Source organism: Deinococcus hopiensis KR-140, from assembly GCF_900176165.1.
GTDB lineage: Bacteria > Deinococcota > Deinococci > Deinococcales > Deinococcaceae > Deinococcus > Deinococcus hopiensis.
Map to the genome: position 1 here is coordinate 2,308,970 of NZ_FWWU01000009.1, position 54,940 is coordinate 2,363,909.

At 67.8% G+C, this 54,940-nt stretch carries 57 protein-coding genes, 3 tRNA genes and 1 pseudogene (1 of these 61 only partly in view); 34 read left to right on the top strand and 27 right to left on the bottom strand.

Translation table 11 applies throughout. From position 1 onward, the window contains the following. Window positions 1-61 precede the first annotated feature (61 nt). Window positions 62-136 (bottom strand) — tRNA-Glu (locus B9A95_RS24565). Between the two features lie 187 nt (window positions 137-323). On the opposite strand from B9A95_RS24565, the gene B9A95_RS24570 reads away from it, so the two are divergent. Continuing rightward, window positions 324-1,241, top strand: coding sequence for an aldo/keto reductase (locus tag B9A95_RS24570; protein ID WP_084049669.1), 918 nt, complete (start codon window positions 324-326; stop codon window positions 1,239-1,241). Window positions 1,242-1,251: 10 nt separating this feature from the next. Here B9A95_RS24570 and B9A95_RS24575 read toward each other — a convergent pair whose 3' ends face one another. The 3 genes from B9A95_RS24575 to B9A95_RS24585 all read right to left on the bottom strand — a co-directional run bounded on the left by B9A95_RS24575 (window position 1,252) and on the right by B9A95_RS24585 (window position 2,999). Further along, a complete protein-coding gene (locus tag B9A95_RS24575) occupies window positions 1,252-1,764 on the bottom strand; it encodes an HD domain-containing protein (RefSeq protein ID WP_084049670.1) in 513 nt (170 codons plus the stop codon). A 51-nt stretch (window positions 1,765-1,815) separates the two neighbouring features. Continuing rightward, window positions 1,816-2,787, bottom strand: coding sequence for a thioredoxin-disulfide reductase (trxB, locus tag B9A95_RS24580; protein WP_084049671.1), 972 nt, complete (start codon window positions 2,785-2,787; stop codon window positions 1,816-1,818). 138 nt (window positions 2,788-2,925) lie between these two features. After that, window positions 2,926-2,999 (bottom strand) — tRNA-Gln (locus B9A95_RS24585). A gap of 293 nt (window positions 3,000-3,292) precedes the next feature. Between B9A95_RS24585 and B9A95_RS24590 the strand changes: the two genes are divergently transcribed. Together B9A95_RS24590 and B9A95_RS24595 are read left to right on the top strand one after the other, a co-directional pair. After that, on the top strand, window positions 3,293-5,083 hold the full coding sequence (locus B9A95_RS24590; protein ID WP_084049672.1) for a 30S ribosomal protein S1: 1,791 nt from the start codon (window positions 3,293-3,295) through the stop codon (window positions 5,081-5,083). Between the two features lie 162 nt (window positions 5,084-5,245). Further along, window positions 5,246-6,253: a Gfo/Idh/MocA family protein gene (locus B9A95_RS24595; RefSeq protein WP_084049673.1), complete on the top strand. Its 1,008-nt coding sequence runs from the start codon at window positions 5,246-5,248 to the stop codon at window positions 6,251-6,253. Between the two features lie 321 nt (window positions 6,254-6,574). Here B9A95_RS24595 and B9A95_RS34135 read toward each other — a convergent pair whose 3' ends face one another. Further along, on the bottom strand, window positions 6,575-6,739 hold the full coding sequence (locus tag B9A95_RS34135; protein ID WP_170928767.1) for a hypothetical protein: 165 nt from the start codon (window positions 6,737-6,739) through the stop codon (window positions 6,575-6,577). A gap of 82 nt (window positions 6,740-6,821) precedes the next feature. Between B9A95_RS34135 and yedA the strand changes: the two genes are divergently transcribed. Beyond that, on the top strand, window positions 6,822-7,718 hold the full coding sequence (yedA, locus tag B9A95_RS24600) for a drug/metabolite exporter YedA (protein WP_084049674.1): 897 nt from the start codon (window positions 6,822-6,824) through the stop codon (window positions 7,716-7,718). Beyond that, entirely contained in the window at window positions 7,715-8,272 is a 558-nt protein-coding gene (locus B9A95_RS24605) for an antibiotic biosynthesis monooxygenase (protein ID WP_084049675.1), read from the top strand. Before yedA ends, B9A95_RS24605 begins: the two co-directional genes overlap by 4 nt. A 226-nt stretch (window positions 8,273-8,498) precedes the next feature. Here B9A95_RS24605 and B9A95_RS24610 read toward each other — a convergent pair whose 3' ends face one another. Beyond that, entirely contained in the window at window positions 8,499-9,110 is a 612-nt protein-coding gene (locus tag B9A95_RS24610; protein WP_084049676.1) for a helix-turn-helix transcriptional regulator, read from the bottom strand. Window positions 9,111-9,248: 138 nt separating this feature from the next. Here B9A95_RS24610 and B9A95_RS24615 point away from each other — a divergent pair, with 138 nt between their 5' ends. From B9A95_RS24615 to B9A95_RS24625, 3 genes are all read left to right on the top strand, one after another. Next, window positions 9,249-10,043 (top strand): plastocyanin/azurin family copper-binding protein, encoded by a 795-nt coding sequence (locus B9A95_RS24615; RefSeq protein WP_084049677.1) that lies wholly within the window; start codon window positions 9,249-9,251, stop codon window positions 10,041-10,043. A gap of 191 nt (window positions 10,044-10,234) precedes the next feature. Continuing rightward, window positions 10,235-11,008, top strand: a complete 774-nt coding sequence (locus B9A95_RS24620) for a DUF7282 domain-containing protein (protein WP_084049678.1) — start codon at window positions 10,235-10,237, stop codon at window positions 11,006-11,008. Window positions 11,009-11,271: 263 nt separating this feature from the next. Next, on the top strand, window positions 11,272-11,694 hold the full coding sequence (locus tag B9A95_RS24625; RefSeq protein ID WP_084049679.1) for a DUF4383 domain-containing protein: 423 nt from the start codon (window positions 11,272-11,274) through the stop codon (window positions 11,692-11,694). Between the two features lie 660 nt (window positions 11,695-12,354). On the opposite strand, the gene B9A95_RS24630 is transcribed toward B9A95_RS24625, so the two are convergent. Further along, complete coding sequence (locus B9A95_RS24630; protein WP_084049680.1) at window positions 12,355-13,425, bottom strand: methyltransferase domain-containing protein; 1,071 nt, start codon at window positions 13,423-13,425, stop codon at window positions 12,355-12,357. Window positions 13,426-13,554: 129 nt separating this feature from the next. On the opposite strand from B9A95_RS24630, the gene B9A95_RS24635 reads away from it, so the two are divergent. Beyond that, a complete protein-coding gene (locus B9A95_RS24635) occupies window positions 13,555-14,916 on the top strand; it encodes a TrkH family potassium uptake protein (protein ID WP_084049681.1) in 1,362 nt (453 codons plus the stop codon). A gap of 30 nt (window positions 14,917-14,946) precedes the next feature. After that, on the top strand, window positions 14,947-15,606 hold the full coding sequence (locus B9A95_RS24640) for a potassium channel family protein (RefSeq protein WP_084049682.1): 660 nt from the start codon (window positions 14,947-14,949) through the stop codon (window positions 15,604-15,606). 23 nt (window positions 15,607-15,629) lie between these two features. Here the strand turns inward: B9A95_RS24640 and B9A95_RS24645 are convergent, their stop codons facing one another. The 3 genes from B9A95_RS24645 to trpC are packed head-to-tail and all read right to left on the bottom strand — an operon-like array spanning window position 15,630 to window position 17,696. Then, window positions 15,630-16,088: a hypothetical protein gene (locus tag B9A95_RS24645; protein WP_084049683.1), complete on the bottom strand. Its 459-nt coding sequence runs from the start codon at window positions 16,086-16,088 to the stop codon at window positions 15,630-15,632. Window positions 16,089-16,098: 10 nt separating this feature from the next. Next, window positions 16,099-16,899: an MBL fold metallo-hydrolase gene (locus tag B9A95_RS24650; protein ID WP_084049684.1), complete on the bottom strand. Its 801-nt coding sequence runs from the start codon at window positions 16,897-16,899 to the stop codon at window positions 16,099-16,101. Next, window positions 16,896-17,696: an indole-3-glycerol phosphate synthase TrpC gene (trpC, locus tag B9A95_RS24655; RefSeq protein ID WP_084049685.1), complete on the bottom strand. Its 801-nt coding sequence runs from the start codon at window positions 17,694-17,696 to the stop codon at window positions 16,896-16,898. Before trpC ends, B9A95_RS24650 begins: the two co-directional genes overlap by 4 nt. Window positions 17,697-17,758: 62 nt before the next feature. Here trpC and hpt point away from each other — a divergent pair, with 62 nt between their 5' ends. The 7 genes from hpt (at window position 17,759) to B9A95_RS24690 (ending at window position 25,116) form a co-directional block, all read left to right on the top strand. Beyond that, window positions 17,759-18,289, top strand: coding sequence for a hypoxanthine phosphoribosyltransferase (gene hpt, locus B9A95_RS24660; protein WP_084049686.1), 531 nt, complete (start codon window positions 17,759-17,761; stop codon window positions 18,287-18,289). 67 nt (window positions 18,290-18,356) lie between these two features. Further along, window positions 18,357-19,640, top strand: coding sequence for an arsenical efflux pump membrane protein ArsB (gene arsB, locus B9A95_RS24665; RefSeq protein ID WP_084049687.1), 1,284 nt, complete (start codon window positions 18,357-18,359; stop codon window positions 19,638-19,640). 115 nt (window positions 19,641-19,755) lie between these two features. Next, window positions 19,756-20,181 (top strand): hypothetical protein, encoded by a 426-nt coding sequence (locus B9A95_RS24670; protein WP_084049688.1) that lies wholly within the window; start codon window positions 19,756-19,758, stop codon window positions 20,179-20,181. A gap of 96 nt (window positions 20,182-20,277) precedes the next feature. Further along, entirely contained in the window at window positions 20,278-21,831 is a 1,554-nt protein-coding gene (locus B9A95_RS24675) for an ABC transporter ATP-binding protein (RefSeq protein WP_084049689.1), read from the top strand. After that, window positions 21,828-22,883, top strand: a complete 1,056-nt coding sequence (locus B9A95_RS24680; RefSeq protein ID WP_084049690.1) for an ABC transporter permease — start codon at window positions 21,828-21,830, stop codon at window positions 22,881-22,883. Before B9A95_RS24675 ends, B9A95_RS24680 begins: the two co-directional genes overlap by 4 nt. 13 nt (window positions 22,884-22,896) lie before the next feature. Further along, the gene (locus B9A95_RS24685; RefSeq protein ID WP_084049691.1) at window positions 22,897-23,784 is read left to right on the top strand and encodes an ABC transporter permease; all 888 of its coding nucleotides are present in this window, start codon (window positions 22,897-22,899) and stop codon (window positions 23,782-23,784) included. Window positions 23,785-23,919: 135 nt separating this feature from the next. After that, window positions 23,920-25,116, top strand: coding sequence for a BMP family ABC transporter substrate-binding protein (locus B9A95_RS24690; RefSeq protein WP_245808470.1), 1,197 nt, complete (start codon window positions 23,920-23,922; stop codon window positions 25,114-25,116). Between the two features lie 215 nt (window positions 25,117-25,331). Here B9A95_RS24690 and B9A95_RS24695 read toward each other — a convergent pair whose 3' ends face one another. Both B9A95_RS24695 and B9A95_RS24700 read right to left on the bottom strand, forming a co-directional pair. After that, complete coding sequence (locus tag B9A95_RS24695) at window positions 25,332-25,517, bottom strand: hypothetical protein (RefSeq protein ID WP_139806972.1); 186 nt, start codon at window positions 25,515-25,517, stop codon at window positions 25,332-25,334. 344 nt (window positions 25,518-25,861) lie between these two features. Continuing rightward, complete coding sequence (locus B9A95_RS24700) at window positions 25,862-26,092, bottom strand: VF530 family protein (RefSeq protein WP_212648378.1); 231 nt, start codon at window positions 26,090-26,092, stop codon at window positions 25,862-25,864. A gap of 75 nt (window positions 26,093-26,167) precedes the next feature. Here B9A95_RS24700 and B9A95_RS24705 point away from each other — a divergent pair, with 75 nt between their 5' ends. After that, window positions 26,168-26,539: a hypothetical protein gene (locus B9A95_RS24705; protein ID WP_084049695.1), complete on the top strand. Its 372-nt coding sequence runs from the start codon at window positions 26,168-26,170 to the stop codon at window positions 26,537-26,539. Window positions 26,540-26,543: 4 nt separating this feature from the next. Continuing rightward, window positions 26,544-27,278, top strand: a complete 735-nt coding sequence (locus tag B9A95_RS24710; RefSeq protein WP_084049696.1) for a metallophosphoesterase family protein — start codon at window positions 26,544-26,546, stop codon at window positions 27,276-27,278. A gap of 346 nt (window positions 27,279-27,624) precedes the next feature. Here B9A95_RS24710 and B9A95_RS24720 read toward each other — a convergent pair whose 3' ends face one another. The 5 genes from B9A95_RS24720 to B9A95_RS24740 form a co-directional block, all read right to left on the bottom strand. Next, window positions 27,625-28,395: an META domain-containing protein gene (locus tag B9A95_RS24720; RefSeq protein ID WP_084049697.1), complete on the bottom strand. Its 771-nt coding sequence runs from the start codon at window positions 28,393-28,395 to the stop codon at window positions 27,625-27,627. 46 nt (window positions 28,396-28,441) lie between these two features. Further along, window positions 28,442-30,136 (bottom strand): VanW family protein, encoded by a 1,695-nt coding sequence (locus tag B9A95_RS24725; protein ID WP_084049698.1) that lies wholly within the window; start codon window positions 30,134-30,136, stop codon window positions 28,442-28,444. 126 nt (window positions 30,137-30,262) lie between these two features. Continuing rightward, complete coding sequence (locus tag B9A95_RS24730; RefSeq protein WP_084049699.1) at window positions 30,263-31,333, bottom strand: phosphohydrolase; 1,071 nt, start codon at window positions 31,331-31,333, stop codon at window positions 30,263-30,265. Beyond that, on the bottom strand, window positions 31,326-32,123 hold the full coding sequence (locus B9A95_RS24735) for an enoyl-CoA hydratase/isomerase family protein (RefSeq protein WP_084049700.1): 798 nt from the start codon (window positions 32,121-32,123) through the stop codon (window positions 31,326-31,328). The genes B9A95_RS24730 and B9A95_RS24735 overlap by 8 nt, the downstream gene beginning before the upstream one ends. Window positions 32,124-32,171: 48 nt before the next feature. Beyond that, window positions 32,172-32,897, bottom strand: coding sequence for a phosphorylase family protein (locus B9A95_RS24740; protein WP_084049701.1), 726 nt, complete (start codon window positions 32,895-32,897; stop codon window positions 32,172-32,174). Window positions 32,898-33,260: 363 nt separating this feature from the next. Here B9A95_RS24740 and B9A95_RS24745 point away from each other — a divergent pair, with 363 nt between their 5' ends. The 3 genes from B9A95_RS24745 to B9A95_RS24755 all read left to right on the top strand — a co-directional run bounded on the left by B9A95_RS24745 (window position 33,261) and on the right by B9A95_RS24755 (window position 37,126). Further along, the gene (locus B9A95_RS24745) at window positions 33,261-34,520 is read left to right on the top strand and encodes an S-layer homology domain-containing protein (protein ID WP_084049702.1); all 1,260 of its coding nucleotides are present in this window, start codon (window positions 33,261-33,263) and stop codon (window positions 34,518-34,520) included. Between the two features lie 138 nt (window positions 34,521-34,658). Beyond that, window positions 34,659-34,994, top strand: a complete 336-nt coding sequence (locus B9A95_RS32685) for a hypothetical protein (RefSeq protein WP_139806973.1) — start codon at window positions 34,659-34,661, stop codon at window positions 34,992-34,994. Next, window positions 34,991-37,126 carry a single-stranded-DNA-specific exonuclease RecJ gene (locus B9A95_RS24755; protein WP_139806974.1) on the top strand — a complete coding sequence of 712 codons (2,136 nt, stop codon included), beginning with the start codon at window positions 34,991-34,993 and terminating at the stop codon, window positions 37,124-37,126. The genes B9A95_RS32685 and B9A95_RS24755 overlap by 4 nt, the downstream gene beginning before the upstream one ends. Before the next feature lie 171 nt (window positions 37,127-37,297). Here B9A95_RS24755 and B9A95_RS24760 read toward each other — a convergent pair whose 3' ends face one another. Beyond that, window positions 37,298-38,320 (bottom strand): SIS domain-containing protein, encoded by a 1,023-nt coding sequence (locus B9A95_RS24760; RefSeq protein ID WP_084049704.1) that lies wholly within the window; start codon window positions 38,318-38,320, stop codon window positions 37,298-37,300. Between the two features lie 52 nt (window positions 38,321-38,372). On the opposite strand from B9A95_RS24760, the gene B9A95_RS24765 reads away from it, so the two are divergent. From B9A95_RS24765 to B9A95_RS35715, 5 genes and pseudogenes are all read left to right on the top strand, one after another. Further along, complete coding sequence (locus tag B9A95_RS24765; protein ID WP_245808471.1) at window positions 38,373-39,395, top strand: AraC family transcriptional regulator; 1,023 nt, start codon at window positions 38,373-38,375, stop codon at window positions 39,393-39,395. A gap of 237 nt (window positions 39,396-39,632) precedes the next feature. After that, window positions 39,633-39,800: a hypothetical protein gene (locus B9A95_RS35705; RefSeq protein ID WP_245808472.1), complete on the top strand. Its 168-nt coding sequence runs from the start codon at window positions 39,633-39,635 to the stop codon at window positions 39,798-39,800. After that, window positions 39,797-39,940 (top strand): annotated as a pseudogene (locus B9A95_RS36615) (MFS transporter); the annotation flags it as partial. The gene B9A95_RS35705 and the pseudogene B9A95_RS36615, both read left to right, overlap by 4 nt. A gap of 52 nt (window positions 39,941-39,992) precedes the next feature. Continuing rightward, the gene (locus tag B9A95_RS35710; protein ID WP_245808473.1) at window positions 39,993-40,607 is read left to right on the top strand and encodes an MFS transporter; all 615 of its coding nucleotides are present in this window, start codon (window positions 39,993-39,995) and stop codon (window positions 40,605-40,607) included. Continuing rightward, complete coding sequence (locus tag B9A95_RS35715; RefSeq protein WP_245808474.1) at window positions 40,556-40,861, top strand: MFS transporter; 306 nt, start codon at window positions 40,556-40,558, stop codon at window positions 40,859-40,861. Before B9A95_RS35710 ends, B9A95_RS35715 begins: the two co-directional genes overlap by 52 nt. 181 nt (window positions 40,862-41,042) lie before the next feature. Here the strand turns inward: B9A95_RS35715 and B9A95_RS24775 are convergent. Continuing rightward, window positions 41,043-41,119 (bottom strand) — tRNA-Arg (locus B9A95_RS24775). Window positions 41,120-41,160: 41 nt separating this feature from the next. Between B9A95_RS24775 and B9A95_RS24780 the strand changes: the two genes are divergently transcribed. From B9A95_RS24780 to B9A95_RS24790, 3 genes are all read left to right on the top strand, one after another. Beyond that, window positions 41,161-43,047 carry a peptidylprolyl isomerase gene (locus tag B9A95_RS24780; RefSeq protein ID WP_084049706.1) on the top strand — a complete coding sequence of 629 codons (1,887 nt, stop codon included), beginning with the start codon at window positions 41,161-41,163 and terminating at the stop codon, window positions 43,045-43,047. Between the two features lie 139 nt (window positions 43,048-43,186). Continuing rightward, window positions 43,187-44,185 (top strand): tryptophan--tRNA ligase, encoded by a 999-nt coding sequence (gene trpS / locus B9A95_RS24785; RefSeq protein WP_084049707.1) that lies wholly within the window; start codon window positions 43,187-43,189, stop codon window positions 44,183-44,185. 31 nt (window positions 44,186-44,216) lie between these two features. Continuing rightward, on the top strand, window positions 44,217-44,963 hold the full coding sequence (locus B9A95_RS24790) for a segregation and condensation protein A (RefSeq protein WP_084049708.1): 747 nt from the start codon (window positions 44,217-44,219) through the stop codon (window positions 44,961-44,963). Between the two features lie 13 nt (window positions 44,964-44,976). On the opposite strand, the gene B9A95_RS24795 is transcribed toward B9A95_RS24790, so the two are convergent. From B9A95_RS24795 to argF, 6 genes are read right to left on the bottom strand one after another with little or no spacing between them, the layout of a single operon-like run. Further along, window positions 44,977-45,309 carry an HNH endonuclease gene (locus tag B9A95_RS24795; RefSeq protein ID WP_084049709.1) on the bottom strand — a complete coding sequence of 111 codons (333 nt, stop codon included), beginning with the start codon at window positions 45,307-45,309 and terminating at the stop codon, window positions 44,977-44,979. A gap of 60 nt (window positions 45,310-45,369) precedes the next feature. Next, window positions 45,370-46,341 carry an N-acetyl-gamma-glutamyl-phosphate reductase gene (gene argC, locus B9A95_RS24800; protein WP_084049710.1) on the bottom strand — a complete coding sequence of 324 codons (972 nt, stop codon included), beginning with the start codon at window positions 46,339-46,341 and terminating at the stop codon, window positions 45,370-45,372. Beyond that, complete coding sequence (locus B9A95_RS24805) at window positions 46,338-46,883, bottom strand: GNAT family N-acetyltransferase (protein WP_084049711.1); 546 nt, start codon at window positions 46,881-46,883, stop codon at window positions 46,338-46,340. The genes argC and B9A95_RS24805 overlap by 4 nt, the downstream gene beginning before the upstream one ends. Continuing rightward, window positions 46,880-47,323 carry a DUF6882 domain-containing protein gene (locus tag B9A95_RS24810; RefSeq protein WP_084049712.1) on the bottom strand — a complete coding sequence of 148 codons (444 nt, stop codon included), beginning with the start codon at window positions 47,321-47,323 and terminating at the stop codon, window positions 46,880-46,882. The genes B9A95_RS24805 and B9A95_RS24810 overlap by 4 nt, the downstream gene beginning before the upstream one ends. After that, window positions 47,320-47,757, bottom strand: a complete 438-nt coding sequence (locus B9A95_RS24815) for an NUDIX hydrolase (RefSeq protein WP_084049713.1) — start codon at window positions 47,755-47,757, stop codon at window positions 47,320-47,322. The genes B9A95_RS24810 and B9A95_RS24815 overlap by 4 nt, the downstream gene beginning before the upstream one ends. 10 nt (window positions 47,758-47,767) lie before the next feature. Further along, window positions 47,768-48,691, bottom strand: coding sequence for an ornithine carbamoyltransferase (gene argF, locus B9A95_RS24820; protein ID WP_084049714.1), 924 nt, complete (start codon window positions 48,689-48,691; stop codon window positions 47,768-47,770). A gap of 241 nt (window positions 48,692-48,932) precedes the next feature. Between argF and B9A95_RS24825 the strand changes: the two genes are divergently transcribed. The 4 genes from B9A95_RS24825 to B9A95_RS24840 all read left to right on the top strand — a co-directional run bounded on the left by B9A95_RS24825 (window position 48,933) and on the right by B9A95_RS24840 (window position 53,465). Next, a complete protein-coding gene (locus B9A95_RS24825; RefSeq protein ID WP_084049715.1) occupies window positions 48,933-49,835 on the top strand; it encodes an EamA family transporter in 903 nt (300 codons plus the stop codon). Window positions 49,836-49,912: 77 nt separating this feature from the next. Next, window positions 49,913-50,920 carry an MBL fold metallo-hydrolase gene (locus tag B9A95_RS24830; RefSeq protein ID WP_084049716.1) on the top strand — a complete coding sequence of 336 codons (1,008 nt, stop codon included), beginning with the start codon at window positions 49,913-49,915 and terminating at the stop codon, window positions 50,918-50,920. Between the two features lie 18 nt (window positions 50,921-50,938). Next, on the top strand, window positions 50,939-51,730 hold the full coding sequence (locus tag B9A95_RS24835; protein ID WP_084049717.1) for a histidinol-phosphatase HisJ: 792 nt from the start codon (window positions 50,939-50,941) through the stop codon (window positions 51,728-51,730). Beyond that, on the top strand, window positions 51,723-53,465 hold the full coding sequence (locus B9A95_RS24840) for a DNA polymerase/3'-5' exonuclease PolX (protein WP_084049718.1): 1,743 nt from the start codon (window positions 51,723-51,725) through the stop codon (window positions 53,463-53,465). Before B9A95_RS24835 ends, B9A95_RS24840 begins: the two co-directional genes overlap by 8 nt. Here the strand turns inward: B9A95_RS24840 and B9A95_RS24845 are convergent. Together B9A95_RS24845 and B9A95_RS24850 are read right to left on the bottom strand one after the other, a co-directional pair. Continuing rightward, window positions 53,431-53,805, bottom strand: coding sequence for a hypothetical protein (locus B9A95_RS24845; RefSeq protein ID WP_084049719.1), 375 nt, complete (start codon window positions 53,803-53,805; stop codon window positions 53,431-53,433). The genes B9A95_RS24840 and B9A95_RS24845 overlap by 35 nt on opposite strands. 716 nt (window positions 53,806-54,521) lie before the next feature. Then, window positions 54,522-54,940: the 3' portion of an MFS transporter gene (locus tag B9A95_RS24850; protein WP_084049720.1), read on the bottom strand. Its footprint extends 748 nt past the window's final position; the window shows 419 of its 1,167 coding nt (coding positions 749-1,167); its start codon lies beyond the right edge, outside the window; it ends in the stop codon at window positions 54,522-54,524.

Genomic DNA, 54,940 nt, shown 5'->3' on the forward strand with positions numbered 1-54,940 from the left:
GGGACGAGCCTACCGGAACTCCACGGAAAACGCCGCCTCCGGGTGGGAAGCGGCGCGTGGTTGGTGACCCCAACGGGACTTGAACCCGTGTCTGCGCCTTGAGAGGGCGCTGTCCTGACCGCTAGACGATGGGGCCGCCTCGGGTACATCTTCCCGCAGGTGCGGGAGCGTCAGGCACGAAGGAGAAGTGTACGCCGCTCGAGGGACGAGGTCAAGGCCGGAGATGAAGGCACGCGCCCGTCCACCGCCCGGCAGAGATCAACCGCGCTACAGTCAGGCGGCCGGGCGGGGGCAGTTCCGCCGCCAGCGAAAGGAGAGTCAACGTGAGGACCATCAAGCTCGGGACCAGTGATCTGGAGGTGCCCGTCGTCGCCGTGGGGTGTATGCGGATCAACGCTCTGGACAGGGCGGAGGCGGAGCGTTTCGTAGGGACGGCGGTGAACGAGGGAGCCAACTTCTTCGACCACGCCGATATCTACGGCGGTGGAGCGTGCGAGGAAATCTTCGCGGAAGCCATTGGGATGAACAGCACGGTCCGCGAGCGCGTCATCCTGCAGTCCAAGTGCGGCATCCGGCCCGGCATGTTCGACTTCTCCAGGGCGCACATCCTCGCCTCGGTGGACGGCATCCTCAAGCGCCTGAAGACCGATTACCTGGACGTGCTGTTGTTGCACCGCCCGGACGCGCTGGTGGAGCCGGAAGAGGTGGCGGCGGCCTTCGACGAACTCGAACGCTCGGGGAAAGTGCGGCACTTCGGCGTGTCCAACCAGCACCCCCGGCAAATCGAGTTGCTGAAGAAGTTCGTTCGTCAGCCCCTCGTCGCCAACCAACTGCAGCTCAGCATCACGAACGCCAGCCTCATCACGAGCGGGCTCAACGTGAACATGGAAAACGAGTCGGCGGTCAACCGCGACGGGTACGTCCTCGACTACTGCCGCCTCCACGACATCACCGTTCAGCCCTGGTCTCCCTTTCAGTACGGCTTTTTCGAGGGTGTGTTCCTCGACAACCCCAAGTTTCCCAAGCTGAACGCGTCCATCAATGAGGTGGCGGCGAACCACGGGGTCAGCAACACGACGGTTGCCATCGCCTGGTTGCTGCGCCACCCGGCCCACATGCAACCTGTAACGGGCACGACGAACACCGAACGTCTGAAAGACTGTATTCGCGCGGGCGACGTTCACCTCAGCCGCGAGGAGTGGTACGGCATCCTGCGGGCAGCCGGGAACGTGCTGCCCTAAAAACGGCCCCTCACTCCAGATCGTCGTAGTGGTGCAGCAGCGCCGCGTCCGGGTCGCCGCCGGGATGGTGGTGCCGCGCCACGAGGCGGGCCACCCGGGGACGGGCGCCGGCGCGGGCGAGCAGTTCTGCGCCCAGCTCTGGGTGATAGGCCCGCACGGCGAGCGGCCCCAGCGGCAGCGCTCGGCTCAGGCGGTTGGGCACCAGGCCGATAAGGACGCGTTCCAGCACACGGTAGGGGCGGATGCTCTTGCCACAATCGTGCAGGAGAGCGGCGGCAACCAGTTCGGGATCGGCGTCAGGACGGTCCCGCAGCAGGTGCCGCGCCACCCGGCAGGCGTGTTCGCGGTCCCGCGGGTCCATGCCCCGGTACACCCGCGCCTCCGCTGCCGTCAGGCGGGAGTCTGCCCACCCGTCCTCGGGCCAGGCCTGGGCCGCGTGGAGACTGCGGATCAGCCGCCCCACCTTGCCCCCGTACCCCCGCACTTTACGCAGGAGGCGGGCGGGCAGGGGCAGCGGGCGCATGGGCACAGCATACGGGGGCGAGGTCTTCCCCGCCCCCGACCCACTGGGCGCTCAGTCCGCCGCCGTCTCGGTTTCCAGCTCCAACGCCGCGAGGGCACGCTCGGCGCTCATGGCCGCGCGGGTTCCGGCCCCAACGCTGGTGGCGAGCTGCCGGTACACGTGGTCCGACACGTCGCCCGCCGCAAAGAGCAGCGGCACCGACGTGTAGATCTCGTCCGTGACCTCGACGTATCCGTCGTCGCGCAGCTTCAACGTGCCCTCGACAAAGCTGGTGTTGGGCACGTGGCCGATAAAGATAAACACGCCGTCGGTGGCAAAGTCACTGACCTCCCCGGTCTTGAGGTTCTTGAGGCGCACGCCGGTCACGTGGCTCTCGCCCATCACTTCCTCTACCACCGTGTCCCAGATAAACTTCATCTTGGAATTGGCAAACGCCCGAGCCTGGGCCACTTTGTTGGCGCGCAGGCTGTCGCGGCGGTGAATCAGGGTCACTTCATCGGCAAACTTGGTCAGGAACAGGCCCTCTTCCACCGCCGCGTCTCCGCCGCCCACCACGACGACCTTCTTGCCCCGGTAGAAAAAACCGTCGCAGGTGGCGCAGGTGCTTACGCCTTTGCCCCAGAACAGCTCCTCGCCGGGCACATCGAGCCTCTTGGGGTTCGCGCCGGTTGCCAGGATCACGCTCTTGGCGCGGTAGGTGCCGCTGTAGCCGCGCACGGTGAAGACGTAGGGGTGGAGGCCAGATGTGGCCTCAATGGCCTCCACCTCCTCCATCTCGATCTTCGCGCCAAACTTCTCAGCCTGCTGCACCATGCGCTGGGCGAGTTCCATGCCGGGAATCGGTTCAGGAAAGCCCGGATAGTTCTCGACTTCCTCGGTCTGGGCAATCTGACCGCCGGGCAGGCCTTTTTCCAGCACCAGGGTGCTGAGGCTCGCGCGGCCCGTGTAGATGGCGGCCGTCAGGCCAGCCGGGCCACCGCCGATGATCACCACGTCGTAATTTTGAACAGGGGCGTCACTCATGAGAAGAGCGTACCACCGCCCACATTCGGGGATGGTACGACAGGCACTTTGTTTTTTAAAGCATTCAGCCCTGAGAAGGCAGACGGACGGATCTGGGAAATACGAAAAAAGAACTCCGTTCTGGACGGAGTTCTTCATTGGCTGGGGCACAAGGACTCGAACCTTGATTAACGGTGCCAGAAACCGACGTCCTGCCATTAGACGATGCCCCAACGGTTGCTGCTCTGGCGGCTCCTCCTGCAAACGGCGTGACAGGGAAGCGTGAGGGAGTATAGCGGCGGCCCGGCAGGGCGTCAACTGCAGGTGGAGAGGGGCGGCACGGGGGCGGGCCACGCGAAAGTCGGCCAACGTGGAGTGAATCGCGTCCAAGTCGGGCTTCCCGGCGTGCGCGGCTGTGCTTGTCCCCCTTCGGGGGTGGTGCTACACTAAGGTGTTGCCGTGCAGAGCACAGGTTACGTGGTGTGTTCCAGCGACAAGCGGGCCACACCCAGGAGGACAGGAGTTCATGGAAGACCAGACCCAGACCCCCGCTGTAGAAAGCGGGACCACTCAGCCCACGCCGGGCACCGAGCAGACGGACGTGCAGACCACGGCCACCGCCAGCCCTGAAGTGCCCAGCACCCCCGCGGCGCCCGCCCAGGCCACCAGCGCTCCCGCCGAGCGCAGCGACGACGAGTACCCCGCCATGACCATGGAGGACGTGCTCGCCAGCGAGTCCACCGATCACCAGTCGGTGAGCCGGGGCGACATCGTGGACGGCACCGTGGTGTTTATCGGCAATGAGGGCATCGCCGTGGACGTCGGCGCAAAGGTTGAGGGCGTCATTCCCCTCAACCAGATCACCGAGGAGCCCGTCACGCTCGAGCAGGCCCAGCAGATGTACAAGCCCGGCGACAAGATCGAGGCGTACGTGGTGCGGGTGGACCTCGCCAACAGCCAGATCGTCCTGTCCAAGAAGCGGGCCGATCAGGACAAGGGCTGGCGCGTCCTGGAGCGCATGCAGGAAGGCGACCAGACCTTCGAGGTCGAGGTGCTGGAGAAGGTCCGTGGCGGCCTGGTGGCGCAGATTGAGGGCGTGCGCGCCTTCCTGCCTGCCTCCCAGGTGGATACCCGCCGGGTCAACGACCTGGACCCCTACGTGGGCAAACCGCTGCAGGTCAAGCTGATCGAGCTCAACCGCAAGCGCAACCGCGTGATTATCAGCCACCGCGCGATCATGGAAGCCCAGAAGGCCCAGGCGCGCGAGGCCACCATCGGGCAGCTGCTGCCCGGCGCGCAGTTCGAGGGCGAAGTCGTCGAGATCACCGATTTCGGCGTGTTTGTGAATCTGGGCGGCATCGACGGCCTGGTTCACCGCAGCGAGCTGACCTACGGCCGCTTCAACCACCCCCGTGACGTGGTCAAGGTGGGCGAGAAGGTCCAGGTCCAGGTCATCGACGTGGACGAGGGCCGCGAGCGAATCAACCTCTCCATGCGCTCGCTGACCCAGGACCCCTGGGAAGATGCCGTGGCGAAATACCACATCGGCCAGCGCGTGAAGGGCAAGGTCACCAACCTGACCAACTTTGGCGCGTTCGTCGAGCTGGAGCCCGGCCTCGAAGGCCTGGTGCACGTCAGCGAGATGAGCTGGACCAAGCGCGTGCGTCACCCCAACGAAGTCATGAAGGAAGGCGACGAGGTGGAAGCCGTCATCCTGCGCATCGACCCCAAGGAGCGCCGCATCAGCCTCGGGATTCGTCAGACCACGGACGATCCCTGGAGCGCGCTGCCTGACCGTTACCCGCCCGGCACGCCCGTCAAGGGCAAGATCACCGGCATGACCGACTTCGGCGTCTTTATGGAGATCGAAGAAGGCATCGAGGGCCTGATCCACATCAGCGAACTCGACACGCAGCGCGTGAACAACCCGGCCGATCTCTTCAAGAAGGGCGACGAGATTGAGGCCGTGATCCTGAACATCGACCCCGTGGAGCAGCGCGCGAGCCTCTCGCGTCGCCGCGCCCTCGGCGGCGGTGGCCCGGTGCGCGACTACGTGACGCAGGGCGGCGGCGCGCGCAGCGACCGCTACAGTGCTGGCCCCGGCGGCGGTGCGGGCGGCAACCGTGGCGGTGGCCGTGGTGGCCGCGGCGGCGGAGCCGACTACAACTACAACGCCAAGGACGCGCAGCAGGGCGGCAAGATCAGCACCAAGCTGGGCGACGTGTACGCGGACCTGTTCGCGCAGTTCGGCCTCGGCGGCGACAAGAAGGACGACGCTGGCCAGGGCACGGAAGGCAGCGACAAGCAGGGCGAATAAGCCTCCAGGCTTGAGGGAGGAGGGGCCAACCGGGAGCAGTCCGGGTTGGCCCCTCCTCCTTTGCAATCCGGGCGTCTACAGCCTGCCGGCCTGACCGGCGAATCTGCTCCCGCCGTTAGACGGTTAGGCCGTGGACGGTTTGACCCCTGCTAGGCTGCCCGCATGACGCAAAGCAGCGCGGCACAACCTTTTTCCTGGGGCATTCTGGGCGCAGCACGGATCGCGCGGGCGCTCATCCCCGCCATTCATGCGGCGGGTGGAGAAGTGCGGATGGTGGGCGCGCGCGATCCGGAATCCGAACGGGTGCGGGCCTTCGCGCAGGAGTGGGGCATCGAGCAGATCGGGACGTACGAGGACGTGATCGCCTCGGGTGTGGAGGCGGTCTACAATCCGCTGCCCAACGACGCGCACCGGCCCTGGACGGAGGCGGCCCTGCGGGCAGGCAAACACGCCCTCACCGAGAAGCCCCTCACGCTGAATGCGGAGGAGGCGCAGGCCCTTGCGGGCGTGGCAGCAGCCTCCGGCCGCCTGCTGCTGGAGGCCTTCGCGTACCGTTTTCAGCCCCACATCACCCGGGTGCGGGAGATCGTGGCGAGCGGGGAACTGGGGGAGGTCCGGGCAGTGCGCTCGGCCTTCGGCTTTGCCCTAACTCGTCCGGACGACTTTCGTTGGAGCGCCGACAAGGGTGGCGGCGCGCTGTACGACGTGGGCTGCTACGCGGTAAACCTCACCCGCCTGCTGCTGGGCGAGCCGCAAGGCGTGACCGCCCAGGCCCGCTGGACCTCCGGCGGGGTGGACGTGGGCCTGAGCGGCACCCTGCACTATGGGGCCGCGCTGGCAAGCATCGACTGCGCCTTCGACTGGGGCGGGAAGACCCAGCGCATCATGGTGGTAGGAACCGGGGGAACCCTCGATCTGGACGGCGGCTTCAGCAGCAAGAACGATGAGGAGGTGCGCTTCCACGTGCAGACGAACGCCGGCGAGCGCACTGAGACCTTCCCGCCCCACGACGGCTACGCCGCGATGGTGGCCCACTTTCAGCGGGCGGCACGCGGCGAGCAAGCGCCCCTCTATTCTCCGGAGGACGCAGTACGGCAGGCGCAGGTGCTGGACGCGCTCTTCGCGGCAGCGAGGGAGGGGCGGGAAGTGGCGGTGGGTCAAACCATCTGACGGGTTTCACCGCTGCAGGCCCAAGACTTCACGGTTGTACGGACTCCGCTCAGTTGCGCAACACGTGGGACATCACCGCTTGTTGCTTCATACCGCGGAGTTTGTCTTTTCTCCTGCTCGCTTCGCTCGTACTTTCAGGTCTACCCCTCAACCTCTCGAACCCGCCGGGGATACGCCGGGCTTCCGGCCGCCCCCTGACGGTCACTTCTCCCGGCCAAGCGGCAGGCTGGGGAACCGCGGCCACCCGCAGGTGGGGATGGGCCAGGGGCAGGAATTGCCCGCCCCAGTGCCTGGCGGAATGGAGGTTGAGCCGTCCAGAGATCAGGGGCTTTGGCCGTCGTCGGATTCGGGCGCAGCGTCCTGGGCCGTGGTGGGCGGAGGCAGGGCCGCGTGGGTCACGGCGGGGATGGGGACGCGAGGAGCGGCGCGGGACCGAGGCCCAGGCCCGCCGTGGGCCGCCGGGGTCCAGGGCCGTTCGGAGGGCAACGCGCAGGCAGTGTACGGGCGGTCCGGACAGAGCGCGGCCTCACTTGAGGCAGCGTTTTCTTAAGCCGGGTATGCTCTCCCGGTGACGCCCGCCGCCCTGTCCACCCGCGCTCGCCTGACGCCCGCCGTGCTGGTGTCGCTCGCCCTCGTGTACGTGGTGTGGGGCAGCACGTATTTCGGGATCAAGGTGGCCATCGAGAGCCTGCCGCCACTGGGGATGCTGGGGCTGCGCTTTCTGGTGGCGGGCGCGGTGCTGTTCGCCTTTCTGCGGCTGCGCGGTGCGGCCATGCCCACCCTCCGGCAGTGGAGCGCGAGCGCAGCCGTCGGCCTCCTCCTGCTGGGCGGGGGCACCGGCCTGGTCACCCTGGCCGAGCGGGACGCGAGCAGCAGCGTGGCGGCCCTGGTGATCGCGGTGTCTCCCCTGTTCGCAGCCCTCTTCGGACGGCTGTGGGGCGAGCGCACAAGTGGGCGTGAATGGCTGGGCATTGGCGTGGGGCTTCTGGGGATTGCCCTACTGAACGTAGGTGAGCTGCACGCCACGCCCCTGGCCGCACTGCTGCTGATCCTCGCGCCGCTGTGCTGGACTTTCGGCAGCCAGTGGTCCCGGCGGCTGCCCCTTCCCGCCGGGCTGATGGGCAGCGCCGCCGAGATGCTGGCGGGCGGCGTGATCTTGATGGGGCTGAGCCTGACCACAGGTGAGCATTGGAAGGCGCCCACCTCCGCCAGCCTTTGGGCACTGGCCTACCTGACGGTCTTCGGCAGCCTCGTTGCCTACAGCGCCTATATGTACCTGGTGGCGCACACCCGGCCGGCCCTCGCCACGAGTTACGCTTACGTCAACCCTGTGGTGGCCGTGCTGCTGGGCGTCGGCTTCGGGGGCGAACACCTCAGCGCGCTGGGCTGGGGGGCCCTCGGCGTGATCCTGACGGGCGTGGTGCTGGTGGCCTGGCCCAGAAAGGAGAGGGGGGCTGGGGCATGACCCTGCCCGGCGCCTCTCCTTCCGATCCGGTCAACCTGATCGTGCGACGCCGCATCAAGGCGGGCCGCGACGCCGAGTACGAAGCGCTGCTGGCCGAAGCGACGGCCCTCCTCGGACGGTTGCCCGGCCACCGGGGCACGGGCATCATCCGGCCTGCACCCGGCGAGCAGGAATACACGCTGCTCGCGCGCTTCGACTCCTTGGGCAGCGCCGCCGAGTGGGAGGGGTCCCCCGAGCGGACGAACTGGCTGGCGCGGGTGGAGCCGCTGGTGGACGGGCAGGTCAGCTTTGAGAAGCAGCCTGGGCTGGAGTTCTGGTTCACGCCGCCCGCCAGCCCCACATTGCGCCAGCCGCCCCGCTGGAAGATGATGCTGCTGACGCTGGCAGCCCTGTATCCGGTCAGCCTGGGGATCACGCTGCTGCTGGGGCCGGCACTGGGGCACTGGGTGCTGCCGGTGCGGTCGCTGGCGCAGATGATGCTGGTGGTCCCCACCATGACCTACCTGGTGATGCCGTGGGCCACTCGGCTGGCGGGGGGGTGGCTCAAGCGGTAGGGTGAAGTCCATCGGCAAGAGCAGTTGTCCGAGTGGTGCCGGGGGTGGAAAGGTACCCCTCACGGCGCCATTCTCCCCAGGCGCATTCAAGTTCGCTCGCTGGGCCCGGTCAAAAAGAAGTCCACTTCTTGACACATGCTCCAAATACAACTTCTCTGAACCGGAACTCTTTTTCTCGCGCCACGGCAGCCAGAAACGCCGTCTGTTATAGAAGGCAATACAACCGTCAAGTCAGTCCGATGGAAATAAGAACATGGCAGGCCGCTTTTCCATCGCGCTGACAAACCACCCGCTCTGCAGCCAGACCCGTGGCGATGGAGAGCACCCTGGGCGCAATATTGCAAACCGCCTCGAAGCGGCACCCCACAGCCAGGTAAGGACAGTTGTAAGCGCGCAGTTCCCAGCCACCCGGGGTGCGTTCCAGCTGACTGAGATTCCCGCCCAGGTTGAGATGCTCCGCAGCCAGCAAAATCCGTTCTTCGTGGGTCAGGTTCTCCAGTTTCGGGCGAATCTGGTCAGCGAGGCGTTTTACCAGACTGCCAACCAGGGGGTCGAGCATGGTTTGGTGCTCCGCCTCAGCCAAGATCAGTTCCAGGAGCTCGGCGTAGTACTTCGGAAACAGAGTTTCTGCCGTCTCAGTAAGCCCATACAGCCGGGCTGGACGGCCAGCCCCTTCCCGGGGCTGGTCGTCGACGGCGCGGAGGTAACCGCCGCGCTCCAGAGCAGCGAGGTGGTGCCGAACTGCGTTTTCGCTGATTTGTAGCGCCTGCATCAGGTCCCGGATGCTGGTCGGGCCGTGCATTTTGAGGTGTTCACAAAGGCGCTGCTTCGGATCCATTTCCACAATTTACACCATTGTAACCATACAAATACAAAAATACACTGAATTCACAGCAGGGAAGGGCGGACTCTTCGCCACTTCTTTGCCGCGCAGGGAACAGTCCTGAAGCCGCCCCCCCCACCAAGAGGAGAAGACATGCGCGAATCGACACAGAAATTCAAGCCAACCCTGAAAGCAGCGTTCTTGCTGGCCTTACTCGTTACCCCAGCCATGGCGCACGATCTGGGCGGAGCGGGCTTCTCCGAGAAGGTGGCGGTCCTCAACCTGGCGCCCGGCGCGGCGGGGACACTGCGTGACCGGGACATCAGCGTCCAGATTCCCAGAAACGCCTTTTCCAGAGCTGTCAAAATCGAGTTGTTCCGAGGCGAGCGCGTGGGTGGATCCGCCTTCCCTGCCTGGAAGGAAGCCGCTCCTCAGAACAGTGACGTTCTGGACGCCTTCGTGTTGGTGATCACCGATCCGGCGACCAACAAGCACATCGTTGCGGTTCCCAAGCTGACGTACACCCTGCGTGATCCGCGCGTAAAAGACGGTCTCCAGGTCTGGGCGACTGGCCAGGCGGCACCTCTCAAACGGGTGGGACAGCCCATTCCCATCACCGTCAAACCGGGCGAGGTGTCATTCACCTTGACCGATCTCACGCATGGCTGGCTGGTCACCGCTCCTAGAGCCGCAGTTGCCAGTGCCTTCAGCGTCGACATGCAGGGGATGAAATTCCAACCCGGCACCATTTCCGTGAACGTCGGCGAGTCTGTGCGGTTCGTGCAGAAAGACGACGTGCCGCACAACGTGGTAATCAACGACGTGATGGAGTCCCCTCCCAGCATGAAAAAGGGCCAAGTCTACACCCACACGTTCAGCGGGCCGGGAACGTACCGGGTGTACTGCGAAATCCATCCCACCATGACCATGACGGTCACGGTGAAGTAAGTACGGGTTGCGTCTGTTTCGCGAACACACCGGAAGACCGCCGCCTTGCTTCCCTCCACACCCGGAACCCGTTTCTCTCCTTCGCGCTCTGCTTGGCTTGCGACCCGCCGCAAACGATTCCATCGGAGTCCGTATCCGTCCCGCCCACTGCTTGTCCTTTCCGCCCTCTCGCCGAAAGAAAAGGTCTTTCCGTGAAAAACACCCTGATCCTTGCTCTGGCCCTCGGCGTCTTCGCCTCCTCCTTCGCCCAGCAGGCCACCCCAGTCACGCCCCGACTGGCCGTGGCCAGCCAGATCACTTCCACAGACGCGCTGGTCATTCCCGCAGTTGTGCTGGACAAACCCGGCTATGTGGCCGTTCACGGCGAGAAAGACGGCAAGATGGTCGTTGATCCTCCCCTGGGCGTTTCGGCCTTGCTCCCGGCGGGACTCAGCCGGAACGTATCTGTTCCCCTGACGCCACTGGCCACAGGCGTGCAAACGGTTTACCCCATGCTGCACGTGGAAGGCAATGGCAACGAGACGTACAACTTCCCTGGTCCGGATGGTCCTGTGACCTTCGAGGGAAACGTCCTGATGGCGCCCATGAAACTGACCAAGGTGGCCCCGGGCTCTTCCAGCGTCACGGTGGCCGGTGGGGAAATCCTTCTCGACAGCCAGGGGGCTTACGTTACTGTTGCGTCGGTGACGCTCACCCAACCGGGGTTTATCGCGCTGCATACGGCGGGAGCAGACGGAAAGATGAAGGTGCTGCCAGCAGCCGGAGTTTCAACCCTGCTTCCGGTGGGCAAAAGCACGCAGGTCAAGATCAGGCTTGATGCGAACGTCGCCGTCAACCCTGGAGACAGGCTCTGGGCCATGGCCCACGCGGACAACAACGGCAACCGGGTCTATGAATTCCCGTCGACGGATGGGCCCATCACCAGTGGCGGCGCAGTCGTGATGGCTCCGTTCACCGTACGCTAGAGGGCTGATACGAATTCCGCTCGAACAGTTTTTGCAACTGTTCAAGCCCAGCAGACTTGTAAAGCGGCGCAGCAGTGTAGGAAAAAACGGTTTCTGGGAAAAGCGTTTCCCGGTCGGCGCATTCCCGCTTTGATAACGAACTGGACGGAAACCGTATACGCGCTCCGGCTCCTCACCGTTACAGGGGCCGGAACCGCAGCACAGTGCAAGAGAGAGCAGCAAGCGGCAACCGCACGTGGACCGCGAAAGAAGGAGCGTTAAAGATGCAACAACCGAGTATTCGCAACATTGGTTTGGCCTTCGGATTGGTCTACCTACTCGTGGGCTTGCTGGGGTTTCTCCCTGAAGCCAACGTCATTTCACACCGGCATGGCGCGGTGCACGGAGAGGGCCTGTTGCTGGGGATCTTCGCCGTCAACTCTGTTCATAACATCGCTCATCTCGCACTCGGTGCCGTGCTGGTGTGGGGAGGGCAGTTCTCAAAATCCCCGCAGAAGATCTTCGAGATCCTGGCGCTCGTCTTCTTCATCCTGGTTGCTGGCAGCTTCATTGCACCCATCGTGGAAGGCATCAACCTGAATCTCCCGGACACCTTCCTCCATCTTGCCAGTACGGCTCTGGCAGCGTGGTTGAGCTTTAAGAGTTCCAAGCAGGTCACGGTTTTAACTGCCCAGTCCCTCCGCTGAGGGACCCGCGTGAGCGCCAGAAGACCGGCTGGTCTTCTGGCGCTCACGCTTTGGAGCCCGGGAGCTCTGTCCCGCCAGTTTGAGTTTTTTCGCGCTGGGAACGCGAAAAGCATGGTCAATGAGGAAAAAGGGCGGGGGAGTCACACCCAGAGGAACCTGGGACAAAGCCTGCACCAGGCGGCGTAAGCCTAAGCCCAGGGTGGATTGCATACGAGGGCCAGTGCGGGCATTTCAGCACCAGACAGATTGATGTTTTTACCGTTTCCGAGAGGAGAAACTGGGTTTTTAAAGCAGTTGTCAACGTGCGGACTTCTTTTTGACCGAGCCCGGCGAGCGAACTGCGCGTGGGGGAGAATGACGCCGTGAGGGGTGCCTTTCCACCCCCGGCGCCATTCGGACAACTGCGCCCATGCGGTAGAGTACGTCGGCAGCGGAGGCTTTGCCCAACGCTAAAGGGGCGGACTTCCCATCGCCCGCTCTTGCTCCTTCCACAGAAGGACGGGCGCCTACCCCGCCCTCGTTGCGCCACTCCTGACACCCACTCTCCTGATGGGACCTGTCGGCTTCCGCAGGAGAGAGGACCTGGCTCAGGATTGGCTGGTGGGGGCAGCCCGGAGGGGGGCGCTGCAAGGGCGCCCCCCCTCCACCCTACCGAATGCCCTACCGCTTCCCCAGCAGATACGCCTTTGGATGATGTCCCCCGCTGTACACCTGAAACAGCTCTCGGGCGTGCCAGCGGGTCTGGTCCTGCAGCAAATTCTCGAACAGCCGCAATTCGTGGGTCAGGACCACCAAGCGGCCCTGACGGCTGAGGAGGCGGTACATCTCGCCGAGAAAGGCGGGGTAGAGCGCCGCGTTGCCCCGGTGGCTGCCGATGGCGTCGCCCCAGGGCAGATCCGCCACGATCAGGTCGAAGGAGCGGGCGGGCAAGCCGGTATCCAGGGCGTCTACCCGCGCCACCTCGACTTCGCGCCCGGCAGCCTGGAGGTTGGCGCGGGCGCAGGCCACGGCCCCGTCATCGGTGTCCACCCCCACCATCGCGTCGTAGGGGCCCATCAGCGCCCGCTCGACGAGCAGCGTACCGCTGCCCGCCATCGGGTTGAAGATGCGGTCCTCCTCGCGCTGGCCCGCGAGCTTGTGGACCGCGTAGGCGACGGTGGCGTTCAGGCCGCCACCCCGGTTACACACCCGCCAGGCGCGGGCGCTCAGGGGCCGGGGCGTGAGGCGGGCGAGCACCTCCCAGCCGGGGCCGTCCTCCTGGGGGCGCAGGCGGATCAGGAGTTCGCCTTCCTCGGCGTCGAAGGGGAGGTTGAGCCCATTCGAGAGTTCTTCCGCGACGCGCGCCATCACGCTCGACTCGCGTCCGGCAGCGGCCAGACGGAAAGAGCGGTGCCCGCCGACGCGCACCACCGCCGCCAGAAAGTCGACGAGTTCGCCGAGCTGCTGGTGTCCCAGCAGGCCGCGCGGACGGGGCACGTCCCACGCGCGGATGCGGTAGGCCGCCACCGCTGCCTTGAGGCGGGTCAGGCGTTCGGGGTCCCCGGGATACCAGAAGCGCAGGCCCCGGATGTCGCGGGCGAGGGGGACGTGCTGCAACTCCTCCGCCGCCACCTCCTCCAGGCCTGGCAGGGCTTCCAGGACATATTCGTGGGCGGGCTGACGGGTGCGGTGGTCCTCCGCCGAGCGCCTGGGCCGGTGGGAGAAGTGTTTCGGGCGGGCAGGGCGCGGCATAGCAGGGCAGTATAGCGGGACCGCCCCGGGGTAGGGGGTGGTACAATCGCGCGTTCCTGCTATGCCCCGCCTCTGCCTTCCTCCGCGTTCGGCCCCTCGAACCCCTGCCCCACCACGCCTGGCCCTTCCATGAGCCTCGTTCGCAGACGCCTGCTCTCCCGCTTCAGCCCGCCGCAACTCATCGCGCTGACCTTCGCGCTGGGCATACTCGTCGGCGCGGCGCTGCTCAGCCTGCCCGTCACGCACGGGGCGGGACGGCGGGTCAACTTTCTCCAGGCCCTCTTTACCGCCACGAGCGCGCTGTGCGTGACGGGCCTGAACGTCGTCGATCCCAGCCGCGACTTCAACCGGCTGGGGCAGATCATCATCATGGTGCTGATTCAGGTGGGCGGGCTGGGCATCATCACCTTCGGGACCGTATTCACGCTGCTGATGCGGCGGCGGGTGAACTACTCCGAGCGCATCCGGCTGGCCCAGCAGATCAGCGCTTTCAGCGTGGGCGACGTGGTACCGCTCATCCGCAACATCTTCATCTATACCTTTGTGATCGAGGCCGCTGGGGCCGCGCTGCTCGCTTTCCGGTTCGTGCCGCTGCACGGCTGGCGCGAGGGCCTGTTCTCGGCCGTCTTCCACTCGGTCAGCGCCTTCAACAACGCGGGCTTCGCGCTGTACAGCGACAATCTGATGCGCTTCGTGTCTGACCCCCTCGTGAGCCTGGTGGTGGGAGCGCTGATCATCCTGGGAGGCATGGGCTTTCTGGTGCAGATGAACGCGGTCGCGCACCTGATGAATCCCCGGCGCAACCGGCTGCTGGTGCATTCCAAACTGGTCCTGACCATGATGGCCGCCCTGCTCCTGATCGGCACGCTGGGTTACCTGGCGCTGGAGTGGAACAACCCGAAAACGCTGGGGTCACTTTCCGTGGGCGACCGCCTGCTCGCCAGCTTTTTTCAGAGCGTGGTGACGCGCACGGCGGGTTTCAATTCCATCGACAACGGAGCGCTGACGCTGGGCGGCGTCTTTCTGACGATCATCCTGATGTTTATCGGCGCGAACCCCGGATCGACGGGCGGCGGCATCAAGACGAGCACCTTCTACGTGATGATGGCTTCGGCGTGGAGCATGGTGCGCGGCCACCGCGACACCACGCTGTTCGCCCGGCGCATCGACGAGGAAACGGTGCTGCGCGCGATGACGGTCGGCCTGCTAAGCATCGGGCTGGTCAACGTCATGTTCATTCTGCTGCTCGTCACCAACACCAATTCGCACGTCCGCTTCGAGCACCTCTTCTACGAGGCGGTGAGTGCGTTCGGCACCGTCGGCCTGAGCATGAACACCACGCCACTGCTCAACCCGTCGCAGGACCTCATCCTGATTGGGCTGATGTACCTGGGACGCATCGGACCGCTGACGTTTGCCGTCGCCTTCGGACAGCCGGGCGCGCGCGAGCCTGTGCGGTATCCGCAGGAAAAAGACATCTTGATCGGCTAACTCCCCCGGAGAAAGAGGAACATCCACGCCATGAAAACCAAACAATGCCTGGTGATCGGCCTGGGCCGCTTCGGCACCGCCGTCGCCACCACCCTGTACGAGATGGGCCACGAGGTCGTCGCCATCGATCAGAACGAGGAAAACGTGGAGCGGGTGATGAACCGCGTCACGCACGCCGCCATCGTGGACGCCACCGAAGAGCGGGCGCTGCGCTCCATTGGCGTGGGCGAATTCGACGTGGTGGTGGTGGCCATCGGTACCGACGTGCAGGCGAACATCCTGGCCACCATGAACGCCAAGAGCCTCGGCGCGCCCTACGTGGTCACCAAGGCCATCGACGAGATGGCGCGGCGGGTGCTGGAGCGCATCGGCGCGGACCTGGTGATCCGGCCGGAACACGACATGGGCGTGCGGCTCGCCCGGCAGATCGCCACCCCCAACATCGTGGATACGCTGGACCTCGGTGGCGACTACGCCATCGTGGAAATCGAGGCCAACGAGCGGCTGCGCGGCACCCTGCGTGACCTCAACCTCACCGGGCGCTTCGGGGTGCAGGTCATTGCAGTCAGCCGGGGAGGCCGGGTGGAGGTGACCCCCCGCGCCGAGGACGAGTTGCGGCCCCACGACAAACTCGTGGTGATCGGGACGGGACACAGCCTTGACGAGCTGCGGCGGTATCTGGGGGGGTGAGGGGAGCGGTCCGCTTTCAGCGGTCAGGAAGTCGATTTCGTCTCTTCAGGTAAAGCCTTGAGGTTGGGGCAGGTCAGGCCGCCGCTGACGCCCAGGGCCTCCACCACCGGGGCGGGGGGCAGATCGCCCGCGACCTGGGTGTCGCTGGTCAGGGGTACAGCCCCGCCCCCGACGCGCAGTTCGCTGCGGGTGTGCAGGCGCAGGGCACGCTCGACGCAGGCCGCGTCCTGGGGGGTGAGCCTCAGGGTCTGCGCGCTCCCGGGATTGGTGAGGGTCACCGTGACGGTCTGGGGCGCGTAGCCCGCCAACGTCCGGTCTGCCCGCGCCTGCCCGGCCAGCGCCGCGGTCAGGGCCGCGAGCAGGGGCAGCAACGCCGCCAGGCCCCACACCACCATGCTCCGGGCCGTGCCGGGCCGGAGGAGCAGCGCCACGAGCCCCCCAGCGACGGCGAGCGTGAACAGCAGGTACAGGAGGGGCAACATCGGGCGCAGTTTAGAGCGCTGGGCCGGGCGAGAGGGAGACTTGCAACCCGTCCCCCGCGAATGCCCACCCGTCCGGAAGCGCCAGCGTCCGAACGTCCACGTCGTGCGAGAGGTGCGAGAGGCAGACCCGCCGCGCTGCCCTCGCCCAGGGCAGGGCCAGCGCCTCACGCACGTCGTACACGCTGCGTCCGGCGTGGACCGCTGCCGACTCGTCCGCGAAGGAGGTGCCCAGCACCAGCAGGTCGAGGTCCCCGAGCCACGCCCGGGCCACCTCTTCGGGAATGTCGATGGCGTCCGTGACGTAGGCCGCGCGGAAGCCGGGGCGCGTGAGGGAAAAAGCGTGACTGTGCCCGTTGGCTCCGTGGGGAACGCGAAAGGCCTGAACCCGCAGCCCGGCGACAAAAAGGCCCTCACCCGGAAGCGGCTGCACCGGAGACACGCTCCGGAACGCATAGGGAAAACGCTCAGCGATCTGGAGGATTACCTCCTCGGGCGCGTAGAGCCGCAGCTTCCCAGCCGCGTAGCGCACGTAATCCAGCAGGTCCCCCAGCCCCAGCAGGTGATCGTTGTGCGCGTGCGAGATCAGCACGGCGCTGGGCACGCGCGGCCCCGGCAGCCGCGCGAGCTGCACGTGCAGGTCCGGCCCACAGTCGAGCAGCAAGGTCTCGCCGTTTCCCTGCACGAGGGCGGCGCTGCGGGTTCGGCGGTTGATGCCCCCCCCGCGGGCATCGCTGCAGACGGGGCACCCGCACCAGAAGCGCGGGACGCCCTTGCTGTCTGCTGTGCCCAGGAAGGTCAGCGTGGCGCTCAACGGGCCATCAACTCGCGGGCGGCGCGGGCCAGGTCCCCGCTTCCGGCGAGGCTCGTGCCCACCAGCACGGCGTCGGCCAGACCGCGCACAGACGCGAGATCGGCGGGCGTGCGGTAGCCGCTCTCGGCCACAAGGACGCCCGCAAAACCTGCGTCACGCGCCCGGCGAATCAGGCGTGGGCTGACGCTCAGGTCGATGTGCAGCGTGGTGAGGTCGCGGTTGTTCACGCCGATGATCTCCGCTCCGGCAGCCAGGGCAAGGTCGAGTTCCGCCTCGTCGTGGACCTCCACCAGCGCGTCAAGGCCAAGGTGGTGGGCCAACGGGAGGTATTCGCCCACGGCCTCGCCCAGCACGCTTACCATGAGCAGCGCCGCCGAGGCCCCCCAGTCGGCGGCCTCGCGCAGCATTGCGGGGTGGACGACGAAGTCCTTGCGGAGCACGGGCACGGTCACGGAACCGACGACCGCGCGCAGGGCCTCCCGGTTGCCGTCGAAGTGCCGGGGCTCGGTCAGCACGCTAATGGCCGCCGCACCGCCCGCCTGGTACGCCTGCGCGGCCTGCGCGGGGTTCAGGGGGGCGATCGCCCCCTCACTGGGGCTGGCGCGCTTGACTTCCGCGATCAGGGCGAGGTCCGCTCCCGTCAGCGCCGCGTGGAAACGGAGCGCACGGGCACGCGCAGGACCGGCGGCAGCGTCGGCCCCAGCGTAGTCTCCCGCCCGTTCACGGACGATGCGGCCCAGCACGCCCGGTACGCGGTCAAAGTCGATCTCTGTCAGCCTGCCTATCCGCCCCGTCATTGGTCCGGAGTATACGGGCGGGTGGGGCCGGAACGCAGGGCGCATGTTAGCCTGGGAACCATATGAGCCTCGCCCCCGGCAACGGCCCCGTGCAGATCACGCCCGAACAGCTTCAGGCCCGCATTCAGGAAATCGGCCACAAGATCCGCGCCGACTACGCGGGCAAGGACCCGCACCTGATCTGCGTCCTGAACGGCGCATTCCTCTTTCACGCGGACCTCGTGCGTGCGCTGGGGATGCCCTGCACCATCGACTTTCTCCAGGCCAGTTCCTACGGCGACGCCAAGCAGAGCAGCGGCGAGGTCAAGCTCGTCAAGGACCTGCAGTTTCCCATCAGCGGCCGTCACGTCATCCTGGTGGAAGACATCGTGGACACGGGCATCACCATGAACTACCTGCTGCACTACCTGCAGGGGCGTGGCCCGGCCAGCCTCAAGGTGGCGGCGCTGCTCAGCAAGCCCAGCCGGCGCCGGGTGGAGGTGCCCGTGGAGTATCTGGGCTTTACCATTCCCGACGCCTTCGTCTACGGCTACGGCCTGGACCGCGCTCAGTTTGACCGCAACCTGCCCTTTATCACCAGCCAGGCGGACTGAGGGGACTCCCCCGCTCTCCCAGGCTTGGCCCGCCTGGGTTCAGCCCGCCTGAATTACCCTGTCGGGTGTGTTGGCCCTCACCATCGTTTTGCTTACCGTCACCCTGGTGGTCTGGCAACCCCGGGGGCTGGGCCCCACCCGGGCGGCCACCCTGGGCGCAGCCGCGGCGCTGCTGGTGGGGGTGGTCCGTGTGGGGGACCTTCCAGCCCTGTGGCAGGCCACCTGGAACGCCACGCTCACCCTGGTGGCCCTGATCGTGCTGAGCCTGCTGCTGGACGCCGCAGGACTGTTTCGCTGGGCGGCGCTCTACGTGGCCCGCTGGGGCGGGGGGCACGGACGGCGGCTCCTGGCGCTGCTGGTGGTGTTCAGCGCCCTGCTGGCCGCCATCTTCGCCAACGACGGCGCGGTGCTGATCCTGACCCCCATCGTGCTGGAACTCGCCGCGCAGTTGAGGTGGTCCCGCGCCGCCACCCTCGCGCTCGCGCTGGGCGTCGGCTTTGTGGTGGACGCCGCCAGCCTGCCCCTTACCATCAGCAACCTCACCAACATCATCGCCGCCGACAGCTTCGGGCTGGGCTTCGGGGCGTATGCCCGCGTCATGGTGCCCACCGATCTGGCAGTGGTGCTGGCGTGCGTGGCCGTCCTGCTCGCGTTCTCAGCGCGGTCTTTGCCCCACCGCTATGACCCCACGGCCCTGCCGGAACCCGCCACCGCCGTGCAGTCCTGGGGGGTGGTGCGGACCGGATGGGCCGTCACGCCCCTGCTGCTGGCCGGAGCCTTTCTGGCCGAGCGGCTGCACCTGCCGCTCTCGGCCATCGTGGGCAGCGCCGCCGCGCTGGTGTGGCTGGTGGGATCGCGCAGCCAGCGGATGGGCACGCGGGAGGTGCTGCGTTCGGCACCCTGGAACGTGGTGGTGTTCAGCCTCGCCATGTACACGGTGGTATCGGGACTGCGGGGTGCGGGCCTCACGGGCATCTACGGAGCGTGGCTGGCGGGCTGGGCGCAGGGCGGCACCCTGCCCGCCGTCCTGGCCAGCGGCGGCAGTGTCGCGCTCCTCAGCGCAGGGCTCAATAACCTTCCTGCCCTGCTCACGGCCCTGCTGGGGCTGCATGAGAGTGGGGCCCAGGGAGCAGCCCGAGACGCGCTGCTGTACGGAGCGCTGATCGGCGCCAACATTGGCCCCAAGCTCACGCCCATCGGCAGCCTGGCGACGCTGCTGTGGCTTCACCTGCTGCGGCGCCGGGGCCTGGAGGTGGGCTGGGGCGAGTACCTGCGCGCCGGGCTGATCCTGACGCCTCCGGCGCTGCTGGTGGGACTGCTGACCCTGTGGGCCGTACTGGGCACCCGCTGAGTCTGGCGAGGTTGGCTTTCGGATGAACGGGGCGCCGCGGTGCCGACGATGGGCGCTCCTCGGGACAACACCGAGAAGTTGAAACGTCAGGAGGAGCGTCCCTACCCTGGACCCCATGCGCCGCCGTCCCCTGCTCTTTCTGCTTCTGCCTGCATTGGCCCTCTTCTCCGCTGTGTACGTCACAAATGCTCGGCGGGCACAGCTGCGGGAGGGGGCGGTGTACTGCATTGCGCGGCCGGGGCAGGTGTGGGGCCTGGGGCCGGTTCCGGCTGGAGCCGCGCCCGGTTGCCCGCAAAGCCAGAGTTACCGCCGGGAAGTGCGCGAGGGCTTTTCGCGCGTGGAGCAGTATACCCTCCCGGGCTGGCGGCCCCGCGCCCTGCTGCCCGTGTTCGAGAAGGCGGGATTCGTTTCCCACCCCCTCATGAACGACAGCGGCCAGAGCTTCGCGGTGCTTCTGAACCGGGGGCCCGAACAGGTGCAGTACGCGGCGGACCTGCAGCCAAACGGGGAAACCCTGATCGGCCTGAGCGGCAAGCCGTAGGAAATGGAGCGCGGTCCGCCGGGGGCGGCTCCATACCGTATCGTGACAAACAACGGGAGCCTGCGCTTCCACACTCCCCTGCCCAGGACGGTGCACATGACTGACCCCTCCCCTCCCCCACCCGCCCTGCGCCTCAGCGGCATCACCAAACGCTTTCCTGGCGTCGTTGCCAACGACGCCGTGGACCTCACCGTGCAGCCCGGCGAGGTGCTGGCCCTGCTGGGCGAGAACGGCGCGGGCAAAAGCACCCTCATTTCCATCCTCTACGGCCTGTACCAGCCCGACGAGGGCCAGATTGAGCTGAACGGCAAAGCGGTGCGGGTCACGAGTCCGGCGCAGGCGCTGCGGCTCGGGATAGGCCTGGTGCCGCAACACCCCCTGCTGGTGGCGCGGCATACCGTGGCCGAGAACCTGGCGCTGGGGGCGGGCCGTCTCCTCTTTCCGGCGAGGGGTGTGGCGGGACGGGTGCGCGAGCTCTCGGCCCGGTACGGGCTGGCGGTGGACCCGGGGGTGCGCGTCTTGGAGCTCTCGCCGGGCGAGAAGCAGAGGGTGGAGATCGTGCGGGCGCTGATGCGCGGAGCGCGGGTGCTGATTCTGGACGAACCGACGAGCGTGCTGACCCCGCAGGAGGCGGGCGCCCTGTTCGGCGTGATGCGCGAGTTGCGCGCCGATGGGCGCAGCCTGATCTTCATCTCGCACAAACTCGACGAGGTGCTGGCGGTGGCGGACCGGGTGACGGTGCTGCGCCGGGGCAAGGTGGTGGGCGGCGTGCCGACGGCGGGAGCCACCCGCGAGAGCCTGGCCGAGCTGATGGTTGGCCGGAGCGTGGATTTTACCCGCAAGCGCACGGCCTCTCCGGTGCGGGAAGCAGCGCTGCTGACGGTGCGGGAGCTGACCGCCACGGGCGCGCGCGGCCTCCCCGCGCTGCGCGGCGTGTCCTTTGACGTGCGCGCCGGGGAAGTGCTGGGCGTGGCGGGGATCGCCGGCAACGGCCAGAGCGAACTCGTGGAGGTGCTGGCCGGGCTCCATCCCTCTTCCGGCGCCGTCACGCTTGCCGGGCAGCCGCTAACGGGCGGAGCGGACGAGCGCTTTCACGCGGGGGTGGCGCACATCCCCGAAGACCGCATCCACTCGGGAACGGTCCCCACCATGACGGTGGCCGAGAACCTGGCCCTGCGTGACTTCGCGCGTCCGCCGCTGGCCCGGGGGCTGACGCGCGACATCGCCGCCACGGACGAACGGGCCCGGCGCGAGGTGGAAGCGTACACCGTGGCGACGCCGGGCATTCATACGCCCTCGCGGCTGCTGAGCGGCGGCAACATCCAGAAGCTGATCCTGGCGCGCGAACTGAATGGCCAACCGAAACTGATCCTCGCCGTTCACCCCACCTATGGCCTGGACGTGGGGGCCACCGATCAGGTCCACCGCGTGCTACTGGAGCGTACCGAGAGCGGTGCGGGCGTGCTGCTCGTCAGCGAGGATCTGGACGAGTTGCTCAGCCTGTCGGACCGGGTGGCGGTGATGGTGGAGGGGCAACTTCTGGGTCCCTTCCCCGTTCCGGAAGTCACGCGCGAGGCGCTGGGTCTGCTGATGGGCGGCGCGCATCCCGAGCGGCACCACGCCGCTCCCCAGGGCGGGGTGCGTGCGTGAGGTTCACGCCTGTCGCCACGCCTTCCCCGGCCCGCGCCACGCTCGTCACGCTGGCGGCCGTCGCCTTCGCGCTGATCGTCTGCGCGCTAATCTTCCTGGCCTACGGCGTGAGCCCGGCCGAGGTCTACGGCACCATGCTGCGTGGCACACTGGCCGATCCGGTGGGGTTGGCCGAGGTCGCCCGGCGGACCATTCCGCTGCTGCTGATCGGCTCGGGGCTGGCGCTCGCCTTCCGGGCACAGTTTTTCAACATCGGGGCGGAGGGACAGCTGCTGCTGGGCGCGGTGTTCGCGGCGGGGGTGGCCCTGTTTCTGCCGCTGCCGGGCGCTGTTCTGCTTCCGGTGATGTTCCTCGCCGGAGCCCTGGGTGGCGGGCTATGGGCGCTGATCGCGGCCGGGCTGCGCCGCCTGAATGTCAATGAGATTCTCTCCACGCTGATGCTCAACTACATCGCGGTGGCGGTGGTGACGTACCTGATCGCGGGGCCATGGAAGGGCAAGAACGTGCAGGGCTACATCTATTCGGACACCTTCCGGGAAGTGGCCTTCCTGCCCACCCTGCCGGGAACGCAGGTCCACTGGCCCACGCTGGCGCTCGGCGTGGTGGTGGCGCTGGGACTCCAGTGGGTCCTGACGCGCAGCACCTTCGGCTACGCGCTGCGGGTGGTGGGCGAGAACCCAGGCGCGGCGCGGTATGCGGGCCTGAGCGCGGCGCGGGTGGCGACCACGGTGGCGCTGATCACCGGGGGCGTGGCCGGATTGGCGGGCGCGGGCGAGGTGGCGGGCATCCATCACCGACTGCTTGAGGCGGGGCAGATCAGCCTCGGCTACGGCTTCACAGCCGTGATCGTGGCGTGGCTCGCACGGGGCAATCCGGCGTTGTGCCTGCTCACCGCTCCGCTGATGGGGATCATCCTGGCGGGGGGCGACCTGCTCAAAATCGATCTGAACATGCCTTTCCGGGTCGTGGATGTGTTTTCGGGCGTTATCCTGCTCTCCCTGATCGGCTCGGAAATCTTCGTGCGCCACCGGGTGCGGCTGGACCGCCCGTGATGGGAGGCAGCTAATGGAACAGATCATCCTCGAAGCCCTGGCGCGGGCGCTGGCCGTCGGCACACCGCTGCTGCTCGCCTGCCTGGGCGCGATTCTCAACGAGCGCGGCGGCGTGGTAAATCTCGGCGTGGAGGGGCTGATGGCCGTAGGAGCGCTGGCCGCCTTTGCCGTGGCTTATCCGCAGGGCAACCTCTGGCTGGCGGTGGGGGCGGCCATGCTCGCGGGCGCGGCCCTGGCGGCCCTGCATGCCCTCGCCACCGTGACCCTGCGGGCCAACCAGTTTGTCAGCGGGCTGGCCCTGGCGCTGCTGGGCACAGGGGCCGCCGGACTGCTGGGCAAGAAGTTTGAGGGGATGCCGCTGTTCAACAAGGTGCCGGACTGGACGCTGGGCGGCTTTGCCCTGAGTCCCTTTACCGTCGCGGCCCTGGTGCTGGCGGCGCTCCTCGCCTTCTGGCTGGGCAGTACGCGGGGCGGCCTGACCCTCCGCTCAGTCGGCGAGAACCCGGCGGCGGCCGACGCGCTGGGCGTCAGCGTGGTGGGCGTACGCTACGCGGCGGTGCTGGCGGGGGGGGCGCTGGCGGGTCTGGCCGGAGCGTTCCTGGCCCTCAGTTACCGCGCGTCGTGGGCAGACAACCCGACGGCTGGGCTGGGCTGGATCGCGGTGGCGCTGGTGATTTTCGTGGGGTGGCAGCCGCTGCGGGCGGTGGCTGGTGCACTGTTTTTCGGCTTCCTGTACTACCTGCAGTTCCGGCTGCAAGGCAGCAGCGCCGTTCCCACCGAAGTCTTTTCCGCCATGCCCTTCGTGCTCGTGTTGGTGGTGCTGGCCCTCGCGGGGTTGCGGGGACAGCAGGGTAACGCGCCCGCCTCGCTGGGGCGCACCTATGTGCGCGGCGAGCGCTGAGCGCCCAACTGTTCATCAAGAACATGACAGAACGCAGAATATGAAGGCATACTAAAGGCAGACGTTCCCCACAACGTTCCGGTTGTTCTCCTTCTGCCTGACGTTCCATCCGGCCCCATGGCCCTGAGGTCTCCTTTGAAGAACGCTGTTTCCCTGCCTGCCCTCCGCAAGACGGCCCTGACCGCCCTGCCCCTCACGCTGGCCCTACTGGGTGCGGCGAACAGCCCCGCTGCCCAGGCCCAGGGGGCGGGCAAGCTCAAGGCGTGCTTTATCTACGTCGGCCCAGTGGGCGACATCGGCTGGAGCTACGCGCACGACGAGGCCCGCAAGAAGGCGGAAAAGGCCCTGCCCTGGCTGGAGACGAAGTACGTGGAGAGCGTGCCCGAAGGCCAGGCCATGCCCGTGATTGACCGGCTGGTACGTGACAAGTGCCAGGTGATCTTCACCACGTCCTTCGGCTTCATGGACCAGACGTACGAGGCGGCCAAGAAATACCCGAACGTGATGTTCATGCACGCCAGCGGCTTTAAGCGCCTGCCCAACATGGGCACGTATATGGCCGACTTCTACCAGCTGTACTACCTCAACGGCATGATGGCGGCGGCGGTCAGCAAGAGCGGCAAGCTGGGCTACGTGGGGGCCTTCCCTGTGCCCGAGCTCAAGCGGCACATCAGCGCCTTTGCGCTCGGTGCCCGCGCCGTGAACCCCAAAGCCACGGTCAACGTCAAGTGGATCAACGCCTGGTTCGATCCCAACAAAGCGCGTGAGGCCGCCGAAGCCCTGATCTCGGAAGGCAACGGCGCCCTGGCGTTTACCGAGGACACCGCCACGGTGGTGCAGACGGCCGCCGCACGCAAAGTGCCGTCCTTCGCGCACTACTCCCCCATGTACAAGTTCGCGCCTGACTACGTGGTCAGCGGCCAGCTCGTGCACTGGGACAAGATCTACATCGACTTTCTGACCAAGGTGCACAGCGGCACCTACACGAACAAGAACCTGAACAAGGTGGACTACTGGAAGCTGATGCAGGGCGGCGCGGTGGAGCTCGGCACCCAGCCCGGCATGGCGATCAACCCCAAGTGGGTGCCGCAGCTCAAGGCCGCCAGGATGACGGTAGGTGGCAAGACCGTCAGCGTGTATGACCGCGTCCTGCAGCTGAAGGCCGAGATGGAGAAGGGCGGCAAGTTCGATCCCTACATGGGCCCACTCAAGGACCGCAACGGCGTTCTGCGCGTGCCTGCTGGCAAGGTCATGAGCGTGAAGGACCTGAACAACATGAGCTGGGTGGCCCCTGGCGTAACCGGACAGGTGGCCGACGAGCCGAAGAAGTAAGGAAAAAGATTCCCCGCCCAGCGTGCGCATCAAGCGCACGCTGGGCGCGTCAGTGAGGGTTGCGGGACGCCCAGCTCAGGGTCACGCGGCCCCTGTTTCCGGACTTTCGGAGAAACCCAGGAGGTATCCGTTGGGGTTCTGAACTGGAAATTCGCTGTTGCCGCTTTTCTGGTCTTCCGTGACCCGCCATTTTCCCTGGTCGTCCCGCCCAGGGGTCAGTTCACCGGCTCCAGCAGCGGCCCACTGCTGGGCACGCCGATCTCGAGGTCGGTGCCCCGGCCCAGGGGATATTTCAGCGGCCCCGCCTGCCTCCCTCCCGTGATGACGGGCAGCACCACTTGAGCGCCTTCCCACTCCAGGTAGGCAAGACCCCCGATCAGCGTCGCTGAACCCCAGTTCACCACACCAGAACTTCGGGCTCTGCTGTAAAGCCAAGGCGCCGAACTCTGGAACGAGGACATTGACTCCACCCACCGGTGTCCTGCCGTTGGCCTCGGCCGTGCCGAGTCAAAGCGTAGAGGGGCACCACGTAGGCGAGGACGCTGAGTAATACGGGTTGCGTCCGTTTCGCGACCCCCCCCCCCGGAAGACCGCCCGGTTGCTTCCCTCCACACCCGGAACCCGCTTCTCTCCTGCCCGCCCTGCTCGGACGGAATCGCTCCGCAAACGGTTTAATCGGAGTCCGTATAACACGTCAGGAACGGCATCAGCAGGAGAACACCTCGAAAGGACGCTCTCCCGAGCGTTACGTCTCCTCTCCCTCGCGCACCATCGCTGCGTACAGGGCCTCTACCTTTGCCCGCGCCCAGGGCGTTTTGCGCAGGAATTTAAGGCTGGAGGGCACGCTCGGATCATGCTCGAAGCAGCGGATGGGGACGCGGCGTGCCAGGCCGTCCCAGCCGTAACGGTGAGCGAGGCGCGTCACCACCATTTCGAGCGTGACGCCGTGCAGGGGGTCTTTGGAAGGTGCGGTCATGGGGGCATGATGCGGCGGATGGCGGCGCGAGGGCAAGGCGGGGACGGGCAGGTGCGGTTGTGACAACATGGCGCGGTGAATGCCCTGCTTCTGCGCACCGTGCTGACCTTGGGCCTGCTGTTCGCGGTCCTGAACGTCGTGCTGACGGGACTGCAATACGGGTTCGGAAGCCTGCCGCTGCGGTTCTGGCTGGCCCAGCTCCTGCTGCTGCCCGCCATGCTGGCGCCCGCACGCATGTTTCCGCAAGCCGCCATCACGCGGCCCTACCTTCAGCGCGCGGGACTGTTCGCGCTGGGCTGGTCTGCGCCGCTGGCGGTCTACCGCCTGTCAAGCGACGCGCTGCGGCCCGACTTCGTGGCGGCGGCCTCGCTGCTCAGCCTGGGCGTGATCTGCGTGCTGTTCGGTCTGATTTTCGCGGCCCTGCGCCGCCCACCTGAGGGAGAATGAGCCGGTGAGACTCGCCATCGTCGGAGACGTTCACGGCAACAGCTTCGCGCTCTCTGCCGTACTCGAGGACGTCCGCGCCGCTTCTCCCGATCAAACCCTCAATCTCGGGGACAGCGTGTGGGGCGCGGCGGACCCGGCCGGGGCCTGGGCGCTGCAAGCCGAACACGCACCCCCTACCGTCCGCGGCAACACCGACGAGCGCGTGGCGGGGTTGCGCGAAGGCAAGGCCGGGATGCGGGCATGGCTGCTCGGTCAGTTGCCGGGGGACGTGCCTGCGCGGCTCGGCGCGCTGCCGACTTTCGCGGACGTGGCGAGCGGTGAAGTGCGCGTCTGCCACGGCAGCCCCCGCAGTCCCTGGGAAGACCTGCTGCTGACCGAGGAGCAAACGGAGGAAGGCGAGCGCACCCGGCCCGCCCACTTCTCGGAAATCCGCGAGCGGCTCGGCGACTTCACATATGAGGCCGGAGGCCGCTTTTGCGTCGTCGGCCACACCCACCACGAGATGCTGAGCGTGGTGAACGGCGTGACGGTGGTGAACGCCGGACCAGTCAGCCGTCAGAAGGACCGATTGCCGCTGGCCCGCTGGGTGCTCCTGACGCGCCGGCGGGGCCTGTGGCGCGCCGAGTTTCGCCGCACGCCCTACGACGCAGGGGAAGCCGCGGCGTGGGCGAGGGCAAATGCACCTGAGGGGATGGCAGAGCACGAGGCCCGCTGGTTGCTGGAGGGCCGCGAACCTTGAGCCGCCCCTTGCGGGGGTCTTCGTCGGCACGCAGAACAAGCGCCGCAGCCCAACGGCGGAACTGATGTTCCGGGAAGATCTCGACTGGGAGGTGGCGGCAGCAGGTACGGCGCGCGACGCTGCGGCGCCCCTGACGCGGGACCTGCTGGAGTGGGCGGACGCGGCGCGGCCGTCTGTATGGAAAAGCGCCACCGCGACTGGATCAGGGTCAGGCTCAGAGACGCACTCCCCGGTGACCGCCTGCTTACCCTCGGCATTCCCGACGACTACGAAGTCATGGACCCTGATCTGGTGGCGTTGCTGGCCCGGCGGGTGCCGGGGCGACTGAAGGGCATTTTCCCCGGAATTAAGCCCTGCGCCGTAATTCGATCTGGCCCGCCGGGCCCCCGAGCCTCAAGGTCTCCCCCTTCAACACGACTTCCAGAGGGGCGGACAGGGCGCGCAGCAAGGCCGCTTCCTGGGTCATCTGTTCCGGCGCGCACAGCATACGGGTCACGCCCAAGGGGCCAGCGGTCAGCAGACCTTCGGCGAGGGTGGCCGAGCCGCTCAACCGGTTGCAGCCCGCCTGGCCGCTCAGGCGCAGTGGCTGGCCGCTCCCACCTTCCCCAAAGGTCAGCTCGGCAGGCGAGGCGAGGGGGACGCTGTGGCCGTCCGCCTCCAGCCGCACGACCGTCCAGGTGCCGCCCAGGTCCATGTTCACCTCGGGAGAACTGGGAGCGGGTCTGAAAACGAGCCGGTTTGCCTTGTCCGCAAAGAGGGTGAGGGTCGCTCCCCGAAGCTCGAAGCTCCGGACCTGACCCATGAGGGTGACGAAGCGGTCTTCCAACCCATCGAGAAAATCTGGGCAGGCGCGGCGGGTGGTCAGCAGGGGCGTGAAGCGCAACGTGTTCGCCCGCGTCACAAACCGGCTGCGGTAGGCGTTGCAGCCCGTGCTCCCGGCAGCATCTCTCCCTTCCAGCCGCAGCGTTACGGGTGGGGCAAGGCGGCCTGGCGAGGTGAGGCGCCCGCCGTCCGTCAGGGCCGTCAGGGTCCAGACGGTGCCCGTCAGGAACGGTGTGGGGGAAGTGTTGCCGCCCTGCAGGGCGAGGGCGGTCAGACCAGCGAGGGAAAGCGGCATCGGACCTCCGTTGTATCCGCTGCCCCTGACGGGGAGATGAACGGGCTCAGCCCGGCCCCACCTCGTACACCGCGCGCCAGGGCCGGTAGGTGGTTTCCACCCGGTCACCCCGCACCCCACTGGCGTCCTTGATGGTGCGGCTGATGTAGAGGGTGTAGCCGTCCTGCGCCCAGTCCACCTGCCGGGAGGTGCCGGGGCGCAGGCTGGCGTTGGTGAGGTACTGGGCGGGCGGGTGCGGGGTCCGGGACAGGATCACGGCCGGATTCACTGTGACCTGCCGCGCGGGCTTGATGCCCCAGACCTGCACCTCCAGCCGGCTGGCACCGTCGCGGTTGACCGTTCGGATAAACAGCGGCGCGCCGGTGTCGTTTTTCATCTTGAGGTCGAGGCCGGGATCGTACACCGCCGCCTCGAAGCCGACCTGCGGTTCGTAGTAGCCGACGCGGTAGGAGTGCGGATTGCGCTCGACGACCGGCAGTCCGGCCTGATACAGGGCGCGGAAGGTGGTTGTGGACACCTGGCATACGCCGCCGCCCAGGCCGTCCACCGTGCGGCCCCCACTGATGATCAGGCCGCCGACGAAGCCGTTTTCCGGCGTGATGCCGCCCAGGGCCTGCAAGAAGCTGAAGTCCTCACCAGCGGGCACGACCACGCCGCTGATCTTGGCCGCCGCGTTCGCCACGTTGCGGCGGCGCTCGGGGCTGCTGTGGTAGTAGGTGCTCACGCCCGTGGTGATGAGCTGCAATCTGGAGGGGTCCGGCAAGTCGGCCTCGGTCAGGGTGGGCTGGCTGACCTTGGCGGCGAACACGACGTGCTGTGCGTCCGGCGTAAACACCGCCTTGCGGAACGCGGCGAGGGCCGCCTGCCGGTCCGCGACGTGTCCGGCGCGCCCCTCCACCTTGACCAGCCTGCCGCCCTGCTCGGCATAGCGGGCGTTCAGGGCAGGCTGGTCCACGGCGGCGGTCAGGCGGTCAAAGGTCGACCGCAAGGTCTTCTCGTCAGGCTCGATGCCCGTGCCGCGCACCCAGTACAGGTCTGCCACCTGCAGGGCCGTCAGGGCCACCGTGTGGGTGGTGCCCTCCAGCCGCACGGTCAGGGGACGCATCAAGCGGTTGCCGCGCTCGACGGGGGCGCGCAGCATCTCGGCGGTGCGGGCGGCCTTCCACTCGGTGACGTGCAGGTCAAGGGCTGTCAGTGAGGGCGCAGACGCGTAAGCGTTGGCGGCGGCGGCAGCGTTTGCGCGCCTTCCCGGCGAGTCGGGCACCACGGCGTACCGCTTGGTGGCCCGGTCGAACGTGACCGAAGCGTCCTTCGGCTCGGCCTGCAGGTCGTGCGCCAGCCCCTTGAGGGTGTCCAGGGCCACCGCCACGTCCACCCGCTCGATGGGGACCACGTCCTGCACCTCGGCCTGACCGAGCATTCCCTGCACCCGCTGCAGCACGTTGCGGTCCCCGCCTGCGCGCAGGGCCGCGTCCACGGTGGCCGCCAGGTCCGTCCGCCAGCCCAGCCGCGTGGCGCTCAGGGTCCAGCGCTGGTTCCCCGCCGTCACCGTGACCTGCCGGGGAGGGACGCGGACGTCCCGGGTGGCCGTCAGTGCCTCCTCGCGGGTCAGACCGCCCACGGACACGCCCGCGATCCGCAACCCCGGCGCGAGTTTGCCCCCGTCCTGCGTAGCGACGCCAAGGGCGAGCGCGCCCCCCAGAAGCGTGATTGCCGTCAATCCCGTGACCCAGACCTTCATCACCGGGCAGTGTACGAAGCGGACCTGACCCAGGAGTGCGGGCGGGGCACAGTTGACGTCTTGCGCAGGGCGAAGGGTCCCAGATCAAACCCGTCTGGTGACCGGGCGCTTCCCCGGAGCAGCCCGTTACTTCGACTCCGTCCCCAGGTTCAGGTTCTCCGCAAGGGCCTCGGCCACCCGCTTCTGGGTGTCTTGCACCTGCACCTCAACGCGCTCGCCGGTCTCCAGGTCCATCACGAAGTGGTCGCCGTCCAGCCGCACGCGCGACAGGATCTGCTCGTCGCCTTCCAGGCGGGTGGTGGCGCGCAGTTCCACGTATTTGCGCATGGGCGTGCGGATCACCTTGGGGGCCAGCACCTCCTCCACCTGAAAGATGCCGCCGGAGTTGTTCATGGTCACGGAGATCAGCACCGGTTTGTCGCGCCCGCGCTCGATGACGACCTGGTCCACCGCGAGCGCGCTGATGGAGTGGATGTCGACGCTGCCCAGCGCAAAGGCCTTGCGTCCCCGGCCCTTGGTGATGTCGGTCCCGTCGGCCACCGCCGTGATACCGCCCTCCAGGGTCAGGGGCGGCGGGTTGAGGTCGTGGCAGTCGATGGCTCCCAGGATGAAGGACCGGACCTTGGTGCGCTTGAAGGGGTCTGGGTACAGCGGCCCCATGATGCGGTCGAGGATGGGCAGCGCCAGCGCCACGCCGTGGGCCTCGTGGCCCACCCGGTGAATCTGGTTGCCGACGTCATGCAGCATGGTGCCCAGAATCACGGCCAGAAACACGTCGTCCACGTCGCCCACGCCGCTCTCGATGATGTCGGGACGCACCCCGGCTTCAAGCAAGAGCTCCGTGATCGCCATGCTGGCCGCGCCCGTGATAAAGGCGTGGACGCGCCCGTGATCGTTGTACCCAAGCTTGCGCATGGTCACGTAGTTCGCCATGTCCCAGTGGGCCAACGCCTCGGGATCGCCGCGCAGGGCCTCGTAGGCCGCCAGGGCGCGCGGGTAGTCCTTCAGGTCCGCCGAGATTGCGCCGTGGGCCTCCTCGATCAGCTTGGCGCGGGGGGTGGTGAACTCCACCATACGCCTGGGGGCAGGCGTCTCCGGGCGGCGGCCCTCCACGTCCTGCACGGTTCCTTCCGAAACGGAGAGGGTGAACTTGGGTTCCTCTGCGCCCGGCGGGTTCCCTCCCGCGTCCTCACTCACCCTGGAACTCCGGGCGGCGCTTGGCGAGGAAGGCCGAGGTGCCCTCGCGGAAGTCCTTGGTGGCGACGAGCAGGCCGAAGAGGTCCGCCTCGACTTCCAGCCCGGCCTCCAGCGTGGTGTCCAGACCCCGGCGCACGGCTTCCTTCACGAGCGACAGGGCGATGGGTGCGTTTTTCACCATCTGCTCGGCCACCTCGCGCGCCTTGGTCAGCGCGTTGTCGGCCACGTAGTTGACGAGGCCCATGTCCAACGCTTCCCCGGCCGTGAGCTGCCGCCCGGTGAGCATCAGGTCCAGCGCCCGACCCGCCCCGATCAGGCGCGCGAGGCGCTGCGTGCCGCCAAAGCCCGGGAGGAGCCCCAGCGACACCTCCGGCAGGCCGAGCTTTGCTCCCGGCGCGGCCACCCGCACGTCGCAGGCGAGGGCGAGTTCCAGGCCGCCACCAAGGGCAAAGCCGTTGATGGCCGCGATCACCGGAATGGGCAGGTTGGCGATCTGGTGCATCACGTCCTGCCCGGCAAGCGAGAGTTCGCGCCCGGCGTACACGTCGCCGAGTTGCGAGAGCTCACCGATGTCCGCCCCCGCCACAAAGGCGCGGTCGCCGTCTCCAGTGAGGATCAGCGCGCCCACCTCGGGGTCTTCCATGACCAGTTCGACGGCCTGCGAGAGTTCGCTGAGGGTGTCGGCGTTCAGCGCATTCAGGGCCTTCGGGCGCGAGACGGTCAGCACCACCAGGGGGCCGTGCTGATCGAGCTGCAGATTGCGGAATTCGGTCTCGTCGAGCGTCGTCATGGGCATCATCCTGCCACGGCGGGCGGGGGGCGCACCGTGGCGCGCGGCTTATGCCCGCGCTGCCCTGTGCAGCCGGACCACGGCTTCCAGCGCCACCCGGACCATCCGGTCCACCCCGTTGGCGAGAACCTCCTCCGGCACGAGTTGCGGGTCGCCGATGTCGTTGCTGCAGGTGGTGAGGCATCCGGCCCGCAGGCCGTGCTGCGCCGCGACGAGGAAAATTGCGCTCGCCTCCATCTCGAAGCCCAGCACGCCGCGCGAGGCCCACAGCCGGGCATGTTCGGGGGTGCTGGCGTAGAAGGCGTCTTCCGTCATCACGAGGCCGGCATGGTGGGCCACCCCCGCTGCGCGGGCCGCCTGCACCGACGCCTCCACCACCTCGAAGCTGGCGGCGGGAGCGTAGGGCGCGCCCCCCAGCAACTGCCGAGTAGTGCCGTCGTTGGGCACGGCGGCGGTGGCAATCACGAGGTCAGCGGGCCGAACACGGGGCGCCGCGCCACCGAGGGTTCCCACCCGGATCAGGGTCTTTGCCCCCAGACGCGCAAGTTCTTCCGCAACGATGGCCGCGCTCGGGCACCCCATGCCCGTCGTCTGCACGCTGACGGGCACGCCCTGATACGTCCCAGTGAACCCCAGCAGCTGGCGGTGTTCGGCGTAGAGCGTGGCGTCTTCCAGGTACGTTTGCGCGATGTGACGGGCCCGGTGGGGGTCCCCAGGCAGCAGGACATACTCCGCCACGTCGCCGGCTTGGGCGCGGACATGAATCTGGCTCATGGGGGCGAGTATACGGGCCGCTTCCCGGGCGGCGGCCTTCCCGAACGGGCGTTCTCATACTGCCAGCGCCTGAAGCTTTCCTCATGAAGTGAGAGCACAAAGGAAAGAATATCTTTCTCATACATTTGCCTCTTTTGTGCGTAAATAGCCTGACTTCTTTACTCATATAATACGCCACTTTCCTCACGATGAGCTTAGATAAGGGTCAATCCGGTCAGCTTGAGAAAAAACACGGGTGTCGGGAGAAGGTTCTGGAGTTACGATTCACAGCGTACTCACGGGCCCTGCCTACGGTGAGTCCGTGCACCGGGGCCACGCGCCGTACCCGTGCGAGCAACAGTTGTATTCGAAAAGGAGAATTAGATGCACAAGTCCCTGATGATCGCCTCGACCCTGGCCCTTAGCCTCGGCGCTGCCAGCGCGCAGACCGATACGAACACCACGACCACCCAGACGACGACCACCGCCACGCCCGCACAGACCGTGACCTTCACGGACGTGCCGGCCGGTCACTGGGCCAAAGACGCCGTGGACTTGATCGTGCAGCGCGGTCTGATTCAGGGCTTTCCCGACGGCACCTTCCGCGGCAACGAGAACCTGACGCGCTACCAGGCCGCCCTGATCTTCTACCGCCTGCTGCAGAGCGGCGCGCTGAGCAGCGGCAGCCTCACCCAGGCGGACCTGACTACGATTACCAACGGCATGCAGGAAGTCAGCACCGAGCTGGCCGCCGTGAGCAGCCGCGTAACCGACCTGGAGCAGCTGACCGCCGACCAGCAGGCCCGCATCACGGCCCTGGAAGAACGCATCAGCACCCTGAGCGGCGGTGCCGCCAACGCGGACGTGGCGGCGCTGACTGCCCGCATCGACGCGCTGGAAGCGGCTGTGCGCAACATCCCGGCGGGTCCTGCCGGTGCAGCGGGCCCGGCGGGTCCTGCCGGCCCGGCGGGTCCTGCCGGTGCAGCGGGCGCGGCGGCCGACACGGCCGCGCTTGAGGCCCGTATCGCGGCCCTGGAGCAGCGCGCGACCACAAGCACCACCACGAGCACCACCGCCACCGTAACCACCACGCCCGACACGACCGCCACCACGACTCCCACCACCGTCGTGATCGGCGACACCGCCCCCGTCGCCAACGCCGACACCCGCGGCAACCTGTACGCTGGGGTCAGCGGCAGCGCGAGCAGCGGCAGCTGCATCGTCGGCACCCGTACGGTCAACTACTGCGTCGGCTTCGGCGGCATGGTCGGCAGCACCCAGGTTATCGGGCCCTTCGGTGCCCGCGTGGCCGCCGAGTACAAGCCCGGCCGCGGCGCGGTCTCGGCCGACGTGAACGCCACCTACCAGCTGGGCACGGGCACCAACCTGCAGCCCTACGTGGGCGTGGGTCTGGGCATCACCAGCAGCCGTACCCGCACCACGGGCGCGACCAACAACGTCACCGACACCTACGCCAACGCGCTCGTCGGGGCTGACTTCCAGCTCACGCCCTCCATTGCCGCCTTCGTCGAGGGCAGCGGCCGCTACTACCTGAGCAACAAGGGCGTCGGCGCGCTGAACACCGGCACCGAAACCCGCGGCTTCGTCCCCGCCGTCAAGGCCGGCCTGAAGTTCTACTTCTAAGTCTCTCCCCGAGGCAGGCTCCCCATGTGGGGAGCCTGTTTTTTTGATTTGTCCTTAGTTTTCGGGCGTGAGGCCCGGCGAACTTTCGATGCCTTTTGCCCCGTTCCCCGGCCGTGACACGCGCTAGACTGTTCGCCTATGCGACTCGTGGGCTTCGTTCAGGTGTTGCTGCTGCTCGCCCTCGGCGCTTACCTGCTGCTCGTCGCGTTGGAAAACCCCGCGACCGTGCGCCTGCCCCTGCCGCTGGGACAGGGCGAACTGGTGGTGTCGGTGGGAAGCACGGTGGCGCTCTCGATGGCGCTCGGAGCGGCCTACGCCGCACTGCTGTTGCTGCCGCCGCTGTGGGTGGCCGGGCAGAGACGCCGGCGCGCCGTGCGCGAACGCCAGGCCCTCGAAGGCCGCCTGGCCGCTGCGCTGCAAGCCCGGCTGGGCACGCTTCCGTCCGCGCCGGAACAGGCCCTGGAGCCCCGGTGAAGCGCGCCACGCCTTCCCTGCCCGAGTCCCGCTGGCTGCTCGCGCCGCCAGCCAGCCGTGCGGCCCTGCTGGACAGCATGCGCGCGTGGCACGTTTCGCCGCCGCTCGCGCAGGTGCTGCACGGGCGTGGCCTGACCCCAGCCCTGCTTGACCCGCCGCTGACGCTGACGCCCAACCCCGCCCTCCGGGAAGCGGCGCGGCGCATTGTGGGCGCGGTCCGCGCGAGAAAACGCATCCGCATCCACGGCGACTACGACGCCGACGGCGTGAGCGCCACCGCCACCCTGGTCCTGGGGCTGCGCGAACTGGGCGCGGAGATTCACGGCTTCATTCCCCACCGCCTGAACGAGGGGTACGGCATTCATCCGGACCGGGTGGAAGAACACGCCTCCGCGTGTGACCTGCTGGTGACGGTGGACTGCGGCGTGACCAACCTGGAAGAGGTGCGGGACATTCTCGCGCGGGGCACCGAGGTGATTGTGACGGACCACCACGCGCCCGGCCCCAGCTTTCCGGACTGCCTGGTGGTTCACCCCCACGAGACGGATGGCTACGATGCCGATCTGCACAACCTGACCGGCGCGGGCGTGGCCTACCACCTGCTGTGGGCGGTGCGCGAGGAACTGGGCCTCCCCGCTCCTCTGGAGCTGAGTGCCCTGGCGACGCTGGGCACGGTGGCAGACGTGGCCCCGCTGATCGGAGAGAACCGGGCCCTGGTGCGCGCGGGACTGGCGGCGCTGGGAACCTCCTCGCAACCCGGGATTCGCGCGCTGCTGAAGGCGAAGAAAGTCCGGCGGCCCACGGCGCGGGACGTGGCCTTTCTCCTCGCGCCGCTGATCAATGCGGCGGGACGGATGGGCGACGCCGATCTGGCGTTGGAGCTGCTGACCACCACGAGCGATCACCAGGCCGAGGTGCTCGTCAAGCTGCTGGAAACGTCGAACGTCAAGCGGCGCGAGTTGCAAGACCGCATGTACGCCGAGGCCCTGATCCTGGCGGATCCCGATGCGCCCGCCGTCGTGGTCACCAAGGACGACTGGCACGCGGGCGTGATGGGCATCGTGGCGAGCAAGCTGGTCGAGGCGTTTCACAAGCCCACTTACGTCGTCGCGCAGGGCAAGGGTTCGGTGCGCAGCACGCCGGGCATCAGCGCCGTGGAGGGCCTGCGGGTGGCCCAGGACCTGCTCAAGCGCTTCGGCGGTCACCCAGGAGCGGCAGGCTTCGCGCTGGACGAGGCCAACTTCCCCGCCTTGCGGGAACGCCTGAACGCCTATGTCGCCCGGTTTCCCCGGCCCGTGCCCGTCTGGCGGCTGGACGCGCCGCTGCCCACCCTGGGGGCCACGCCGGACCTCGTGCTGGAAGCGGCGGGCTTCGAGCCCTTCGGTACCGGACACGCGCCGCCGCTGTGGCACGTGCGCGAGCCCCTGGGCGGGACCCGCCTGGTGGGCAAGCGGGGCGACACGCTGCAGTTTCAGATTGGCAACCTGCGGGGGGTCAAGTACGGCGAGTCAAGCGCTGCACCCGGCGAGCGCGACCTCGCCGCCCACCTCGTGACCTCGGAGTGGGGCGGGCGGGAGCGGCTGGAACTGCACGGACAGGCACTGCGCACGCCGGGGCAGCTGGGCCTGGACACGCTCCACGGGGACGCGCCGCCCCTGCCCCGTCTGGACCCGCGAGAGGCGATGAACCACCTCAAGGCCGGGGCGAGCGCCTATGCCACCGGTCCTGTCGCCGCCTACCTGCGCGATCAGGTGCCGGGCCTGACGCTGACGCAGGCCGGAGAGACGCACCCCGGCGGCGAACTGATCCTGTACGCCCTGCCCGCCGAGGCGGACCTGAAGCGCTGGCTGGGTGAAGGCCGGATGGCCTTTGCCTTCGGTCCCAAGACGCTGGCAGAGCTGGAGGGCAGTCTCTCGCGCCAGCACCTCTCGCCGCCGTCCACCAATCCGCTGGTGGACGCACGGGCGGGCATGGAGACGGCGGCCGACGCCTACCGCCGCTGGCAGTGGGCACACCTGTACCGCGTGCTGGACGATCCGGGCTGGAGTTCGGCCGTACGGCACCTGCTGGGGCTGGAGGATGGCGCGGCTTTGGTGGAGGAAGCGGCGGAGTTGGCGGCCGCGAACGACTGAGGCGGCGAAGCCAGGGTTGAGGACGCGCTCCCCGCACGCCCCCTCAACCCTGGCTTCGCCAAGCCCTCTCCCCTCCGGGGAAGAGGGGGAAAGATTTCGGCCCTCTCCCCCGGAGAAACCCCGCCCTGCTGCGCTGCGCAGCAGGGCGGGGGCCACCCAAAACGCTCTGCTCTATTCCCCGTCGTAATCCGCGTCGCTCTCCTCGGTATCGAAGTCGTCGGTGCGGTCCTCGTTCGCCCCGTCCTCGTCGGTCCAGCCCTGCACCACGTCCGTGCGGCGCACGTCCTCGCGCGGCGCAGACAGGTTCAGTTCGCCCGGTTCTCCGGCCAGCGCGGCCTGGGCGCGGGCGAGCATGGGCGGATCGGCGGCGTCCACGTCGTAGCGCTCGGCGAGGTAGGTGGCCACCCACGCGCCGAAGTACCACAGGGCGAGTTGCGGGGCGTAACCGCCCACCTGCTCTGGGCCCACGCCCTCGGGGTAGGGCACGTGGACCACCTCGTCGATGCGGCTTTCGAGCACCTCGCGCACCACGCCGAGCGCCGCGTCCACATCTCCGAGAAAGAGGGCCACCTTCGCGTCGCCCTTCTCGTGCTGGGCCTCGAACGCGCCCGTCACGACGGCGAGGGGATCGCCCAGCACCGGCACGGCGAGCGTCTTGCCCACCCGCGCGAGCACGGACTGCCACGCGTGCGGCAGCGCCTCGGCGTCGGGCGAGGCAAACAGCAGCGGCATGCGCCCCCACAGCGTCCAGGCGAGGTCCCGGGCAGGGTTGGCTTCCTCGACGTGCGGCGCGCAGCGGTCCCGCAGATTCGCGAGGAGCAGCTCGGCATCCGCCGCCGCCTGCGCGTGCCCAGTGGCGTGCGCGAGGTACTGTGCGGCGTGATAGGGGGTCACCAGGCCGCCAGGCACCAGCACGTCCACATCGTCGGGGCTGCCGCCCGTGCTGACGCGGCGCACGTTGGCTCCGCCCACCTCCGCCAGATCGGCGTAATCGCGCGCCACGTCGGCGGCGTCGGCGCTCGACACCACAAATTGCGTGCCGCTGCGGGTCAGGGTCAGGGGCGCGAACGTGGCCGCGAGGTGGGCTGCGAGCGTGCCCTCGCCTACGCCGATCAGGGCGTAGGGAGCGGGTTCGGCTCCGGTGGGTCCGGCGTAGCTGCCGGGCAGGCGTTCCAGAAGCGTGAGGAGGTTCATGCTCCCCGGTGTAGCACATCTCCCGCGCGCGCCCCCGAGGTTTCCCCGCCATTTGACCGATGCTGGAGGCGCGGCCGCGTGCGATCCTGCCTGGGTGACGTACCGCGAGTTCACCCCCGATTCCCGTTTGCAGGGCCTGGTGCGCCTGTACTGGGAGGTGGAGGAAAATCACGGTCCGGGCGAGGAGGAACACCGCTTTATGCCCGAGCGTTCGGTCCGGCTGACCTTCTACGCGGGCGAGTCGTGGCACGGCTCCCCGGTCACGGGTGAACTCGGGCCGATGCCCGCCGCCTCGCTGTTCGGCATGACCCTGGCGCCCCTGCGGGTGGTCTCGCGGGGCCACACCTGCGCGCTGGGCGTGGAGCTGTACCCGTGGGGCGCGCGGCAACTGTTTGGATGGGACATCGGCACCGCCTCGCTGGACCTGCTGCCGGAATACGGGGGGGTGAGCCGAGAGGTCTGCGGGCTCCTCGACGTGCAGGACTGGGCGGGGGCGCGGGCGCGGCTGGAAGTCTGGCTGCTGGCCCTGCACGGGGAGCGCGCGCGCGAGGCGGGCGTGGGCGTGCAGGCGGCCACGCAGCTTTACCGCTCGCTGGGTACCCTCCGCATCGGTGGGCTGGCCGCTGAACTGGAGCTCAGCCCCCGGCAACTGGAGCGGGCCTTCCGCGAAGAGGTGGGCGTGACCGCCAAGACCCTCGCCCGCCTGATCCGCTTCGAGGAGGTTCACAACCGGCTGTGGCTGCGGCCCACCACACCTCTGGCCCCCCTCGCCTATGCGCTCGGCTTCTCGGATCAGGCCCACCTCACGCGTGAGTTCCGGGCGCTGTCGCACATGACGCCGCGGGCCTTTACCCACTTCGTTCGGCAGCACCTGTACGGCGAGCGGGCCGAGATCGAGTCGCGGCTGCAGCACTCGGCACTGGATCACTGGGGCCCGGATCACTGGGGCCCGGATCACTCGGGCCTGGACCACTCGGGCCTGACGGGCCACGGCCTGGCAAATCCACGTGCGGGTGACCCACAGGTGGGGCCGGCGCAAGGGTTCAGATCGGCGGCGTCACCTCCCATGTTGTGAGGGCGGTGCAGGCTTCTCAGGGCGCAACAGGCGTGTCAGGCTCCCGCGGAGACGAGAGAGCTTCCCGGCTGCAGGAAAAGCCTGGGAAGCAAAGTGGGGTCCTCTCCGTCTGTGTCGAGGGCAGGCTGCGCTTGCCACCCCATCCTCTCCTGGGGAGCTCGACCAGTCCCGCACAAGGGGAAGGAGCGTACAACCACGCCCCACCACCCCATGTAAGACCCCACCTGGCCTGAGCGCATGAGTGCGTTCTCCCCTACGGCCCCACCGTCTCCCCGTCCCCACGCGCCGCCGCTGTTTATGCCCGTTACGGCCTTTTTGTTCGCCGTCGGTATTGGGCTGGTCTTTCCGGTGCTGCCATACATCGTGGCGCAGCACGTGCCCAGGTCTCGCAGCAGGCCGCTGTGATTGGCTTTCTCGGCGCGACGTACGCGCTGTGTTCTTTCTTTGCCTCCCCGGTGCTGGGAGCCCTGAGCGACGCCTATAGACGGCGGCCCGTGCTGATGCTCAGCCTGCTGGGCTCGGGCACCGGGTACCTCGTTTTCGGGATCGGGGGCAGCCTGACCATGCTGTTTTTGGGCCGCATCATCGACCGGCTGTGTGCGGGGGGGCCTGAGCGCCATCTTCGGCGACGTGGCGGACACGACCCCGGAGGAAGAACGCGGCGAGGTGTTCGGGCAGATCGGCGCGACGGTGGGGGCAGGTTTTATCATCGGCCCGGCCATCGGCGGCCTCGCCTCTCACCTCAGCCTGAACGCCGCGATGTTTCTGGCGGCGGGCGTGTCGCTGCTCAATCTGCTGTGGGGCGCGTTTGTGCTGCCCGAGAGCCTCTCGCCCGAAAAGCGCAGCAAGCACTTCGACGCCGCGCACCTGAACCCACTGCGCCAACGCTCGCGGGCGCTGGCCTACCCGGCCGTGCGGCGGCTGGTGTCGGTCAGCGTGCTGTTTATCCTGCCCTTTTCCAGTATGCAGGTGGCGCTGTCGCTGCTGGGACGCGGCACCCTGGGCTGGGGGCCGGCCCAGGTCAGCACCGCCTTTATCCGGGTGGGGTGCTGCGACATTGTGGCCCAGGGCCTGCTGCTGCCGCACTTGCGAAAGCGGCTGGGTGAGCGCGGCGTGGCGCTGCTGGGCCTCTCGCTGGGCGTAATGGGCATGGTGTGTGTATGGCGCTGCTGCCCGCGCTCCCCTTCCCGGGCCTGCTGTACTTCAGCGTGATGGCCTTCGCGGTGGGTGAGGGGATTTTCAACGCCGCCCTGGGCGCGCTGGTGTTCATCGCCGCACCGAATGCAGCGCAGGGACAGGTGCAGGGCGGCGTTCGGCTCACTGGCGCAGGTGGCCAGCGCGGCGGTCAGCTCTACGCGCGCCTGGGTCCGGCGGCCACCTTCGGCACAGGCGCGGTCCTCGTGTTCGCCGCGCTGGCCCTGCTGACCTCGCAGCGCCCGGGGGCCCAGGTGCAGGCGGCAGACTGACCCCACCACATGAGAAGAAGCCGAAAAAGACCCGCCCCAGCGTCTTTTCCGGCTTCATGTGATCTTGAGGGTGCGTGCTAGAATCGCCCGCGTGCGCTTTCGGAACTGGCCCCACGTTCCCCTTGCCCTGAGGGGACACCACAAAAACACCACCCGGAAGGGGTGGCGTTCTTTGCGGTTGTGGCGCGCTCGACAGGACTCGAACCTGTGGCCTTTGGCTCCGGAGGCCAACGCTCTATCCACCTGAGCTACGAGCGCAAAGCTCAGGTACCCTAGCACGGCTGTCAGGAGGAGATCAAGTGAAGAACAAGAAGGTCGTGAACGTCCTGCTGGGCGTTCTGGCACTCATGCTGGTGGTCGGCATGGCCTACCAGTTCACCCCGAACCTGGGGTCGCTGTTCGGCAAGAAGCAGGAGGGCACCCCCGCCCTGACGGTGAACGGCGAAACCGTCACCGCCGAGGACCTCGAATCGCTGCGTCGCGGCAACCAGGTGCTGAGCAGCGTGACGACAGGCCCCCTGAACGACGACTTCAAGACGCTCGTGGTTGCGCAAAAGGCCCGGCAAGTCGCCATGACGCAGGCAGCCAAGGGCATCGACGTCAGCCGCGCGGACGTGAACGCTGAGGTCCAGAAGGTCCGCGAGCAAAACCAGCTGACCGACGACAAGGCCTGGACCGACGCGCTGCAGGGCGCGGGACTGACCGACTCGCGGTTCCGCGCGCAGGTGCGCGATCAGCTGATGGTGCAGCGCAAGGTCGAGGAGCTGAAAAAGACGGCCCAGCCTGCCACGGACGCCGAGGCCAGGCTGTACTACGACCTGCACCCCGACAAGTTCGCCACCGAGGCCAGGATCGTGGGCCGACAGATCGTGCTGGACGACAAGGCCAAGGCGGCGGAGCTCCTCAAACAGCTCAAGGGTGGGGCCGACTTTGCCGCACTGGCCGCCGCCAACAGCACCGACGCCACCACCAAGGCGCGCGGCGGGGCACTGGGACCTATCGAGAACGGCCAGCCCCGCGCCGTGGCCCAGGTCGCGCTGCCGACCGAGGTGGGCACGGCGGCCTTCGCCCTCCAGCAGGGCGGGCTGACCGACGTCTTGGAGAGCGGCGGCAAGTTCTACATCGTGAAGGTGGAAAAGTACCTCGCGCCCGGCACCAAGCCTTTTGACCAGGCCAAGGCAGACGCCGTAACGGCCGTGAACGAAGCGAAGAAGAACGCGGTGGTGGAGCGCTGGCTCACCGACACCGAGCGCGCCGAGAAGATCGAGGCCACGGACCCCAACTGGAAGACGCAGAACCCGTCGGTGGCGAGTGTGGCGGGGCAAGACATTCCCTACTCGGACGTGGTGGCCCAGATCGCGGGCAACGAGCAGTTCTCCAGCCTGCTGGGACAGGTACCTGCCGAGCAGGCCGCGCCGCTGGTGAACAACCTGCTCAAGCCCCAGGTCGTCGAGCAGTTGATCGCGGTCTACGCGGCGCCCAAGATCGCTGCGGCCAAGAAACTGGCGCTGACGGGTCCCCGCGCTGAAATCGCCGCCGCTCTGGCCGCTTACGGAGCCAGGGACGTGAAGGTCACCGACAGCGATATCCAGGCGTTCTACAGCAAGAACAGCAAGGAATTCGAGACGCCCGCCAGCGCCAACGTGACGGAGGTCAGCTTCACGGACCGCGCGCAGGCGCTCGCCTTCCGCCAGAGCTACAGCGGTGGCGACGTGGTGACGGCGGCCGCCACACTCGGCGGCACCGTCAGCGAACGCGGCGAAGTCGCGCCGGGCACCGCTCAGACGCCCGGCCCCCTCGACCCGGCGCTGGAGTCGGTCGTCTTCACGGGCAAGAACTTCAAGTCCGCCGGCGAAGGCAGCCTCAGCGAACCCCTGAAGGTGGGCCAACGTTTCGTGGTGGCCTACGTGACGGACCTGAAAAAGGCCAACGTACAGCCCCTCGCCAAGGTCCGCAGTCAGATTGAGACGCAGGTGCTGAACCAGAAGAAGCAGGAGGCCGGGCAGGCCTTCCTCGCGAAGGAAGTCGCGGCCCTGAAGCCCGTGAACAACCTGAAAAAGATTCTGGCGGACCAGGCCAAGCGCGTGGCGGCAGCCGAGCCCAAGAAGGAAACGCCCAAGGCGGGAACGGGCAGCACCGGTGGTGCGGGCAGCAGCACCCCGGCGACGGGCGGCACCAAGCCCTAACCCTTCCCCCCTCACGAGCAAGGCGGCTTCCCGAACAGGGGGCCGCCTTCGTTGCGTTTCTGCTCTCGGCCCCCCCGGCCCTTCTGCTGTACCGCTCCCCCCATTCCCACGCCCCCGGCCCGCTAGAATCCTGCCCTATATGCCTCGCGTGTTTTCAGGAATCCAGCCGACGGGCGATCCGCACATCGGGAACTACTTCGGGGCCATGCGCAACTACGTGAGGCTGGGCGAGGAGTACGGCAAGAACGCCATCTACTGCGTCGTCGACCTCCATGCGCCCACCAATCCGGGGGCCTACGATCCGGCACGGCTGGCGGAGCGCACCTTCGAGATGGCGCTGGCGAACATGGCCTCGGGGCTGGACCCGGAGAAGGTGATTTTCTTCGCCCAGTCGCACGTTCCCGAGCACACCGAGTTGGGCTGGCTCTTTACCGTCATCACGCCGGTGGGCGAGCTGGAGCGCATGACCCAGTACAAGGACAAGGCGGGCAAGCTGGAAAGCATTCCGGCGGGCCTGCTGATGTATCCGGTCCTTCAGGCCGCCGACATCCTGCTGTACAAGGCCGACACCGTGCCCGTGGGCGAGGACCAGGTGCAGCACATCGAGCTGACCCGCGAGATCGCCCGCAAGTTCAACGCGTCTTTCGGCGAAACCTTCCCCGAGCCCAAGGCCGTGCTGGCCAAAGACGCCCTGCGGATTCCCGGCGTGGACGGCGACGGCAAGATGAGCAAGAGCAAGGGCGACGCGAGCACCCTGGGCATTCTGGAGCCGATGGATTCCATCTGGCAGAAGCTGAGGGTGGCCCCCACCGACCCGGCCCGCGTGCGCCGCACCGATCCGGGAGATCCCGACAAGTGCTTGATCGGCGACTACCACAAGCTCTTTTCGGACCTGCCGACCATCGAACTGGTGTACCAGGGCTGCCGCACCGCCGGGATCGGCTGCGTGGACTGCAAGAAGATGCTGATGCAAGGCGTACGGCGCGAACTGGAGCCACTGCAGTCCCGCGCCGCCGACCTGCGGGCCGATCCGGACCGCGTGCGCGACGCCCTCGCCACAGGGGCCCGGCTGGCCCGCGAGATCGCCCGGCCCGTCATGGAAGAGGTGCGCGAGAAGGTGGGGTTCCTAAAGCTCTGATGGGGGGAGACGCAGGGCAAGGGGGGCGGGGATGACCGCGGCGGTTCCTCCGCCTGCCGCCGGAGCGACCAGCTTTACCGTCCGGCTTCCCGGATTCGGGGGGACACTCGCGGAACTCGCCTCGGCGCTGCGGGCAGGGCGACTCCTGCCGGAAGACGTGCCCCTGCTGGCCCTGACGCGGGACGTGCTGGCATGGGCCACCGCGCAGAGCGGGAGCCTGGAAGCCCACCCCGAAGCCCTGCCCGCCCTGGCAAACGTGATCGCCCTGAAAGCCCGGCTGCTGCTGCCCCAACCCGAGCCGGATCCGCCTCCCGGTGAGGACTGGGACGCCGAGCTTCTGGATGAGGTGGTGGAAGGTGTGGAAGCGCTGGCCGAACTCGACGCGCTGGTGAATTTCCTGTCGGCCCGCCGCCGGGAGCGCGAGGGCCTGATTCCCGCGCGGCCCTTTCCGGTGGCGCTGCCACGCCGGGCGCGCGAGAACAACCCGCAGGGCAGCCTCGCCAAACTGGTTCGGGCCGCGCAGAACGCCGTGCGGCAAGTGGAGGTGCCCCTGCTGGCGCGGGACCGCCTGACGCTGGCCGACGCCCTGACCGCCCTGCGCGCGTTTGGCAAGCGGCTGCGGACCTTTACCTTTGCCGGGATTCCCACGCAGGACTGGGGCGAGCAGACCACGTATTTCGCTGCCCTGCTTGAAGGCGTGAAGGAGGGCACCTTCAGCGCCGAACAGAGCGGCGTGTACGGCGAGATTCAGGTGGTGTCGCTGACCGCAGAGGACTGAGCCGCCGCCCGCATCACTTGATCTTGACCCCCTTGGTCACCGGCTGCTTGCGAACCCACTTCACGAAGCGCGTGACGCCCTCGTGTTCATTCAGGGCCTCGAGGGTGCTGTAGGGCCCAGACAGGTCCGCGCCGGAAAACGTGCTGTGAACGTAGCCGTGACAGGCCGAACACAGCCCGACGGTGGGCAGGTCCTGCACCTTCATGCCCTTGCGGCGGCCCTGAAGCACCGGCATCAGGTGATGTTGCGTCAAGGCCGGTGTTTCGCGCCCGCACAGGGCGCAGGTCAACGGTTCGGCTTCGGGCTGGGGGTCAGGCCAGGTGGACTGGGAAGGGCGGCGGGCCATTCACGCAGAGTACGGCCAAAGCGGACGCGAGGGGGCGGGCCGCCACCCCTTGCCTTCTCCCTACACGCCTTCCGGCACCCGGTAATCGTGCCCCGCCGCTTCCAGCCCCAGCATCACGTCCAGGTTCTGCACCGCCGCGCCGCTGGCCCCCTTGCCGAGGTTATCGAGGCGCGAGACGAGCAGCGCGTGTTCTCCGCCCGGGCTGGCATAAACGAACAGTTCCAGCCCGTTCGTGCCGTTCAGCGCTTGCGGATCGAGGATGGGGTCTGCGGGTTTGCCGCTCTCAAAGGGCATGACGCGGATGAAGCGTTCCCCGGCGTAGTGCCTGACCAGAGCCGCGTGCAGCCCCTCGGCCTTCACTCCCAACGGCCCGAGGTGCAGCGGAATCTGCACCAGCATCCCCTGACGCCACCCGCCGACATGCGGCGTGAAGAGGGGGGTGTGGGTCAGGCCGCCGTGCCGGGCCATCTCGGGCTGGTGCTTGTGCGTGAGGGTCAGCGCGTAGCTTTTGAATGGGCCTGCCATCGGGTGCGCCTCTCCTCCTCCTCTGCCCTCGTTGGCATCCACCAGCGTGCGCCCTCCGCCCGAGTAGCCGGAGAAGCCCTGCACGCTGACATGCGTGTCGTGCGGCAACAGGCCCGCGTCGGTCAGGGGACGCAGGAGGGCAATCGCGCCCGTGGCGTAGCATCCCGGATTGCTGACGTAACGGGCAGAGCGAATCTCGGCGCGGCTTTCCGGCATCAGCTCGGGAAAGCCGTAAGCCCACCCGGACGCGGTGCGGTGGGCGCTGCTGGCGTCCAGCACCTTTGTGGCTGGGTTCTCGATCAGGGCCACGGCCTCGCGCGCCACATCATCGTGGAGGCACAGCACCGCCACGTCGGCGGCATTGAGCAACTCCCGGCGAGCTTCCACGTCCTTGCGGCGGGCGGGGGCGATGCTCAGCACCTCCAGATCGGTGCGGCCTTGCAGGCGGGCGCGAATTTGCAGGCCGGTGGTTCCGGCCTCGCCGTCGATAAAGATGCGGGGGGTCAAGGGCGTTCCTTTCTGGCCCGCCACTCGCGGGCGAGCAGGGCGTATGTAGCGTCGTCGGTCCACTCGCCCCGGTGCAGGTAGCTCTCCAGGGCGGTGCCCTCGTGCCGAAACCCCAGGCGGGTGAGCAGGCGGGCCACAGGCAGATTACGGGGATCGGTGGAGGCGTAGACGCGGTGGAGTTGCCGCTCTCCGAACAGGTGATCGAGCAGCAGGGTCAGGCCCGAGGTGGCAACCCCCCGGCCCTGCGCGTGTGGCGCGAGGGTCACGCCAATTTCAGCCTGTTCGCCCGCGCCACGCACGGCCACGTCCCCGAGCAAGGTGTCCGTTGCAGCGTCGGCCAACGCGAGTTGCGTCCATCCGTCGTCCCCAGGGGCGCGGCCCTGCATGGCGGCGGTGAGGGCCTGCGCGGCGCTGGGTGGGTAGGGCAGCGGCCACGCTTGATAGCGGGACACGCTGGGATGGTTGCGGTACGCGGCCAGGATGGGGGCGTCGTCCGGACGGAGGGCACGCAGGGTCACGTGAGGGGCGGTGCGGAGGATCATGGCCCGGCCCCCAGCCGCACATCGCCGAACGTCATAAAGGCGGGCGCCGCGAAGTGCCAGGCGTCCGCCTGACCGCGGGTCAGGGTACCCTCGGTCAACGCGGCCGGGCCATGCCCGTGGGCAAAAGCGAGGACCCGCTCCGCATCCTGCCGTAGGGCAGGGGACAACGGCGGGTGGTCCCAGCCGCACAGCCAGGTGCCCGCCACCGTGCCGTACGCCCCCACCTCCTGCACCGAGCATTTGGCCTGCAGACGTTCGGTGGTCAAGGTCAGGGTGCCGGCCTGAAGGTCTGCCTGCCAGTCCGCCCCGCCCGGCTCCCAGATGCCGCCGTGCGCCTCTGCCTTGAGGCGCAGTCCGTACATGGCGCGCCCGACGATGTGGACACGGCCTCCAAGGCGCCGCGCGTCGGTGGAGGCCTGCCCTTCTTCGGGAGGCGTCACGCTTCTCCTTCCCCGTCGCAACGCTGCACCCGCTTGGCCAGATCGCCTTTGGCGCGGTCACCTGCGGCAATGCGCGCCAGCAATTGCCGGGGCCTCAACCAGAACGCCTCCGAGAAGTCCTCGCGGCGGAAGTCGGGCGCAAGGTCGCTGCAACTTTCGAAGACGCGCATAAAGGTGCTGAGTAACGTCCAAAAGGGGGAAAAAGCGCCGACCTCACGCCATTCCAGCGCGTCTACCTCCAGACGCATGGGAAACACGCGCTTGTTCTCCGCGCAGCGGGGAATCCAGCGTTCACCCCTGGAGTTGATGAGGAAGGCGTTCACCACCCGCACCGGCAGCCGACTGGCCCACGCCTCCTCCCGCATCACGCGGCCCACCACCTCGTCACGCCCATTCACGAGGTTCAGCCATTCCTCCACCACGCCAGCTGTCATGGGCACCGTTTTACCACCGGGGCCGCATCTCGCCCATCACGTGATACAGCAGCGCCTTTTGCGCGTGCAGGCGGTTTTCAGCCTGATCGAACACGCGGCTCTTGGGGTGCTCGGTGGCTTCCGGCACCGTTTCCTCGCCGTAGTGCGCGGGCAGGCAATGGAGGAAGATGCCGTCCGGAGCGGTGCGCTCCAACATCTGCGGCGTGACCTGATAGCCCCGGAAGGCCCGGCGGCGGATGTCGGCCTCGGCCTCCTGGCCCATGCTGATCCACACGTCGGTGTACAGCACGTCCGCGCCCTCCACCGCCGCGAGGTCGTGCGTCAGGTTGATCTGTACGCCCGCCTTCACCGCGTCCATCAGCACGCCCGCGTTAGGTTCGTAACCCACGGGGGTCACGATGGTGACGTCGCTGCCCGTCAGAATCCCAAGGTGAATGTGGCTGTTGGCGAGGTTGTTGCCGTCCCCGATGTACACCACGCGCCGCCCGCGCAGGTCCGGCCCGAACTCCTGCTCGATGGTCTGGTAGTCCGCGAGCAGCTGTGCGGGGTGCAGCATGTCGCTCAGGCCATTGATGACGGGAATAGAGGCGTGGTCGGCCAGTTCGTGCAGCGTCTGCTGGAGGTACACGCGGCCCATCACGCCGTCCACCCAGCGTTCCAGGTTGCGGGCCACGTCGCTGACCCGCTCGCGGGTGCCCAGGCCGATTTCCTGGTTGCTGAGGGTGATGGCGTGCCCACCGAGCTGGTACATGCCCACGTCGAAGGTGGTGCGGGTGCGTAAGGACGCCTTCTCGAAAATCAGCGCGAGGCTGAGGCCGGCCAGGGGCTTTACCCCCCTCCACTCGCCCCGGCGCATAGAGTGGGCCGTGTCCATCACGGCGCGCAGCTCTTCGGCCGTCATGTCGAGGTTGCTCAGGAAGTCTCGCCCGGCCATCACGGGGACAGGGAGCGTCTCAGGCGTCAGCAGCGCAGGATTATTCGCTGAGGCGACAGGTGTGGCCTGGACCGCCTCACCCCTCTTCAAACTGCTGGGCGACTTCTTACGGGGGGTGGTGGCCTTCGTCATAGAGAAAGAGGATACATAATTAAGCACAAAAGTTGCATAACTTCTCTATGCTCCCCGTCCCACATAGCGGCACGACAGTGGACACAAGGAGCGTACACTCCGGGGCGTCATGGCGTCGTCTTCTCTGCCTCTCCGGAGCCTGCTGCTCGCCCTGCTGATCACGTTCATCTGGGGCGTGAATTTCGTGGTCATCAAGTGGTCCGTGGCGGGGGCGTCGCCGCTGCTCGTCGCGGCGCTGCGCTTCACGGTGGCGGCCTTTCCCGCCGTGCTGTTCGTGCCGCGTCCGCAAGTTCCGGCGCGCGTCCTGTGGGGCTATGGACTGGCGGTGGGCGTCATCCAGTTCGGGTTGCTGTACCTCGCCGTGCAACTGGGCATGAGCGCGGGGGTGGCCTCGCTGCTGATGCAGACGCAGGCGTTTTTCACGGCGCTGCTGGCGGCCCGCTTTCTGGGCGAGCGCATCACGCCGCCGCAGATGCTGGGCATGACGCTCGCGTTCGGCGGAATGGCCCTGATCGGCACAGCGGCGGGCGGGGACGTAACCCTCGGGGGCCTGCTGCTCACGCTGGTGGCGGCGCTGGGGTGGGCGGTGAGCAACCTGCTGGTGCGGGCGTCGGGTGGGGCGAACGTGTTCGCGCTGGTGATCTGGAGCAGCCTCGTCGCGCCCATTCCGCTGACCCTGCTCGCCGGGCTGAGCGCCGGGTGGTCCGCCGTGGCGCACACGCTGACGCATTCGGACCTCGCCTTCTGGGCCGCCGTGCTGTTTATGGGGCTGGGCAACACGGTGCTGGGCTTCGGCATCTGGAGCCGCCTGATTCAGCAGCATGGGGCGTCGCGCGTCGCGCCGCTGTCCCTGCTGGTGCCCGTGTTCGGCATGCTGGCGAGCGCCGCCGTGTACCACGAGGGCTTTCCACCCCTCAAGGCGCTGGGGGCCTTGCTGGTGTTTGGGGGGCTGGTCTTGCATGTGGTGGGGGGAAGGGCGCGCCCCGTCCCCGCCCCGACGCCCGCCGACTGACCTACGCCCCGCAGGCCAGGAGGCGCAGGTGGTTTTCGCATCCGTCCCGTAACCTGAACAGCCTCTGGAGGTCACGCATGCTCAACGCTCAGGTTCTGGGCCGCCCGACCGAGGACAACGCCCTCTTCGTCACCGCGGACAGCGGGCAGGGGCGGACGCGGCTGCTGCTGGACTGCGGGATGAACACCGTGTCGACGCTGCCGCTTGCGGAGGTGCAGCAGATAGACCACCTGCTGTTCTCGCACCTGCATATCGATCACGTGGCGGGCTTCGACGCCTTCTTTCGGGCGAACTTTGACCGTTATTCGGGGCCGCCCGGACGTGAGAACCACATCTGGGGACCACCCGGCACCGCGCAGATACTGGGTCACCGCTTCCAGGGCTACTGGTGGAACCACGCGCCCGAGCTGCGCGGGACGTGGCGCGCGCATGACGTGGACGCCCACGAAATTCGTACCTTCCGCTTCGAGGCGCAAGAGGCGTTCGCAACGATGCACGCCGAAGGCGTTCGCCTCCATGACAGCCCGCTGATCGGCACCCCCGAGGTGACCGTGGAGGCGCTGCCCCTCTCGCATCAGGGGCTGTGCCTGGGGTACGTCGTGCGGGAACCGGAGCGGGTCAGCGTGGACGCGCAAGCGTTGAAGGCGCTGGGGTTGAAGGGTGGCCCGTGGCTGGCCGCCTTGAAAGCGGGAGCGGGGGGGCCGCTCGACGTTCACGGCGAGGAACACGGTGCGGACGAGTTGCGCGCCCGGCTCCTCCAGCGCCAACCCGGCGAGAGCCTGGCCTACCTGACCGACTTTCTGCTGAACCGGGCCGAGCAGGAGCGGATCGCCCCCCTCCTTTCAGGCGTGCAGACGCTGTATATGGAGGCGCAGTACGCCCCGGAGGACGCGGACCTCGCGGCCCGGCACCACCACACCACAGTGGTTCAGGGCGCGGCGCTGGCGCGGGCAGCGGGCGTGACGGACCTGTGCCTGCTGCACCTCTCGCGCCGTTATCGCCGGGAGGAGTGGGCGGAGATGCTGACGGCGGCGCGGGCAATCTTTCCCGCTGTCCGTTTTCCAGAGGGGTGGCTGGAGGGCTGATCCCGTACCCTGTCCTCCATGACGCTTCCCTCCCTCCTCTTCGACTCGCACATGCACACGCCCCTGTGCGGCCACGCGAACGGGCATCCGCGCGAGTACGCGCAGGCGGCGCTGGACGCCGGCCTTGCCGGAATCTGCTTCACGGACCATATGCCCATGCCCGCGTGGTACGACGCGCCGTGGCGGATGCGGCTGGACCAGCTGGCCGAATACGTGGACACCGTGCGCGAGGTCCAGGCCGAATATGCCGGGCGGCTAGAGGTACGCCTGGGTCTGGAGGCGGACTTTCACCCCGGCACCGAGCGCTTCGTAGAGCGGGTACTGAACATGTGCGCGTGGGATTACGTGATCGGCAGCGTCCACTATATCGGCGCGTGGGGCTTCGACAATCCCGAATTCGTGGCCGAGTACGCGGACCGTGATTCCGGCGAGTTGTACGGGCAATACGCGGCGCTGGTAGAGGGAGCAGCGGCGTGCGGCCTGTTCGATTCCATCGGGCACCTCGACTTGCCCAAGAAGTTCGGGCACCGCGCGCCGGACGAGTCGGCCCTGTTGCGGGCGCTGGATAAGGTGGCCGAGCACGACCTTGCGCTCGACTTCAACACGGCAGGCTGGCGTAAACCTGTGGCGGAGGCGTACCCCTCGCCCGAACTCACCCGCGCCGCCGCTGCCAGAAACGTTCCGTTCGTGCTGGGGAGTGACGCCCACAAGCCGGAGGAAGTCGGCTTCCGGTTTCGGGAGGCGCTGGCACAGCTTGGGGAAGCGGGCGGGCGCGTGGTGACGTTCACGGGGCGGGAACGCCGTGAGTAGCGTCACGAGAAAGGACCTGGCGGGCGTGCTGAAAAGTACGGCGGATCTGCTGGACCTGCTGGGGCAGGAAGCGTTCCGGGCCAACGCCTACCGCGCCGCCGCGCGCAGCCTGGAAGCGCTGGACGGGGAGGGGACAGACCTGGTGGCCTCGGGCTTCGCGGGGGTGCCCAAAGTCGGCAGGGGCATTGCCGCCGATCTGGTGGCCTACGCCCAGACCGGCACCTTCGGCCCGCTGGAAGACGCTGCCAGCCAGGTCCCGCCCGGTGTCCTGAGCCTCTTCCGGGTCCGTGGACTGGGGCCCAAGAAAATCCGGGCCCTGTGGAACGCGGGCATAGACTCGCTGGAAACGCTGCGGGAGGCCGCCCACGACGGACGTGTGGCGGCCCTGAAGGGCTTTGGCCCCAAAAGCGCGGCGTCTATGTTGGAGGCGGTGGAGTTCGCCCTGGGCGCGCAGGAACGCCAGCACCTCTCGGCGGGCGTGAGGGTATCTGAGGGGCTGATGGCCCGGCTGGAAGGGCTGTCCCCCCGCATGGCCGGAGACGCCGCGCGGGGTCTGGAAACCGTGCGGGCGGCGCGGGTGACGGTGACGGGCACGGCAGAGGAAGTCACGTCACGCCTGGGAAGCGCGGTAGAAGCCCTGGCCCCGGTGGAAGACCGGCCTGTACTGACGGGCCGGGTAGACGGCGTGCCCGTGGAGATCGGCTTCGGCCCTGCCAAGACGCGCGGTGCCCTGGACCTCGTGATGACCGGAAGCCGCACCTACCGCAAAGCCTGGCAGGCCGGAGCCGAAGCGAATGGGCTGACCCTCAATGGCCGGGGCCTGAAGCGCGGAGATACCCTCCTCCCCACGCCCACCGAGGCGGCGTTGAGCCGCGCCCTGGAACTCCCCCTGCGCCCCGCTGAGTACCGCGAACCCGAACACAACGCCCTGTGGGAAACGCTTCCGCCCCCGGAAGAACTCGTGACGGTGGCGAACCTGAAGGGCATGCTCCACACCCACTCGGTCTGGTCCGACGGCGCAGCCACCCTTCCGGCGATGGTGGAGGAAACGCTGCAACTGGGGCACGCTTACCTGGGCACCGGGGACCATTCCCGCGCCGCGCACTACGCCAATGGCCTGAGCCTGGAGCGGCTGCGCGCTTACGTGGCCGAAATCCGCGAGCTGCAGCGCGCAGGCCTGCCCATCCTGGCGGGGGCCGAGGTGGACATCCTGACGGACGGCTCCCTGGATTACCCCGACGAGGACCTCGCGGAGCTCGACTATGTGGTGGTGAGCGTACATTCCGCCTTTACCCTGGACCGGAACGCCCAGACCGAGCGCCTGATCCGGGCGGTGTCGCATCCCCTGGTCACCATCCTCGGCCACCCCACAGGTCGCCTGCTGTTGCGCCGCCCAAGCTACGCGCTGGATCTGGACCGGGTGCTGGAAGCCTGCGCCCAGGCAGGTACGGTGGTGGAGATCAACGCCAACCCCTACCGCCTGGACCTCGACTGGCGCGACGCCCTGCGCTGGCGGGATCAATTGAGCTTTGCCATCAACACCGATGCCCACGTGCCCGCTGGCCTGTGCGACGCCCGTTACGGGGTGATGGTGGCGCGCAAGGCAGGCCTCACCCCGGCGCAGGTCGTCAATACGCTGGGTCAAGAAGCGTTCCTCGCCTTCGTGAAGGCGCAGCGGGCACGAAGGCGAGGAAGACCGCTCACTGCTGCGGCTGGTGCCCAGCGCTCAGCTTGAGCGCGAGTTCCTCCTTGTCGGGGGCCAGCCGCAGCGTGTACGCGCGGTCGTCACTGACGTTGACGCTCGCGCGCATCACGTCCCCCTGCCCAAGCTTCAGGTAGAAGGGCGTGACCACCACCTCATGCTTGCCCCGGGCCAGCTCGCGGGGAAACATCATCGCCGAGTCGGCGAACACGTCGTCGAATACCAGCTGACCGTCCACATACACGTCCACCACACCGCTCGCACCCGAGTCGTTGTCGAAGTAGACGGGAGCGGCCGAGGCCGGCAACCCGGCAGTGGTGGCGGCAAACAGGGCGGTGAGGAGCAGGGCTTTGCGGGGGTTGAAGGTGGGCATGGAGCGTTCCTTTCGTGGTGCGGGCGCACCGGAGGAGGGAGAAGGGCGCGAGGTTCAGGCATAGGCCAGCCCTCCGCGCCGCCGAGGGAGCCGCGCGTACGAACTGCAGGGCTTGGGTGTGCCGCCAGGGCCACGAAGAAGGCGTTCAGGAAGGCCCAGCGGCCATTCCCCGATGAGGGGAAGCTTGTGTGCCCCGCTCATCTGCCACCTACTCTCGCCGTTTGGCGCGCCCGGCACATCATTCAAATGGAGTGAATCCCACTCCTCCAAAAGGAGGAGACCCAAAGGAGGTTGCGCAGGAGGCGGGGCAGCGGTTTCGCGGCGGGGTGGCCCCCGCGCCGCGCTGTCCGGGTCGCCCCTGACTTTTGCGAGGCCCTTTCGGGTTTGCAGCGCCAGGATGAGGAGTCCGGTTCATCGGTTATTGCATTACGGATTCATCCGGGCGAAGCGAGCAGGAAAAACGGTGACGGAGAGGCGTGGAATCACCGAAGCACAGCGGAGGGGATGGAACGGAGACCCCGCAAACCGTATGCGTCGCTCCGGGGAGAAGGGCAACGTCCAGCGCTCCTCTCCTCGCCTTCAGATGAGCGAACCCGCCGAACCCCATGGTCCTGGGCAGCGCAGCACCGCTCCCTGCCCAGCCGGATACTCGGCGTGGCGCTGCCTGCAGAGGGGGCTGGAAAAAAGCCGGCGCAAGGTGCCCTGACCCTCCCCATCTACTCGAACGCCACCTGCTTCGGCTCCGGCAACCGGTACGCGATCACCGCACTCGGAATCAGGAGCGTCAGACTCGCCAACGCCGCCACAGTGGGTGAAGTCACGTCCGCCAGCACCCCCACCAGAAACACCAGGAGTCCCGCGAACCCCCACGAAAATCCCATCATGATTGAACTCGCCACGGCCACATGCCCTGGCGCGTACTCCTGCGCGGCGACGACACCCACCGGAATGCTGGCGTTCACCGCCGCCCCGACGATAAAGGTAAGCGGGTAAAACCACCAGTTCGCCGGGCTGGACAGAATCAGCCCCACGAAAAAGGGAATGGTCGACAAGATCGCGGCGCGCAGCACGGGCACCCGCCCGTACCGGTCACTCGCCCGCCCACCCACAATTCCGCCCAGCGCGCTGGCAACCG

Coding starts and splice junctions, on each gene's coding strand:
- B9A95_RS24720 (WP_084049697.1), bottom strand. CDS start 28,395: ATGCCGCTTTCCCTCGCTGGTCTGACCGCCCTCGCCCTGCAGGGCGGC.
- B9A95_RS24760 (WP_084049704.1), bottom strand. CDS start 38,320: ATGAACCTCCTCACGCTTCTGGAACGCCTGCCCGGCAGCTACGCCGGA.
- B9A95_RS24645 (WP_084049683.1), bottom strand. CDS start 16,088: ATGTTGCCCCTCCTGTACCTGCTGTTCACGCTCGCCGTCGCTGGGGGG.
- B9A95_RS24805 (WP_084049711.1), bottom strand. CDS start 46,883: ATGATCCTCCGCACCGCCCCTCACGTGACCCTGCGTGCCCTCCGTCCG.
- B9A95_RS24670 (WP_084049688.1), top strand. CDS start 19,756: ATGCGCCGCCGTCCCCTGCTCTTTCTGCTTCTGCCTGCATTGGCCCTC.
- B9A95_RS24610 (WP_084049676.1), bottom strand. CDS start 9,110: ATGGATCCGAAGCAGCGCCTTTGTGAACACCTCAAAATGCACGGCCCG.
- argF (WP_084049714.1), bottom strand. CDS start 48,691: ATGGCCGGGCGAGACTTCCTGAGCAACCTCGACATGACGGCCGAAGAG.
- B9A95_RS24815 (WP_084049713.1), bottom strand. CDS start 47,757: ATGACAGCTGGCGTGGTGGAGGAATGGCTGAACCTCGTGAATGGGCGT.
- trpC (WP_084049685.1), bottom strand. CDS start 17,696: ATGACGGGGCGGATAGGCAGGCTGACAGAGATCGACTTTGACCGCGTA.
- B9A95_RS24835 (WP_084049717.1), top strand. CDS start 50,939: ATGACGCTTCCCTCCCTCCTCTTCGACTCGCACATGCACACGCCCCTG.
- B9A95_RS32685 (WP_139806973.1), top strand. CDS start 34,659: ATGCGACTCGTGGGCTTCGTTCAGGTGTTGCTGCTGCTCGCCCTCGGC.
- B9A95_RS24675 (WP_084049689.1), top strand. CDS start 20,278: ATGACTGACCCCTCCCCTCCCCCACCCGCCCTGCGCCTCAGCGGCATC.
- B9A95_RS24825 (WP_084049715.1), top strand. CDS start 48,933: ATGGCGTCGTCTTCTCTGCCTCTCCGGAGCCTGCTGCTCGCCCTGCTG.
- B9A95_RS24795 (WP_084049709.1), bottom strand. CDS start 45,309: ATGGCCCGCCGCCCTTCCCAGTCCACCTGGCCTGACCCCCAGCCCGAA.
- B9A95_RS24685 (WP_084049691.1), top strand. CDS start 22,897: ATGGAACAGATCATCCTCGAAGCCCTGGCGCGGGCGCTGGCCGTCGGC.
- trxB (WP_084049671.1), bottom strand. CDS start 2,787: ATGAGTGACGCCCCTGTTCAAAATTACGACGTGGTGATCATCGGCGGT.
- B9A95_RS35715 (WP_245808474.1), top strand. CDS start 40,556: ATGGCGCTGCTGCCCGCGCTCCCCTTCCCGGGCCTGCTGTACTTCAGC.
- B9A95_RS24575 (WP_084049670.1), bottom strand. CDS start 1,764: ATGCGCCCGCTGCCCCTGCCCGCCCGCCTCCTGCGTAAAGTGCGGGGG.
- B9A95_RS24595 (WP_084049673.1), top strand. CDS start 5,246: ATGACGCAAAGCAGCGCGGCACAACCTTTTTCCTGGGGCATTCTGGGC.
- B9A95_RS24845 (WP_084049719.1), bottom strand. CDS start 53,805: ATGCCCACCTTCAACCCCCGCAAAGCCCTGCTCCTCACCGCCCTGTTT.
- B9A95_RS24700 (WP_212648378.1), bottom strand. CDS start 26,092: ATGACCGCACCTTCCAAAGACCCCCTGCACGGCGTCACGCTCGAAATG.
- B9A95_RS24630 (WP_084049680.1), bottom strand. CDS start 13,425: ATGCCGCGCCCTGCCCGCCCGAAACACTTCTCCCACCGGCCCAGGCGC.
- B9A95_RS24635 (WP_084049681.1), top strand. CDS start 13,555: ATGAGCCTCGTTCGCAGACGCCTGCTCTCCCGCTTCAGCCCGCCGCAA.
- B9A95_RS24640 (WP_084049682.1), top strand. CDS start 14,947: ATGAAAACCAAACAATGCCTGGTGATCGGCCTGGGCCGCTTCGGCACC.
- hpt (WP_084049686.1), top strand. CDS start 17,759: ATGAGCCTCGCCCCCGGCAACGGCCCCGTGCAGATCACGCCCGAACAG.
- B9A95_RS24740 (WP_084049701.1), bottom strand. CDS start 32,897: ATGAGCCAGATTCATGTCCGCGCCCAAGCCGGCGACGTGGCGGAGTAT.
- B9A95_RS24745 (WP_084049702.1), top strand. CDS start 33,261: ATGCACAAGTCCCTGATGATCGCCTCGACCCTGGCCCTTAGCCTCGGC.
- B9A95_RS24625 (WP_084049679.1), top strand. CDS start 11,272: ATGCAACAACCGAGTATTCGCAACATTGGTTTGGCCTTCGGATTGGTC.
- B9A95_RS24590 (WP_084049672.1), top strand. CDS start 3,293: ATGGAAGACCAGACCCAGACCCCCGCTGTAGAAAGCGGGACCACTCAG.
- B9A95_RS24725 (WP_084049698.1), bottom strand. CDS start 30,136: ATGAAGGTCTGGGTCACGGGATTGACGGCAATCACGCTTCTGGGGGGC.
- B9A95_RS24615 (WP_084049677.1), top strand. CDS start 9,249: ATGCGCGAATCGACACAGAAATTCAAGCCAACCCTGAAAGCAGCGTTC.
- B9A95_RS24605 (WP_084049675.1), top strand. CDS start 7,715: ATGACCCTGCCCGGCGCCTCTCCTTCCGATCCGGTCAACCTGATCGTG.
- B9A95_RS24735 (WP_084049700.1), bottom strand. CDS start 32,123: ATGACGACGCTCGACGAGACCGAATTCCGCAATCTGCAGCTCGATCAG.
- B9A95_RS24790 (WP_084049708.1), top strand. CDS start 44,217: ATGACCGCGGCGGTTCCTCCGCCTGCCGCCGGAGCGACCAGCTTTACC.
- B9A95_RS24830 (WP_084049716.1), top strand. CDS start 49,913: ATGCTCAACGCTCAGGTTCTGGGCCGCCCGACCGAGGACAACGCCCTC.
- B9A95_RS35705 (WP_245808472.1), top strand. CDS start 39,633: ATGAGTGCGTTCTCCCCTACGGCCCCACCGTCTCCCCGTCCCCACGCG.
- trpS (WP_084049707.1), top strand. CDS start 43,187: ATGCCTCGCGTGTTTTCAGGAATCCAGCCGACGGGCGATCCGCACATC.